Annotated in this window: 57 protein-coding genes and 1 riboswitch (1 of these 58 running past the window's edge); of the genes, 50 read left to right on the plus strand and 7 right to left on the minus strand. The window is 43.9% G+C overall.

The genetic code is table 11. The features are described from left to right. Positions 1-109: 109 nt before the first annotated feature. The 16 genes from glf (at position 110) to thmT (ending at position 15,107) form a co-directional block, all read left to right on the plus strand. A complete protein-coding gene (glf, locus tag IE039_RS02425; protein ID WP_010000516.1) occupies positions 110-1,300 on the plus strand; it encodes a UDP-galactopyranose mutase in 1,191 nt (396 codons plus the stop codon). Positions 1,301-1,672: 372 nt separating this feature from the next. Next, positions 1,673-2,602 (plus strand): glycosyltransferase family 2 protein, encoded by a 930-nt coding sequence (locus tag IE039_RS02430; protein ID WP_010004716.1) that lies wholly within the window; start codon positions 1,673-1,675, stop codon positions 2,600-2,602. A 61-nt stretch (positions 2,603-2,663) separates the two neighbouring features. After that, positions 2,664-2,758, plus strand: a riboswitch (purine riboswitch). A 43-nt stretch (positions 2,759-2,801) separates the two neighbouring features. After that, on the plus strand, positions 2,802-4,250 hold the full coding sequence (locus IE039_RS02435) for an NCS2 family permease (protein ID WP_077283120.1): 1,449 nt from the start codon (positions 2,802-2,804) through the stop codon (positions 4,248-4,250). 59 nt (positions 4,251-4,309) lie between these two features. Then, the gene (locus IE039_RS02440) at positions 4,310-4,534 is read left to right on the plus strand and encodes a cold-shock protein (protein ID WP_010000511.1); all 225 of its coding nucleotides are present in this window, start codon (positions 4,310-4,312) and stop codon (positions 4,532-4,534) included. After that, positions 4,534-5,085: an NUDIX hydrolase gene (locus tag IE039_RS02445; RefSeq protein WP_010004666.1), complete on the plus strand. Its 552-nt coding sequence runs from the start codon at positions 4,534-4,536 to the stop codon at positions 5,083-5,085. The genes IE039_RS02440 and IE039_RS02445 overlap by 1 nt, the downstream gene beginning before the upstream one ends. 1 nt (position 5,086) lies before the next feature. Further along, positions 5,087-5,383, plus strand: coding sequence for a hypothetical protein (locus IE039_RS02450; protein WP_010004667.1), 297 nt, complete (start codon positions 5,087-5,089; stop codon positions 5,381-5,383). 90 nt (positions 5,384-5,473) lie between these two features. Beyond that, positions 5,474-6,148: a 5'-methylthioadenosine/adenosylhomocysteine nucleosidase gene (locus tag IE039_RS02455; protein WP_010004668.1), complete on the plus strand. Its 675-nt coding sequence runs from the start codon at positions 5,474-5,476 to the stop codon at positions 6,146-6,148. Positions 6,149-6,218: 70 nt separating this feature from the next. Beyond that, positions 6,219-6,875, plus strand: a complete 657-nt coding sequence (gene ytpR / locus IE039_RS02460) for a YtpR family tRNA-binding protein (protein ID WP_189428672.1) — start codon at positions 6,219-6,221, stop codon at positions 6,873-6,875. A 1-nt stretch (position 6,876) separates the two neighbouring features. Further along, the gene (locus IE039_RS02465; RefSeq protein ID WP_010000506.1) at positions 6,877-7,020 is read left to right on the plus strand and encodes a hypothetical protein; all 144 of its coding nucleotides are present in this window, start codon (positions 6,877-6,879) and stop codon (positions 7,018-7,020) included. Next, positions 7,020-8,354: a UDP-N-acetylmuramate--L-alanine ligase gene (gene murC / locus IE039_RS02470; RefSeq protein WP_189428673.1), complete on the plus strand. Its 1,335-nt coding sequence runs from the start codon at positions 7,020-7,022 to the stop codon at positions 8,352-8,354. Before IE039_RS02465 ends, murC begins: the two co-directional genes overlap by 1 nt. 143 nt (positions 8,355-8,497) lie before the next feature. Continuing rightward, on the plus strand, positions 8,498-9,214 hold the full coding sequence (locus IE039_RS02475) for a Bax inhibitor-1/YccA family protein (RefSeq protein WP_029509741.1): 717 nt from the start codon (positions 8,498-8,500) through the stop codon (positions 9,212-9,214). An 81-nt stretch (positions 9,215-9,295) separates the two neighbouring features. Beyond that, the gene (gene polA / locus IE039_RS02480; RefSeq protein WP_189428674.1) at positions 9,296-11,977 is read left to right on the plus strand and encodes a DNA polymerase I; all 2,682 of its coding nucleotides are present in this window, start codon (positions 9,296-9,298) and stop codon (positions 11,975-11,977) included. Positions 11,978-12,081: 104 nt separating this feature from the next. Continuing rightward, entirely contained in the window at positions 12,082-12,417 is a 336-nt protein-coding gene (locus IE039_RS02485) for a MerR family transcriptional regulator (RefSeq protein WP_010000499.1), read from the plus strand. A gap of 49 nt (positions 12,418-12,466) precedes the next feature. After that, positions 12,467-13,813, plus strand: coding sequence for a type I glutamate--ammonia ligase (gene glnA, locus IE039_RS02490; protein ID WP_189428675.1), 1,347 nt, complete (start codon positions 12,467-12,469; stop codon positions 13,811-13,813). Between the two features lie 116 nt (positions 13,814-13,929). Further along, a complete protein-coding gene (locus IE039_RS02495) occupies positions 13,930-14,919 on the plus strand; it encodes a YitT family protein (protein ID WP_010006071.1) in 990 nt (329 codons plus the stop codon). A gap of 2 nt (positions 14,920-14,921) precedes the next feature. Beyond that, positions 14,922-15,107, plus strand: a complete 186-nt coding sequence (thmT, locus tag IE039_RS02500; protein WP_010000495.1) for a 2-hydroxymuconate tautomerase — start codon at positions 14,922-14,924, stop codon at positions 15,105-15,107. Positions 15,108-15,148: 41 nt separating this feature from the next. Here the strand turns inward: thmT and IE039_RS02505 are convergent, their stop codons facing one another. After that, on the minus strand, positions 15,149-16,120 hold the full coding sequence (locus tag IE039_RS02505; protein ID WP_189428676.1) for a LacI family DNA-binding transcriptional regulator: 972 nt from the start codon (positions 16,118-16,120) through the stop codon (positions 15,149-15,151). A gap of 185 nt (positions 16,121-16,305) precedes the next feature. Here IE039_RS02505 and IE039_RS02510 point away from each other — a divergent pair, with 185 nt between their 5' ends. The 3 genes from IE039_RS02510 to IE039_RS02520 all read left to right on the plus strand — a co-directional run bounded on the left by IE039_RS02510 (position 16,306) and on the right by IE039_RS02520 (position 20,499). Further along, positions 16,306-18,270 carry a sucrose-specific PTS transporter subunit IIBC gene (locus IE039_RS02510; RefSeq protein WP_189428677.1) on the plus strand — a complete coding sequence of 655 codons (1,965 nt, stop codon included), beginning with the start codon at positions 16,306-16,308 and terminating at the stop codon, positions 18,268-18,270. 9 nt (positions 18,271-18,279) lie between these two features. Beyond that, positions 18,280-19,551 carry a glycoside hydrolase family 32 protein gene (locus IE039_RS02515; protein WP_189428678.1) on the plus strand — a complete coding sequence of 424 codons (1,272 nt, stop codon included), beginning with the start codon at positions 18,280-18,282 and terminating at the stop codon, positions 19,549-19,551. Between the two features lie 81 nt (positions 19,552-19,632). Then, positions 19,633-20,499: an ROK family protein gene (locus tag IE039_RS02520; RefSeq protein WP_189428679.1), complete on the plus strand. Its 867-nt coding sequence runs from the start codon at positions 19,633-19,635 to the stop codon at positions 20,497-20,499. A gap of 20 nt (positions 20,500-20,519) precedes the next feature. Here the strand turns inward: IE039_RS02520 and IE039_RS02525 are convergent, their stop codons facing one another. Together IE039_RS02525 and fba are read right to left on the minus strand one after the other, a co-directional pair. Next, entirely contained in the window at positions 20,520-20,909 is a 390-nt protein-coding gene (locus IE039_RS02525; protein WP_019041105.1) for a ribonuclease HI family protein, read from the minus strand. 122 nt (positions 20,910-21,031) lie between these two features. Then, entirely contained in the window at positions 21,032-21,913 is an 882-nt protein-coding gene (gene fba, locus IE039_RS02530; protein WP_010005717.1) for a class II fructose-1,6-bisphosphate aldolase, read from the minus strand. Positions 21,914-22,444: 531 nt separating this feature from the next. Here fba and IE039_RS02535 point away from each other — a divergent pair. From IE039_RS02535 to IE039_RS02560, 6 genes are read left to right on the plus strand one after another with little or no spacing between them, the layout of a single operon-like run. After that, positions 22,445-22,846 carry an EbsA family protein gene (locus tag IE039_RS02535; protein WP_010005716.1) on the plus strand — a complete coding sequence of 134 codons (402 nt, stop codon included), beginning with the start codon at positions 22,445-22,447 and terminating at the stop codon, positions 22,844-22,846. Beyond that, positions 22,824-23,750 carry an RluA family pseudouridine synthase gene (locus IE039_RS02540; protein ID WP_189428680.1) on the plus strand — a complete coding sequence of 309 codons (927 nt, stop codon included), beginning with the start codon at positions 22,824-22,826 and terminating at the stop codon, positions 23,748-23,750. The genes IE039_RS02535 and IE039_RS02540 overlap by 23 nt, the downstream gene beginning before the upstream one ends. Before the next feature lie 49 nt (positions 23,751-23,799). After that, positions 23,800-24,327 (plus strand): bifunctional pyr operon transcriptional regulator/uracil phosphoribosyltransferase PyrR, encoded by a 528-nt coding sequence (gene pyrR / locus IE039_RS02545; protein ID WP_010000485.1) that lies wholly within the window; start codon positions 23,800-23,802, stop codon positions 24,325-24,327. A gap of 56 nt (positions 24,328-24,383) precedes the next feature. Continuing rightward, on the plus strand, positions 24,384-25,469 hold the full coding sequence (locus IE039_RS02550) for a carbamoyl phosphate synthase small subunit (RefSeq protein ID WP_010006192.1): 1,086 nt from the start codon (positions 24,384-24,386) through the stop codon (positions 25,467-25,469). After that, entirely contained in the window at positions 25,444-27,978 is a 2,535-nt protein-coding gene (locus IE039_RS02555) for a carbamoyl phosphate synthase preATP-grasp domain-containing protein (RefSeq protein ID WP_189428681.1), read from the plus strand. Before IE039_RS02550 ends, IE039_RS02555 begins: the two co-directional genes overlap by 26 nt. Beyond that, on the plus strand, positions 27,956-28,249 hold the full coding sequence (locus IE039_RS02560; protein WP_019041623.1) for a DUF7671 family protein: 294 nt from the start codon (positions 27,956-27,958) through the stop codon (positions 28,247-28,249). Before IE039_RS02555 ends, IE039_RS02560 begins: the two co-directional genes overlap by 23 nt. Before the next feature lie 31 nt (positions 28,250-28,280). Here IE039_RS02560 and IE039_RS02565 read toward each other — a convergent pair whose 3' ends face one another. Beyond that, entirely contained in the window at positions 28,281-29,516 is a 1,236-nt protein-coding gene (locus IE039_RS02565; RefSeq protein ID WP_189428682.1) for a multidrug efflux MFS transporter, read from the minus strand. A 277-nt stretch (positions 29,517-29,793) separates the two neighbouring features. Between IE039_RS02565 and IE039_RS02570 the strand changes: the two genes are divergently transcribed. The 3 genes from IE039_RS02570 to dtd all read left to right on the plus strand — a co-directional run bounded on the left by IE039_RS02570 (position 29,794) and on the right by dtd (position 33,149). After that, positions 29,794-32,031, plus strand: a complete 2,238-nt coding sequence (locus IE039_RS02570) for a RelA/SpoT family protein (RefSeq protein WP_189428683.1) — start codon at positions 29,794-29,796, stop codon at positions 32,029-32,031. 90 nt (positions 32,032-32,121) lie between these two features. Beyond that, positions 32,122-32,706: a hypothetical protein gene (locus tag IE039_RS02575; RefSeq protein ID WP_019041602.1), complete on the plus strand. Its 585-nt coding sequence runs from the start codon at positions 32,122-32,124 to the stop codon at positions 32,704-32,706. Beyond that, a complete protein-coding gene (dtd, locus tag IE039_RS02580) occupies positions 32,703-33,149 on the plus strand; it encodes a D-aminoacyl-tRNA deacylase (protein WP_189428684.1) in 447 nt (148 codons plus the stop codon). Before IE039_RS02575 ends, dtd begins: the two co-directional genes overlap by 4 nt. A 27-nt stretch (positions 33,150-33,176) precedes the next feature. On the opposite strand, the gene plsY is transcribed toward dtd, so the two are convergent. Next, positions 33,177-33,794, minus strand: a complete 618-nt coding sequence (gene plsY / locus IE039_RS02585; protein WP_189428685.1) for a glycerol-3-phosphate 1-O-acyltransferase PlsY — start codon at positions 33,792-33,794, stop codon at positions 33,177-33,179. Positions 33,795-33,996: 202 nt separating this feature from the next. Here plsY and parE point away from each other — a divergent pair, with 202 nt between their 5' ends. The 20 genes from parE to IE039_RS02685 all read left to right on the plus strand — a co-directional run bounded on the left by parE (position 33,997) and on the right by IE039_RS02685 (position 54,840). After that, complete coding sequence (gene parE / locus IE039_RS02590) at positions 33,997-36,078, plus strand: DNA topoisomerase IV subunit B (RefSeq protein WP_189428686.1); 2,082 nt, start codon at positions 33,997-33,999, stop codon at positions 36,076-36,078. Between the two features lie 141 nt (positions 36,079-36,219). Beyond that, entirely contained in the window at positions 36,220-38,658 is a 2,439-nt protein-coding gene (parC, locus tag IE039_RS02595) for a DNA topoisomerase IV subunit A (protein WP_010003430.1), read from the plus strand. Between the two features lie 48 nt (positions 38,659-38,706). Next, positions 38,707-39,612, plus strand: a complete 906-nt coding sequence (locus tag IE039_RS02600; RefSeq protein ID WP_010003429.1) for a manganese-dependent inorganic pyrophosphatase — start codon at positions 38,707-38,709, stop codon at positions 39,610-39,612. Between the two features lie 162 nt (positions 39,613-39,774). After that, positions 39,775-39,924: a 50S ribosomal protein L33 gene (gene rpmG, locus IE039_RS02605; RefSeq protein ID WP_010000472.1), complete on the plus strand. Its 150-nt coding sequence runs from the start codon at positions 39,775-39,777 to the stop codon at positions 39,922-39,924. 1 nt (position 39,925) lies between these two features. Continuing rightward, on the plus strand, positions 39,926-40,195 hold the full coding sequence (rpsN, locus tag IE039_RS02610) for a 30S ribosomal protein S14 (RefSeq protein WP_010000469.1): 270 nt from the start codon (positions 39,926-39,928) through the stop codon (positions 40,193-40,195). Positions 40,196-40,541: 346 nt separating this feature from the next. Further along, complete coding sequence (gene rimP, locus IE039_RS02615; protein ID WP_010003428.1) at positions 40,542-41,018, plus strand: ribosome maturation factor RimP; 477 nt, start codon at positions 40,542-40,544, stop codon at positions 41,016-41,018. A 107-nt stretch (positions 41,019-41,125) separates the two neighbouring features. Then, positions 41,126-42,223, plus strand: coding sequence for a transcription termination factor NusA (gene nusA, locus IE039_RS02620; protein ID WP_010000466.1), 1,098 nt, complete (start codon positions 41,126-41,128; stop codon positions 42,221-42,223). Between the two features lie 57 nt (positions 42,224-42,280). Beyond that, positions 42,281-42,577, plus strand: a complete 297-nt coding sequence (gene rnpM / locus IE039_RS02625) for an RNase P modulator RnpM (RefSeq protein WP_010003427.1) — start codon at positions 42,281-42,283, stop codon at positions 42,575-42,577. Further along, complete coding sequence (locus IE039_RS02630) at positions 42,567-42,887, plus strand: L7Ae/L30e/S12e/Gadd45 family ribosomal protein (protein WP_010000464.1); 321 nt, start codon at positions 42,567-42,569, stop codon at positions 42,885-42,887. Before rnpM ends, IE039_RS02630 begins: the two co-directional genes overlap by 11 nt. Continuing rightward, positions 42,888-45,374 (plus strand): translation initiation factor IF-2, encoded by a 2,487-nt coding sequence (infB, locus tag IE039_RS02635; protein ID WP_189428687.1) that lies wholly within the window; start codon positions 42,888-42,890, stop codon positions 45,372-45,374. Between the two features lie 50 nt (positions 45,375-45,424). Further along, complete coding sequence (gene rbfA / locus IE039_RS02640; RefSeq protein WP_010000461.1) at positions 45,425-45,778, plus strand: 30S ribosome-binding factor RbfA; 354 nt, start codon at positions 45,425-45,427, stop codon at positions 45,776-45,778. A gap of 96 nt (positions 45,779-45,874) precedes the next feature. After that, complete coding sequence (locus IE039_RS02645; protein WP_010003868.1) at positions 45,875-47,053, plus strand: aminotransferase class I/II-fold pyridoxal phosphate-dependent enzyme; 1,179 nt, start codon at positions 45,875-45,877, stop codon at positions 47,051-47,053. A gap of 14 nt (positions 47,054-47,067) precedes the next feature. Beyond that, positions 47,068-47,583, plus strand: a complete 516-nt coding sequence (locus tag IE039_RS02650) for a hypothetical protein (RefSeq protein ID WP_010003869.1) — start codon at positions 47,068-47,070, stop codon at positions 47,581-47,583. Next, a complete protein-coding gene (gene truB, locus IE039_RS02655) occupies positions 47,570-48,478 on the plus strand; it encodes a tRNA pseudouridine(55) synthase TruB (RefSeq protein WP_068852332.1) in 909 nt (302 codons plus the stop codon). Before IE039_RS02650 ends, truB begins: the two co-directional genes overlap by 14 nt. 2 nt (positions 48,479-48,480) lie before the next feature. Continuing rightward, positions 48,481-49,431 (plus strand): riboflavin biosynthesis protein RibF, encoded by a 951-nt coding sequence (ribF, locus tag IE039_RS02660; RefSeq protein ID WP_189428688.1) that lies wholly within the window; start codon positions 48,481-48,483, stop codon positions 49,429-49,431. A gap of 122 nt (positions 49,432-49,553) precedes the next feature. Then, complete coding sequence (gene hrcA / locus IE039_RS02665) at positions 49,554-50,582, plus strand: heat-inducible transcriptional repressor HrcA (protein ID WP_010005152.1); 1,029 nt, start codon at positions 49,554-49,556, stop codon at positions 50,580-50,582. Between the two features lie 41 nt (positions 50,583-50,623). Then, the gene (gene grpE, locus IE039_RS02670) at positions 50,624-51,196 is read left to right on the plus strand and encodes a nucleotide exchange factor GrpE (RefSeq protein ID WP_189428691.1); all 573 of its coding nucleotides are present in this window, start codon (positions 50,624-50,626) and stop codon (positions 51,194-51,196) included. A gap of 87 nt (positions 51,197-51,283) precedes the next feature. After that, entirely contained in the window at positions 51,284-53,125 is a 1,842-nt protein-coding gene (gene dnaK / locus IE039_RS02675) for a molecular chaperone DnaK (RefSeq protein ID WP_010005146.1), read from the plus strand. Between the two features lie 101 nt (positions 53,126-53,226). Continuing rightward, positions 53,227-54,138: a DnaJ C-terminal domain-containing protein gene (locus IE039_RS02680; RefSeq protein ID WP_010005145.1), complete on the plus strand. Its 912-nt coding sequence runs from the start codon at positions 53,227-53,229 to the stop codon at positions 54,136-54,138. Positions 54,139-54,258: 120 nt separating this feature from the next. Further along, a complete protein-coding gene (locus IE039_RS02685; RefSeq protein WP_077283078.1) occupies positions 54,259-54,840 on the plus strand; it encodes a GNAT family N-acetyltransferase in 582 nt (193 codons plus the stop codon). Between the two features lie 8 nt (positions 54,841-54,848). Here the strand turns inward: IE039_RS02685 and def are convergent, their stop codons facing one another. Together def and IE039_RS02695 are read right to left on the minus strand one after the other, a co-directional pair. Further along, positions 54,849-55,427, minus strand: a complete 579-nt coding sequence (def, locus tag IE039_RS02690) for a peptide deformylase (RefSeq protein ID WP_010005143.1) — start codon at positions 55,425-55,427, stop codon at positions 54,849-54,851. Positions 55,428-55,514: 87 nt separating this feature from the next. Continuing rightward, positions 55,515-56,468: a class A sortase gene (locus IE039_RS02695; RefSeq protein ID WP_189428689.1), complete on the minus strand. Its 954-nt coding sequence runs from the start codon at positions 56,466-56,468 to the stop codon at positions 55,515-55,517. 285 nt (positions 56,469-56,753) lie between these two features. Here IE039_RS02695 and IE039_RS02700 point away from each other — a divergent pair, with 285 nt between their 5' ends. Together IE039_RS02700 and IE039_RS02705 are read left to right on the plus strand one after the other, a co-directional pair. Then, positions 56,754-57,026 carry a UPF0223 family protein gene (locus tag IE039_RS02700; protein WP_010002263.1) on the plus strand — a complete coding sequence of 91 codons (273 nt, stop codon included), beginning with the start codon at positions 56,754-56,756 and terminating at the stop codon, positions 57,024-57,026. Then, positions 57,023-57,671, plus strand: partial view of an inositol monophosphatase family protein gene (locus tag IE039_RS02705; RefSeq protein WP_010002264.1) — the 5' portion only. Its footprint extends 137 nt past the window's final position; the window shows 649 of its 786 coding nt (coding positions 1-649); the start codon lies at positions 57,023-57,025; the stop codon falls past the right edge of the window. Before IE039_RS02700 ends, IE039_RS02705 begins: the two co-directional genes overlap by 4 nt.

Genomic DNA, 57,671 nt, shown 5'->3' on the forward strand with positions numbered 1-57,671 from the left:
ACACCAATCGAGATCTTCTTACTTAATCTACGTCACTAAATTCGTTCAAGTTATTTCTTGCAATCTGCCATATGCAAAACAGGGTTGTCTCAGGTATAATAGAACTACTATGACAAATAAATTTAATACGAAGAATTATGACTACTTAGTTGTTGGTGCTGGACCGTTCGGCATGATTTTTGCCTACGAGGCTGCCAAGCGTGGCAAGCGGTCTCTGATTGTTGAGAAGCGCCCTTATATTGGCGGTAACATGCATACCCATACTGAACATGGGATTACAGTGCATGATTTTGGCGCACACATTTTCCATACAGATAATAAAGAAGTGTGGGATTATATTCGTCAATTCGCCGAATTTAATGGCTATCAAAACCAAGTGGTGGCGAACTACAAAGGCACATTGTACAATTTGCCCTTCAACATGAATACGTTCTATCAAATGTGGGGAACCAAGACACCTGCTGAGGCACAAGCCAAAATTGCTGAACAAAAGGCTGCGGCTTTGGCTGACTTAGGTGATCGCCAACCACGTAACTTGGAAGAACAAGCGATTTCATTAATCGGAACTGACATTTACGAAAAGCTCATTAAGGGTTACACGGAAAAGCAATGGGGACGTAAGGCTACTGAATTGCCAGCCTTTATTATTAAGCGCTTGCCAGTACGCTTTATTTACGATAACAACTACTTTAACCACCGCTACCAAGGGATTCCGGTGGGTGGTTATACGCAAATTTTTGAGCGTATGGTGGCCCAATCGAACGGCTTGATTGATGTCTTAACAGACACTGACTTCTTTGATCATAAGGACACGTTATTAGCCGAATTCCCACGAGTACTCTACACGGGCATGATTGATCAATTCTTTGACTATAAGTTTGGGGAATTAGAATATCGTTCACTCCGTTTTGAACATGAAGTAGTGGATTCAGAAAACTATCAAGGTAATGCTGTCATTAATTATACAGATGCCGAAACACCTTACACGCGTGTCATGGAATGGAAGCACTTTGATGGTTTGGCTGACGAAGGTAAAACAATCATTACGCGCGAGTATCCACAAGAGTGGAACCGTGAAAAAGAAGCGTATTACCCAGTCAACGATGACAAAAACACGCAAATCTACAAGCAATATGCGAAAGAAGCACGGACAAAGCACGCAGAAATTATTTTTGGTGGTCGCTTAGGGAAGTATCGTTACTTTGATATGGATCAAGTGATTAATGATGCTTTGAACACGGTTCGTGAAGAATTTGGGGTCGCTTCAGATTTCAACTTCGCACATGACAACGTTAAATAAACAGGCCCTTTTTGGCGCACATATAACACTTTAGCGTGATTCGTCTGACTAATTAGCACTGAATCGGTGATTTAGCAACTGGACAGCGACACAATGGCGTAACGCAACATTTAAATTAACATCGAAAGGCATAATCGGTAGATGTCTGATCGTACAATGACTGGTACAGTGAGCTTGCTTAGGCAAGAAGCGTACCAACAGTGTTCGACAGCGATGTTATTTTTTTGTGCCATTTTGTGAACAGTGCAACTGTCTAGTCGCAGGTTGCCAACAGCAAGGCAAATTTGGCGATCGGCTAATGTGTGGTGTCTGTGGGACACAATACAGTCTCTGTGACCGCAGTAATCAATATCATAATTGAAGAGGGAAAACATGACTGAACCAACTGTAACAGCGATGATTGTCACGTATAATCGGCTACCGTTATTAAAAGAAGCGATTCAAAAAGTGTTAGCACAAGACACGTCTGCCTTAAAACATCTCATTGTGGTTAATAGCGCGAGTACCGATGGGACACATGAGTATTTAGATCAGTTAACTGATCCACGCTTAATTGTGACGCACATGTCGGAAAATCTGGGCGGTGCTGGCGGTTTTAATTGGGGTATGCGAGAATTTATGATGCTCACGCAGGATGATTATGTCTGGGTGATGGATGATGATTCGATGCCAACCGAGGATGCTTTATCCAAGTTGTTGGCGCTATTTGCAGCGCAGCCTAAGGCAGGTTGGGCGGCTAGTAAAGTGATTTGGACTGATGGCGATTGGTCTAAGATGAACGTCCCAGCACCACTGGCAGGAAACGCCGCAACGTTATTACAGGATCAGGCGCGCTGGCTGCCAATCAAGCAGGCTACGTTTGTCTCAACCATCTTTTCACGGGCAGTGATTGCACAAATTGGGTTACCGCAAAAAGAATATTTCATCTGGGGGGATGATATTGAATTTACTCAACGTGCCACGCAAGTCAGTGCGGGATTTTTTGTGCGAGACTCGATTGTGGTACATGCGAGTCAAGCCAACCCCAAGCCTGGCGATATTGTGGGTGAAGTAGATATCACACGCTTACCCCGCTATTATTATGAGTATCGCAATCGCATTCTGACATCGCGGCGGCGCCATTCGCTCATTAAATTAGGCAAAACGCTCGCACACACTGGGCTTGATTTTACTAAAACGCTATTGTTACCAAGTGTGCAGTTTCGTGGTCAAAAATTAAAGATTATTGTGGTAGGCACTTATCAAGGGCTTAAATTCCGGCCGGCGATTGAATATGTGCCACAAGTCTGTGAGAGTGCTTAGTGCCCATCTTTATGAGAGACATATTTATGGGTTGTCAACGCGAGTCCATCAGTGTTAAACTGTATTATATTAAAAAATACGTGATATAGTGTCGGATAATGGCCGACTGTTTCTACCCAGCACCGATGTTGGACTATCACAAATGCGGGATCTGTCCATCATTTGTGGTGGGCAGATTTTTCGCGTTTAGGAGAGTATTATGTCGAAGTTTTTTAAACTGGCTGAAAACAAAACGACTGTACGTCGTGAAGTTTTAGCAGGGATAACGACCTTTGTGTCGATGGCTTACATTTTCTTTTTGAACCCTCAAATTTTGGGGCAAGCTGGTATTCCTGAACAAGCCGTCTTTTTGGCAGCCATTATTGTTGCCATGTTTGGGACGTTGTTCATGGGAATATTTGCCAACGTACCGTTTGCATTGGCGCCGGGAATTGGGATGCAAGCGTACTTCACTTATACCATCGTGTTTGGCTTTGGCTTTTCATGGCAGCAAGCCTTGGCGATTGTCTTTTTGGTTGGTGTTGTCGATATCGCCATTACGTTAACACACGGCCGTCGCGCAATTGTTAAGGGCATTCCAACCGAATTAAAGGCCGCCATTGGTGGTGGTATCGGGATGTTTGTGACGTATATTGGCTTAAAGAATGCCGGGTTCATTAACTTTTTGGTGGATGGCAACAACGTTAAGACAGTCAATGACGAAGCTTACACAGGTAAGACGAGTGGGGCGATTCATTCACTCTTAGCCAATGGTGGTGTTACACCAGAATTGACAAAGTTTAACGAACCATCAGTTTTGTTGGCTTTAATTGGTTTCGTGTTGCTCCTTGTTTTGGTTATGCGTAAAGTACCAGGTGCCTTTTTGATTACGTTGGTTGCCACAACTTTGATTGGTATTCCAATGGGCGTGACGAACACACAAATCCAACCAGGGACATCAATTGGTTCTGCCTTCCACCAACTTGGTGATGTCTTTGGGCAAGCCTTTGGTGCCAAAGGGATGGGCAGTCTGTTTTCAAATTGGGAAAACACCTCAATGGCCATTGTGACAATCTTTGCCATGGGGCTAACTGGTTTGTTTGATGCAATCGGGACGTTGATTGGTATTGGTAATCAAACGGGTATTTTCTCAAAAGCAGACACGAAAGCGTTTGAACAAGAAGATGGTTTCAACTCAAAGATGGACCGCGCTTTGGTGGTTGATACCTTTACCACTGCTTTAGCGGGTGTTGTTGGGACGTCAAATACCACAACGTTCATTGAATCAGCGACTGGTATTGCAGCTGGTGCCCGCACCGGCTTAGCCAATGTTGTCACAGCGATTGGCTTTGGTTTGATGGTGATTTTTGCACCGTTTGTTGGGGTTGTCCCATCAGCGGCCACATCACCATTGTTGATTCTAGTTGGGATTATGATGATGGGTGAATTCAAGAAGATTTCTTGGGAAAACTTGGAAGTTGCCATTCCAGCGTTCTTCACTTCTGTCTTTATGGCCTTCTCATACTCAATTTCATATGGGATTGCCGCCGGCTTCATTTTCTTCATTGTGGTGAAGTTAGCCCTTGGTAAATTCAAGGAAGTGTCACCAGTTTTGTTAATCGTGTCAACGTTCTTCTTGATTAACTTTATTATGTTGGCATTCATGTAATTCAATATTGATTTCAATAAAAACCGCCGTTATGGCGGTTTTTTTGATACAATGTTAGTATGAAAACAGGAACAGTAAAAATTTGGCAAAAAGAACGGGGCTATGGCTACATTACTCCGGACGAAGGCGGCGCTGACGTCTACGTTCACTTTAACGGCATTGATATGGACGGTTTCAAATCGCTCAATCAAGGGGAACGTGTCAGTTACGTCCTCGTTCAAGGCTATAAAGATTATCAAGCAGCAGAAGTAAGACCCATCATGAAGAAGGCATCAGAAGTATAATGGCGGAACGCGAGCAAGTACAAGATACCCAAATCGTCTATGAAGGGCCTATTTTTAGTGTCGAAAAACAGGCAGTCTCGTTGTTTAATGGTAAGACATCACAACGTGATATTGTCCGACATGTGCCCGCAATTGCCGTGTTAGCGTTTGTTGATGACGACCATATTTTGTTGGAAAAACAATATCGGGCGACAATTGGGGATTTTATCTTAGAAATTCCTGCGGGTAAGTTAGATGAACGTGACGTTGATCAACCAGAACACGCCGTTGTTCGTGAGTTAAATGAAGAATTACGCGTGTCAGCTGGTGATATTCAACGGGTGACCGGTTTTTATGAAACCGTTGGTTTTTCAGATGCTTATATGCATCTCTACGTGGCCCGCGATTTGCAGCCACTGCCCGTTGCTGAGCAATTACCACGAGATTTAGGTGAGTCTTTAGACATTAAGACGATCAGCTATGACGAGATGAAGCGTTTGTTTGAAGCCGGCGCGTTGAATGATCAAAAAACGTTGACGGCCTTCTTATACTGGTCATATATACGAGGTTAAGATGGCAGAAGAACTATCACGGCGTGCCGCAAAGAAAGCACAAAAACAACGCGAGAAGGAACGTATTCGGGTCGAAAAAGCGTATGCTAAAGCGCATCCCACCCCAATCACAGTCGTGACACCAGAAACACGTGAAGAAATGCGTCTGACCCGTAAAGGGCGCTACGAACTGGGGTCAGATGGTAAACTCACTGCTAATGGTAAATCTAAACGATTACGGCATCGCTATAATGTGGCGATTGTTTGCTTAATTGTGCTGATTATCGCGACTTATGCGTATTTCTTTTTAGTCAAATAATTGGGGCTTAAATCACACCGAAACTGGTGGTAAATTAAGAAGGAAGAGATGACCGAATCGCTTGGCTGATTCGGCGTCATAAATGACAACATGAAAATTGGAATTATTACGCCAATGGCGGAAGAAAAAATCACACTGATTGCTGCCTTAGAAGATGTGACAACTAAGCAACACGGTGGGACTGAAATCACAAGTGGTCGCTATAAAGGCCACGAGGTGATTTTAACCGAATCAGGTATTGGAAAAGTAGCTGCGGCTTCTGCGACTGCGTTGATGATTGATAATTTTGAACCTGACTTAGTAGTCAATACTGGTTCTGCTGGGGCGCTTGATCCTGATTTGAAAATTGGGGATGAAGTGATTGGCACGCAAGTCGCTTATTCAGATGTTGACGTGACGGTGTTTGGTTATGCTTACGGACAAGTCCCAAACAAGCCACTTTACTATGAAGCCGACCCAACAGTGGTTAAAGACTTTGAACAATTAGCCCCAGTAAAAGAAGGCTTGATTGTATCAGGCGATCAATTTGTGCAAGATACGGCAAAAAAGCGTATTTTAACACATTTCCCAGAGGCTTTAGTGGCCGAAATGGAAGCTGCTGCGGTTGCGCAGGTTGCCTACCAATTTGGCACACCTTTCATTGTCTTGCGTGGGGTGTCTGATTTAGCAAATGGTGATTCTGGCGTGGTATTTGATGATTATGTCGTTGAAGCAGGGCGGGCTTCAGCAAAATTGTTGCTATCTTATTTGGATAGCAAAGCATAATTGAGACCGTGAGAGCGGTCTTTTGTGCTTTAATCACGCAATATATAAATTTAAAATAAGGATTTTAAAGATGATAACAAGTTATAACTTACAAGGGATGGGTGATGTTTTAGTCATTATTTTGGCCCCAAACGCTGCTGAACAAACAGTAAAAACAAATGGTCAAGTGACGCGTATTCAAGATGCCGCAACACAAGCCACAACTGGTTTTAACATTGCTGGCGTTGGCGCACAATTGGGCTTAACTGACGTTCAAGGACAAGTCGTATTGGATGCGGATCAGGTTGATCAGGTCAATGGGTTGCTAGCAAAAGCTGGCTTTGAAGATCGCTTGACGGTGTCACCCTCAAAGCTAGTCATTGGTCGCGTTGAAAAAATGACGGCGCATCCTGATTCTGATCATTTGCATGTGACCACAACCGCTGTTGGCGAGGGTAAAACGCTACAAATTGTCTCAGGTTCACCAAATATGCGTGAAGGGATCAAAGTCGTGGTCGCACAACCAGGAACAATGATGCCATCAGGTGCCTTGATTTGGGATGGCGCTTTACGTGGCGTGCAATCAAGTGGCATGATCGTTTCAGGACGTGAATTGCAATTGCCGGCAGCACCAGATAAGCCAGGGGCACTGGTATTACCTGAAGACTTTGGTGAAGTTGGCACGGTTTTTGACTTTGATAAGGCGCAGAACTTGTATACGGATCACTTAGTGGATACGAATTATTAAGATGGCAACACAAGAAAAAATTCAGAATGCGCGGCGGACATATCGGACGTTAAACGATGAAAACGCGCAATATAAAAAATTAATATTTGAGTTACGAAAAGGTGAATTACAATACTTTACCTTCGTTTCAGTTGAGGAGCAATAATGGCGAAAACATATTATTTTATCGGTATCAAAGGTACAGGTATGGGGCCATTGGCACAAATTTTACATGATCAAGGCCATGTGGTACTAGGCTCAGATATTGAAACTTATACTTATACACAAGCACCGTTGGAAGCAGCGGGGATTGAAATTTTGCCATTTGATGCAGCCAATGTGGATGCCCATACGGATGCCATTTTTATTCGAGGCAATGCGTTTACAGACGATCATGTTGAAGTTGCTCGCGCACTGGCGCTTGGGGTGGCCATGATGACCTATCCTGATGCAGTGCAAGATCAAATTGCGCAAACAACCTCGATTGCAGTCGCTGGTGCGCATGGGAAAACATCAACCACTGGTTTACTCGCACACGTCTTAAAAAACATTGCGCCAACCTCTTATTTGATTGGCGATGGTACGGGGCGTGGGGTACCAAATTCGCAATTTTTTGTGGTGGAAGCCGATGAATATCGTCGTCATTTCAAAGATTATGCCCCAGATTACGCCATTTTGACCAACATTGATTTTGATCATCCAGATTATTATCATGATATTAACGATGTGACAGCAGCTTTTTCAGACTTTGCTGGCAACGTTAAGAAGGCCATTTTTGCTTGGGGCGATGACCCACATCTACGTAGTTTGCAATCAGCCGCTGACGTGTACTATTATGGGACAAATGCGGATCGGGATGATTTTGTCGCCACGAATATTCGGAAATCAACTCAAGGGTCACATTTTGAGGTGTTGTTCCGTGGGGAACCTTTAGGTGAGTTTGCGGTGCCATTGTTTGGTCAGCACAGTATTTTAAATGCTTTGGCTGTCATTGCGGTGGCCTACATGGAAAAGGTTGATCTCAACTTGATTCGTGAGTTCTTAATGACCTACCAAGGGGTTAAGCGACGATTTAGTGAAAAGCAAATTGCCGATATTACAGTAATTGATGATTATGCGCATCATCCTACGGAAATCGATGCGACTTTGGATGCGGCACGGCAGAAGTATCCCAATAAACAAATTATTGCGATTTTCCAACCGCACACTTACTCACGCGTGATTGCCTATAAAGACGAATTTGCGAAAAGTTTAGAAGCCGCAGACAAAGTCTTTTTAGCTGATATCTTTGGTTCAGCGCGTGAAAAGGCTGGCTCCGTGACTTCAGCAGAAATTGGTGCGGAAATTAGTAAGTTTGGTGGCATTATTATAGAAGATAATATGAGCTTACTGATGCCATTTGAAAACGCAGTGATGGTCTTTATGGGTGCCGGTGATATTGAAAAATATGAGTTCGCCTATGAAAAGTTACTGGGGCAATTGCGGACAGATTTGCAGTAAATACTGTAGACATTAGCGTATTGATATTATTTTAAATGCGAGTTTGCTATAATGATAGTAACCAGGCATTTCTATAGCAATATAATATATAGAAACGGTAATATTTTACGCTGGTAAAATTATGAAAATACAGGGAGACTCAAATGGATAATTTTGACATGAATGCCCGTCGCGATGTGACAGGCATGGACGCAGGAATGCGTGCGTTCTTTAAACAAACTTATAGCTTTATGGGCATTGCAGTCTTAGTGACAGCGTTCACTGGCTTCATTGTACAAAAGTTTTTCTTAGCACAAGTTTATGCCTTGATTGCCGGTAATTTGATCGGAACATTGGCCTTGTTTGGGATTCAAATCTTGATCATGACCATGATTGGTCGCGCTACATTTAAAAACCCAGCACGTGCGTTTGGTCTCTTAATGGCCTTTGCCGTGATTGAAGGGTTGACATTGGGCTTGTTGTTGGCGGTTTATACCGGTGCTTCAGTCATGATGGCTTTCGCCTCAGCTGCTTCAGTCTTTGGTGGTATGGCACTTTATGGTGTGTTCACGAAGCGTGATTTAACAGGTATGGGATCAATTTTGTTTGGCATGTTGATTGGTTTGATCATTGCATCATTGATTAACCTATTTTTCTATAATGGTATTGTCTCATTATTGATTTCAGGGGTAACCGTGATTATCTTTGCTTTGTATACAGCCTATGATAACCAAAACTTGAAGGTGATGTACGGTCAATATGCTGGTCAAGTTGATACAACGGGCTTGGCAGTCAATGGGGCCTTGCGTCTCTATCTTGACTTTATTAACTTGTTCTTTGCCTTTATTCAAATCTTTGGTATTGGTAACTCAAGAGATTAAGTTTAATTGTCGAAAGACAAGACAAAAGCAGCCGAAAGGCTGTTTTTTTTGTTACACTAGAACTACGTAAAGGAAGATAAAATGACAAAGACACTACTTTTAATTGATGGTAATTCGCTCGCATTTCGTGCGTTTTATGCCATGTATAATCAATTGGATCGGATGATTGCGCATAATGGGCTCCACACCAACGCCTTGGTCGCTTTTAATAACTTTCTAGACCAAATCGTGGATCCCATGCAACCTGACCTAGCTGTGGTAGCCTGGGATGCAGCATCGGGCAAAGAAACATTCCGTGGTGACTTATTTGCCGGTTATAAAGACGGCCGATCAAAAGCACCAGAAGAGTTCAAAGAACAGTTTCCCTACCTGCGTGAAATGGTCGCTTTACATGGCTTACGCAATTATGAACATCCTGAATTGGAAGCCGATGATATCATTGGGACATTTTCGCGTTTAGGTGAAGCTGCCGGCTATCAGGTGACCATTGTGACGGGCGACCAAGATTTAATCCAACTCGCAACGGATAACATCACAGTGAACGTGACGAAAAAAGGTGTGACGGAAATTGAGCGTTTTACACCAGCCTATATTCAAGAAAAGTATGGCTTGACACCGCTACAAATTATTGAGAAAAAGGCTCTAACTGGTGATACGTCTGATAATTATCCTGGCGTTACTAAGGTTGGGGAAAAGACAGCGTTGAAATTGTTAGCCCAGTATCACGATTTGGATAATCTTTATGCTCAAATCGATGAGATGAAGCCTTCAAAAATGAAAGAGAATTTGATTAACGATCGTGAAGCTGCTTACACAGCACGGCAATTAGCAACGATTCGGACAGACGCTGATCTTGAATTACCACTGACGGAAATTGAATATCGCGGTATTGATTATGATGGGTTGGTACCGTTCTATGAAGATATCGATTTTAAACAACAATTGGCTAAAATTAAAGCCTTAAAACAATCCGGTCAGTTGACTAGTCAAGCGATAGTGCCGGAACCAGTGGTGAATGTTGTGCCATTGCAGGCAGATAATTTACGAGCGGTGGCGATGATGGGCGACAAAATTGCCTTGCATATCGAAATGGCCGGCCAAAACTATCATGAAGATGACATGATTGGTTTTGTTATTGGTAATCCAACAGTGGGTTACTATGGTAGTCTTGATTTGTCCTTACTGCAAACACCGGAACTGCGCGCGGTAATTGAAAACCCAGCTATCATCAAAAACGTTTTTAACGTCAAAGCACAATTGGTGTTGTTTAAGCGCCTGGGCTTAGCGTTGCAGGGTGTTGATTTTGATTTTTTGTTGGCAGCTTACTTGCTCGATACGACAGCAAATGATAATGAACTCTCAACGTTGGCTCAACGTTTTGATGTATATGTGCAGCCAGATGAAGAAGTTTATGGCAAGGGAGCCAAGTTTGCGGTGCCAGAAGACGTCGATCAGGTCTTGACGCATCTTGGTCAAAAGGCGGATGCGTTAATGCAGTTGGAAACGCCCACTTTGGCGGCTTTAACTGATCATGAGCAAATGCATTTGTACACTGATATTGAGTTGCCTTTAGCCCACGTGTTAGCCGATATGGAATACCGTGGTATTGCCATTAACCAAGCGCGTTTAGTAGAAATTGGGACAGATTTAACTGGTCGTATTCAGGCGATTGAAGATGCCATTTATCTAGAAGCTGGGGAAAAATTCAACATTAATTCACCGAAGCAACTCGGGGTGTTGTTGTTTGAAAAAATGGGCTTGCCAGTCATCAAAAAAACGAAAACTGGTTATTCAACGGCAGTTGATGTCCTGGAAAAGTTAGCACATCAAGCCCCAATTGTCGATTATATTTTACAATATCGGCAACTGGCCAAGCTAAAGTCCACTTATGTGGATGGCCTATTAGCGGTTGTCAATCAAAAAGATAGCAAAATTCACACGCGTTTCTTACAGACCTTGACGCAAACGGGCCGTTTGTCATCAGTTGATCCTAATTTGCAAAATATTCCGATGCGTTCCGATGAAGGACGTCAAATTCGGACAGCCTTTGTGCCAAGTCAACCAGATTGGCAAATTTTTGGTGCGGATTATTCGCAAATTGAATTACGCGTGCTGGCGCATATGACAGGTGACAAAAATATGCAACAGGCGTTCTTAAATGGCGAAGATATTCATGCCGAAACGGCACGTGCCGTCTTTGGCTTAGACAGTCAAGCACCAGTTAATGCGTTACAACGGCGAACGGCAAAAGCGGTTAACTTTGGGATTGTCTACGGGATTTCTGATTTTGGTTTGGCCAATAATCTGGGGATTTCCCGTGCGCAAGCCAGGCAGTTTATTGAAACGTATTTTAAAGAATTCCCTAAAGTACATGAGTGGATGGAAAATATTAAGGCGGTTGCACATGCACAAGGGTATGTGGAAACCATTGCCAAGCGGCGCCGTTACTTACCTGATATTCATGCTAAAAACTTTAACTTGCGGAGTTTTGCGGAACGGACAGCGATGAATTCACCAATTCAAGGTTCCGCTGCAGATATTATCAAGATTGCGATGATTAAGGTGGCCGACGCCTTAGCAGAAAATAACATGCAAGCACGGATGTTACTGCAGGTCCACGATGAATTGATTTTTGAAGCACCAACGTCTGAAATACCCGAATTGACAGCGTTAGTGACCCAAGTGATGGATTCAGCTGTGACTTTGGATGTCCCTATGCAGGTTGAAAGCCATTATGGTAAAACATGGTATGATGCCAAGTAAGCGTTAAAATAGTGACCTTTTTTCTCATGTTATAAAAGCTGACATGTATTATCAAAATCGCCAGATTTAGCTTAGAATATAGATATGTTAACGGAGGTTGTTAAATGAGCGAACGTGAATTGAGAAGAAATTTAGCAATTCTGCCGATTGGCACCGTCCGTGAATTGACTCTATTAACTGATCGTCAGATTCGATATTATGAACAAAATCAGTTAATTACGCCAAATCGCGGGAAGGGCGGTCAGCGTCGATTTTCATTGAATGACGTGGATCGCTTACTAGAAATCAAAGATTTTCTAGATGCGGGTGATTCAATCAAAGATATTCAAGAAATCTTCGCAAAAAAGCGCCGCAAAGCAGAAGGGCAACCTGATTCGGAAACAGCATTACGTCGATCATTGCAAAAAGAATTTGCGCAAATTGGTCGGTTTGGTCGTTAGTTTTGAAATGCTGGGCATTTCAATATTGGTGTAGGAAGAAAGGAAAATCATGGCACGCAAGTCATATACAAAAGAAGAAATTAAGCAAATTGTTGCAGATGAAAATGTGGAGTTCATCCGTGTCACATTTACCGATGTTTTTGGTGCAATCAAGAACGTTGAAGTGCCAACATCACAATTGGACAAAGTGTTAAACAACAATTTGATGTTTGACGGGTCATCAATTGAAGGATTCGTACGTATTAACGAATCAGATATGTACCTTTACCCTGACTTGTCAACCTTTATGATTTTCCCATGGGCAACAGATGAGCATGGTGGTAAGGTTGCACGTTTGATTGCTGATATCTATACGGCTGATCGCGAACCATTTGCTGGTGACCCACGTTATGCTTTGCGCAAGGTTTTGGCAGAAGCTAAAGCTGCTGGTTTCACATCATTTAACGTTGGAACAGAACCAGAATTTTTCTTGTTCAAGTTGGACGCCAATGGTAACCCAACCACTGAATTGAACGATAAGGGTGGTTACTTTGACTTGGCCCCACTTGACATGGGTGAAAATGCCCGCCGTGAAATCGTGTTGACTTTGGAAAAGATGGGCTTTGAAATTGAAGCAGCTCACCACGAAGTTGCGGAAGGGCAACACGAAGTTGACTTCAAGTACGCTTCTGCTTTGGAAGCAGCCGACAACATTCAGACATTTAAGTTGGTTGTGAAGACCATTGCGCGTAAGAATGGTTACTTTGCGACATTTATGCCAAAGCCAGTTGCTGGGATTAACGGGTCAGGCATGCACACCAACATGTCATTGTTCCGCGACTCAGAAAATGCTTTTGAAGACACATCAGATGAAATGGGCTTGTCAAAGACAGCTTATAACTTCTTGGGCGGTTTGTTGGCGCACGCGACAGCTTTAACAGCTTTGGCAAACCCAACTGTCAACTCATACAAGCGTTTGACACCTGGTTTTGAAGCACCAGTTTATGTGGCATGGTCTGCCTCAAACCGTTCACCAATGGTACGCGTACCGGCTTCTCGTGGTAAGTCAACACGTTTGGAATTGCGTTCAGTGGATCCAACGGCTAACCCTTATACAACATTGGCTGCGGTCTTAGCTGCTGGTTTGGATGGGATCAAGAACGAACTTGAACCATTGGCATCTGTTGATAAGAACATCTACTTGATGGATGAAACAGAACGCACAAAGGCTGGTATCACAGACTTGCCAGACACATTGTTGGCTGCTGTGCGTGAATTGGCGAAGGATGATACGGTGATTGCAGCCATTGGGACGCATATTGCGGATAAGTTTATTGAAGCTAAGAAGATTGAATATACATCATATCGTCAGTTCGTCTCACAATGGGAAACTGACGCCTATCTTGAAAACTATTAATGGCTGCTGCTTTGGCCATTAGGGCACATTAATTCATCAGAAAAGCCACGACAAGTCGTAGCTTTTTTGTTATGATAAAGGGAGTGTTTTAATAGACTGAGGAGCGTGTCAACGACATGAAAAACATAACAATTGACTGGCGAAAAGCTTGGCTAATTGCGATTGTATTTATCGCAAGTGCCTGCGTCCAGGTCTTGGCTTTGAATGCCTTCTTAATCCCTAATAATGTGTTCTCAAGTGGGTTTAATGGTATTGCACAGCTTTTGGCGATTTTCTTTGCGCAAGTCTTTCATATGAATGTCCAAACCGGTGTGTTCATTATGATTTTCAACATCCCAATTGGGATTATTGGCTGGAAGTTAATCGGTGGTAAATTTACAATTTTGAGTTTTTTGAATTCAATTTTTGTGTCATTTTTGCAAATTCTTGCCCCAACACAAGCTTTGACAACTGAACCCTTACTCGCCTCACTGTTTGGTGGTTTATTGTTAGGGGTATCAATTGGGCTGGCCATGCGTTATGGCTTTTCGACCGGTGGGATGGACATTGTTGCCATGGTCGTTCAGAAGCGTACGGGAAAGTCAATCGGCGCCTTGATGAACGGGATTAACTTTGTTGTGGTGATTGTTGCCGGTACCTATATTGGTTGGCAAAATGCCTTGTTCACGTTAATCGGGATTTATGCCACTGGTCGTGCTGTTGATGCCATTTATACCGGTTATCAAAAGTTAACGGCCATGATTGTCACCTCAAAAGGCGACGAAGTGGTGACCGCTTTGCATAAGGATCTGATTCGTGGGATTACTATTTTGCCATCAAAAGGGGCTTATACCAAGCGTGATTCTATGACGTTGATGATGGTATTATCACGTTATGAATTGGTTGAAATGCAAGAGATTGTTCATCGGACAGATCCCAAAGCATTTATCAATCTGATGAGTACGGTGAGTGTGTCAGGGGAATTCTTTGACTCTGACCGCCAGTTGCAAATGAAAAAAGCCGTTGCCGTACCGAAATTTGAAACGGTTGAAGCGCAAATTGAAGCTGATCTACAATTAGAAGCGCAATTAGATCAAATTGAAGTCGAACAAAGGAAGGATATCTAACTATGCCTATTGTACAAGTTGAATTATTAGAAGGTCGCACACAAGCACAACTCGCCAAAATGGTGAAAGACATCACGGATGTGATTGTTGAAGATGCTGGTGCAGCACGCGAAGCGGTACACGTTATTGTACGTGAAATGCCTAAAGACCGTTACGCAGTTGGCGGCGTGTTAAAGAGTGATCAATAAGCGAATAAAAAAGCGTGTGTCATACGTGACACACGCTTTTTTTATTGTTTTGGTTGCGTTGAATCCCGAATGACCAATTGGCCATCCATCACGACACGTTGGATAGTTTGTGGCTGTTCATCACGGACTTTAGTAAACAGCTGATAGAGCTGTTTACCTGCTTCAAAAAAATTAAATTCAAAGCTAGTTAGATTTGGGGTCACAGTTTTGCTAAAAAACGATTGACCAAAGCCAATATATTGTGGTGTTTGCTGCAATGCGTAGCCAGCCTGCATGGCACCAACCACAATACGGTCAGTAGCACCAATCACAAGATCGTACTGATCGGCGGCCATAGCCATTTTGGCATCGTGCTTGGCGGTATCGAGTTTAAAGTCGGTAATCACTTCGGTATAGGGAATATTTGTTAGCGCAGCTTTAATCCCCATGAACCGTTCATAGCCAACGGCATGATCCGCTTTGGCATCGACATTTAACAATAACACATTTTCAGGTTTTAAGGTCTTAATATAGGCACCAACAGCCTCGCCGCCCTGACGATCAGCCATAATGACACGGTGAAAATTCGGTTCGTCTTGGCCTTGAATGACAATTGGCAGTGGGGAAGCCATTAAAGTCTCGCGAATGGCATCAGTTAAATTAGCCGTTAACAAAATGATGCCGCCGACATTTTGGGCGTGTAATTTGTCAATTGCGGCTAATTCGCGCTCAGGATCTTGATAGGCATTGACAATTAAAAAAGTGTCATCATGGTTATTTTCGTCCAAACCACGAAGCATATCTGATTGGGCAATGGAATCCAAACGGGGCACAATGACGCCAATCGTATGATTTTTTTGTTGCTTAAGACTTTGGGCAAAAGTGTTGGGGGTATAGCGATATTCTTTTACAATCCGATCAATTTTTTGTCGGGTGTGGGTACTCACAGAACCACCATTGAGGTAACGTGAGACCGTACTTTTGGCGACATTTGCCATTTTGGCAATGTCATTAATTGTGACTTTCTTATTCATAACCTTAATCATATCAGAAATACCAACGGTTGTTGCGATATTCAGCAAAAAAAAGTGGGGGTTGCAAAATAATTTGTAAGCGGTTACAATGACAGTGTAATAAAGAACCGGTTCCGTAATACGTATTTGTAAGATTGGCAGTGCTGTTTTAACAGCTCGTTTTAAACTGAGTAGAGGAAAATCCAATGAAGTATGATGAAGTAGCAAAGCGCGTGGCAAAAGCGGTCGACCAAGACAACATTATTGCTGCAGCGCACTGTGCCACACGGTTACGACTTGTCGTCAAGGACGTCAAGAAAATTGATCAAGACGCTTTAGACAATGATCCGGATTTGAAAGGGACCTTTAACGCAAATGGTCAGTATCAAATCATTGTTGGACCTGGAGATGTGAATGGTGTTTATGATGAATTTGTGAAGCTAACCGGCGTTAAACAAGCCTCAACAGATGACTTGAAGCAGATTGCCGCACAGTCTGGTAAGAAAAATCCAATTATGGATTTGATTAAAGTTTTGTCTGATATCTTTGTGCCACTGATTCCAGCCTTGGTTGCTGGTGGTCTACTAATGGCCTTGAATAACATCTTGACCGGTGCTGGCATGTTTGGACCAAAGTCATTGGTTCAGATGTTCCCACAAATTACTGGCTTAGCTGAAATGGTTAACCTAATGGCGTCGGCACCATTTGCCTTCTTACCCATTTTGATTGGGATTACAGCGACACGGCGGTTTGGTGGGAGTGAAATCCTGGGTGCTGCGGCTGGTATGATGTTGGTGATGCCAAGCTTGGTCAACGGTTATAACGTGGCTGAAGCGGTGTCAACTGGTAAGATGCCAACTTGGGATTTGTTTGGTTTGCATGTTGCCCAAGCTGGTTATCAAGGTCAAGTGTTACCAATTATCGGTGTTGCCTTTATTCTTGCCACTTTGGAAAAGTTCTTCCATAAGCATTTGAAAGGGGCGATTGACTTTACCTTTACGCCAATGCTTGCGATGCTGATTACAGGATTTGTGACCTTCATTGTGGTCGGACCAATCTTGCGCGTCATCTCAAACGGTATCACAGATGGTTTGACTTGGATGGTGACAACCTTTGGCTTTATTGGTTATGGTATCTTTGGATCATTCTATTCAGCCATTGTGATTACTGGCTTGCATCAAAGTTTCCCAGCGATTGAAACCCAATTGTTAGCCAATATCGCCAAAACTGGTGGTGACTTTATCTTCCCAATTGCAGCTTCAGCTAACGTGGCGCAAGGGGCCGCAACCTTTGCTATCTATTTCTTGGCAAAGGGAAATCCAAAGATGCGTGCCTTGGCATCATCAGCCGGCGCCTCAGCGATGCTTGGTATCACTGAACCTGCCTTGTTTGGGGTCAACCTTAAGTACAAATTCCCATTCTTTATCGCCTTAGGGGCTTCTGGTGTTGCTAGCTTGATGATGGGCTTGTTCCATGTGATGTCCTCATCACTTGGCCCAGCTGGTTTGATTGGTTTCATTGCAATCCCAGCAAATAAGTGGGTTGGCTTCTTTATCTCAGTGATTATTGCCTTTGTGCTCGCGTTTGTGGTAACGTTTGTTTACGGCCGCTCACACATGCCTGCTTCAGATACACCAAAGGCACCAGTTGTGCCTGATGAAACAGTCGTTGCTGTTGGGTTTTCTGTAAATGCACCAGTTGCTGGGGCATTAGTGGATATTGCCACGGTAAATGATCCAGTTTTCTCAAGTGGTATGATGGGACAAGGTGTTGCGATTGAACCAAGTGATAATCAAATCGTAGCCCCAGCCGATGGCCTGATCACCGTTGCCTATGCGACAAAACACGCTTATGGCTTGAAAACAGATGACGGTGTTGAAGTATTAATTCACGTCGGAATTGATACGGTTAACTTGGAAGGTAAGGGCTTTACGTCAGAAGTTGTCCAAGGCCAATATGTCACGAAGGGGACAGTGCTTGGTACATTTGATAAGCAAGTCATTGCTGATGCCGGCTATCCGGTCACAACGATGGTTGTGGTGACCAACAGTCAATCATATGAGAAAGTAGTGCATGACAAGCCGTTTGGGTCAAAGGTTGTCCCAACTGATGTTGTTCTGACTGCTGTACCCGAAGCATCGGCTGAAAATCTGATTGTTGCACCAGTTTAAGGAGTTTAAATGTTAGTTACAAATGACACGATTGCTTTTGAGAAATATCACTTATATCCAACCAAAGGGTTACTTAATGATCCCAACGGCCTCGTATTTTTTAAAGGACAGTACCACGTCTTTTACCAGTGGAATCCAAAGGCTTGCGACCATAAGTATAAAGAGTGGGGCCATTTTATTTCAGATGATTTGAAGACATGGCGTCGGGTTGAATCCGCTTTAAAGCCGTCACTGGAAAATTTGGATTCGGCCGGTATATACTCGGGCGCCGCTTTTGTCAAAGATGATCGACTCTACGTCTTCTATACTGGTAACGTGCGCGATGCGGCTGGTCACAGTGTGAAATCATCACAAATGTGGGCGGTGAGTGATGATGGGATTCATTTTGAAAAACTCGGTGAATTATTTCCTCATCCGGCAGGGTTTACCAAAGATGTGCGAGATCCAATGGTTTGGCAGGGTGATAATGGACATTATTTCTTGATTTTAGGGGCGCAACACGATAATCAAGTTGGCGATATTATCATTTATGAATCGGTTGATTTTAAGAACTGGACATTTAAAGGCTCATTGATAGGCGATCAATTACGCGACGTTCGTGGTTATATGCTGGAATGTCCAGGATTGATCACTGTCGATGGCAAGCAAATCTTGATGTTTTCCCCACAAGGATTAGCACCAGATCGTGTGCATCATCGATATGAGAACATTCATAACACGGGGTATGTGATTGGCACTTTTGATGAAACAACGGCACGTTTTCAGGTCGAAACAGACTTTGAAGAAGTTGATCAAGGGTTTGAATTCTATGCCCCACAGACTATGAACGCACCTGACGGGCGACGCATCATGTGGGGATGGGCTGGTATGATGACACCCGAACGGGAAGCGGCTGTGCCAACAATTGCCACAGCCGATTGGGTACATGTGTTAACGGTACCACGGGCATTACACGTCACAGCCGATAATCACCTCGTGCAACGCCCAATTGAAGAAATTTTGGCGCCAACAGTGCTTGACATTCAGTCACTTGATCATCTGACGGTTGGTCAATATCGTGTACAGACTGATACGGATTGGTCGGTGGCCCTGGGTGATCATGCTACATTAAAGCGAGTGGGCCAAACGTTGTATTTTGAACGGCAACAGTGGGAAGATCATCGTTTAGATACGCGTCAAATGACGGGCAACCTTGATGAACTCTTGCTGATTGTAGACAATGATGTGATTGAAGTTTATACTGAAGATGGTTTGCAGGTTATGACGGGACGTTATTTCTAGGCAGCTATTGTGATATTGAAGACGCTAGTACGTAAAGGTGTTGATCAAAATAGGGTTAACATCGCATAAAGAGGTAAAAGAATGGGACTATTAGGTGCAATTGAAGCAGGTGGTACAAAGTTTGTGGTGGCTGTTGCTGATGAGAATTTTAACATTATCGATCGGACAGCATTTCCAACATTAGATGGCGAAAAGACGTTAGATCAGGTCATTGCGTTCTTTGACCAATATGATAACATCGACGCCATTGGGATTGCCGCCTTTGGGCCAATTGATATTGTGCCTGAATCAAAGACTTACGGTTATGTCCTCGACACGCCAAAACACGGCTGGGCAGGGTATAATTTCTTAGGCCGGATGAAGGCTTGGCGTGATATTCCTTATTACTGGACCACGGATGTCAATGGGGCTGGTTGGGCTGAGTTTACCACAGGGGCTGCCAAAGACGTTGACAATATGGTGTATTTGACAGTCGGCACGGGTGTTGGGGCCGGTATTGTCTCTGGTGGACACCTTGTCAGTGGTTATGGTCACCCAGAAGCCGGTCACATTTTCTTGCAAAAGCATCCAGAAGACACGTATGCGGGTCATTGCCCATTCCACGGTGCGAACTGTTTGGAAGGTTTGGCAGCTGGACCAGCCATCGAAGAACGTTGGGGTATGAGTGCCAAGGAAATTCCTGATGATCATTTGGCATGGCGGATGGAAGCCTTCTACTTGGCACAAGCCATATTGGATTATACGATGATCTTGCGCCCAGAAAAGGTGGTACTTGGTGGCGGCGTCCCACACCGTGAGATTCTTTTCCCCTTAATTCGGGAAAGCTTTGCGGAACAGATGAGCGATTATTTGGCAGTGCCACCATTGGATGACTATATTGTGCCAGTGGCTAATGGCGACAATGCCGGCATCCTCGGTTGCTTCTATTTGGCGAAAACATTACTATAAAAAATAAAACCGACAAGCCATTAATTGGTTTGTCGGTTTTTTAGTGCCTGTAAGGCTAAGTTGTGGGCGCCAAGATTGTCTTTTTCTGGCAACCATTGACTAAGGACGAGGGTACGAGACGCTAATAATGCCAAAATGTCATCGACTTCGGGTTGATAATGTTTGGCGTATTGTTTGTGTAACGCCTCAACTAATAATTTAGAATCACTATAAATGGTTAAAATATCCGTGTTAGGAGGTAATTGCTTTAACGCCCAAATCAAGGCTTGAAACTCCGCCGCGTGGTTATCCAAAGATTCAAATAGGGGCGACTTAAATTGTTGCTGCTGTTTTTGTTGGATTAGCACGGCACCGGCAGCGCTGAGGCCAGTGTTGGGCTCACGTGCGGCATCGACGTAAAGGGTAAGCAATGGTTTTTCCTCGGCAAATAGTTTTTTAAGACAAATCTGATTGTGATACTGTCATATTGTTTCCTATTATAGCGGGTTTTTAACCAAAAATGTACTATTTTTAAGTCTGTGGTTGAGGCACGTTAGTTTTTAAAAGGGGCGCCGAAAACAGCTAAGCGATCAGCTAAACTTGCTTCAATGGCAGTGACACCTGGTGCCAATAATTTTCTTGGATCATAGTTTTTACCAATTAAATCTTGGTCGGTTAAAATAAATTCGCGTAATGCTTGATGAAAGGCTAATTGTGCTTCAGTATTCACATTAACTTTGGCAACACCTATGCGAATGGCTGTTTTGATTTGATCATCTGGGACACCCGATCCACCATGTAAAACAAACGGCACTTTATGGTTGGTGATGGCGTCTAGTGTGGTTGTTAATTGTTGGAGATGGGGCAGGTTTAGTCCTTGCCAATTAGCGGGGTAACGGCCGTGAATATTGCCAATACCGGCAGCAATGAAATCAATTTGAGTTTCAATCATGGCAATGGCATCAGCAATTGCGGCAATTTCACCAGTGCCAATGATACCATCCTCTTCGCCGCCGATACTGCCAACTTCAGCTTCCACTGAAATATCTTGTGCATGGGCTAAAGCGACAATTTCACGCGTTTTGGCTAAATTTTCCGCTAATGGTAAATGCGAACCGTCAAACATAACCGACGTAAAACCAGCTTGAATAGCGGCTTTGGCCGCCTCGTAGTCACCATGGTCAAGGTGAATGGCAATGGGTACCGTAATATTTAGGGCGTCATCAAGGTTGCGAATCAATTGTGCAACGGTTTTAAACCCACCCATATAGTTAACAGCGCCCATTGAGATAGCAATGATCGTCGGGGCTTGTTTTGCTTGTGCGACTCGGAGGATTGCTTGTGTCCATTCAAGGTTATTGGTATTAAAAGCACCTACGGCGTAGCCGTGATCACGGGCTGTTTGTACAATAGCTTTACCAGAAACAATTGTCATAATTTATTCTCAACTTTCTTTGGTTTAGATTGGGTTGTCGCGAAAAAGTGGGTCATCATGCTGTTGGAATTCGGCTATTTCAAAGGCTAGTTAATAAGGCGTTTAGACTAGACCAATTGATCATTTTTGTTAAAGATATTAAGCCTGCTAGTCGATAAACGTCATGTATTAGCGATGTTAAAGCCATCAATGTTTGGTCAACAGCGGACGATCCTCTGTTTTGGAAACGCTTACATTTTCGCTATAGAAAACATTATACCGTGTCAAAAAAATAAAGCACCATAGACCAATTTTAAAATTGGTCTTATATTTGATTGTATAATTTTGGTAAAAGTGCCACGCTTTGTAGGTTAGATCCACAGAGCGGTACCAACGTCTGACAACTATTTGTGGTACAATAGTTCTAGCTAATTTCCGATAAAAATTTAAGAAATATGACAAAAAAACTTGAAAAATAGTGGCAAATGCCATCTGAAAATTGTCAGATAGCGCAGTAATAGCGTATATTTTCATTGAATGAGAGGTAAACACATGATTCCAAAGCGTGGGTTCTTTCAACCCTTAGAAATAACGGGCCAAATTAGTTGGTTATGGTGGGGAATTGCGCTGTTGGCTGGTCTCATTACTTGGAGTGAGTTGGAGTTCAAACTCGTCCTACCAGTGATTGGTTACCTGATCATCGTCCTCTTATTAGGCTTGATTCTTGTTTTACGCCGACGCGTATATATCGTCGGACCACGACTATTTTTAGGGCATGTCTTGACGTCAGAATATGAAGAAATTTCACTTGTGAAAGTTGAAAATTGGCAATTAAATGGGCACGTATTACAATTCACACGTGCCGGCCGTGATCGGAAATATTGGTTGAGTAAAAATATCACACAACAAGTTAAGGATTATATGAATACCCATGACGGACAAAATCACAATTAATATCACAGATCAAACGGGCCGAATTGATGCCATTTTGGCAAATCAAAACTTACCGTATTCCCGTACAGTTTTAGCAAATTGGGTACAATCAGGCGAAGTGCTTGTTAACGGACAACGGGTGAAGCGCTCGTACAAAGTCACTGCCGGCGATGTGATTAGCATTCAGCCACCAGTCGTACAGCCGACCGAAATTGTCGCCGAAGCGATGCCATTAGACATTGTGTATGAAGATGCAGATTTATTAGTGGTCAATAAGCCACAAGGGATGGTTGTGCACCCAGCAGCAGGGCATACGTCTGGCACATTGGTGAATGGTTTGTTACACCATGCACCATTATCGACGATTAATGGCGAATTCCGACCAGGGATTGTCCATCGCATTGACCGTGACACCAGTGGGTTATTAATGGTTGCCAAAAACGATCAAGCTCATCAAGCACTCTCTGCACAATTGAAAGCGCATAAAAACGACCGTATTTACTATGCACTCGTTCGCGGTGAATTTGAAGAAAATACTGGGACAATTAACGCACCAATCGCCCGTCACGCTATTGACCGTAAAAAGCAAGCGGTCCAAGAAGGCGGACGTGAAGCGGTGACGCATTTTGAAGTGATCGCCCGTTACGTTGGTTATACGTTACTCAAGGTGCGCTTAGAAACTGGTCGTACGCATCAAATCCGTGTCCATTTAACTTACATTGGCCATCCTATTGTTGGGGATCCAGTTTATGGTGGCGCACAAAAGCTACCTGGCGTGCATTTAGCAGGTCAATTATTACACGCCAAAACACTATCGCTAACCCAACCAACAACTGGGGAAACCCTTACGTTTGATAGTGAAATACCCGCATATTTTGCGCAGGCTTTAGCAACTTTAACCCCAATTAATCCGCAACATGATTAATAACAGATAAGAAAGGAGCTGTGTGGTTGTGTAACCGCATAACGAGAATATGGCAAATAAAGAAGTATTAGACAACGCATCATTACAACGTGCGTTGACGCGTATTACTTACGAGATTATTGAACGTAACAAGGGCGGGCAAGATCTTGTCTTGGTCGGCATTAAGACACGTGGTGAATTCTTAGCTCATCGGATCGCGAATCGTCTAGAACAATTAGAAGGGGTTAAGATCCCAGTGATGGCCATTGACATCACTAATTTTCGTGATGATGTTTTGAATCGTGATGATAGTTTAGGTCTAAATGCTGAAGAAAAAACCAATATTTCGGATAAAAATATTGTGTTAATCGACGATGTGTTGTTTACAGGTCGCACAATCCGCGCCGCGTTGGATGCCTTGATTCACATTGGCCGACCAAATACCATTGCTTTGGCGGTACTGGTTGATCGTGGGCATCGGGAACTCCCAATTCGCGCAGACTTTGTTGGGAAAAATATTCCAACGGCGCAAAATGAAAAGATCAAGGTCTTGGTCCAAGAAATTGACGGCCGTGACGCCGTTGAAATTGTCCATTAATAGGAGATATAAAGTAGGTTATTTAGCAATTTTATGACCTATTGTGAGTAATAGATATGAAACGGCACTTAATTCTTGAGGATGGCACGGTATTTCAAGGCTTAGGCTTTGGTGCACCGGCAACGACATTTGGCGAAATTATTTTTCATACAGCCATGACTGGTTACCAAGAAATCATCACCGACCCGATTTATGATGGGCAGATGATTGTTTTTGCGATGCCAGTTGTCGGCGCTGCTGGGATTCATGCAGAGGCGTATGAATCGGTGAAACCAACGATTCGAGGCATGATTGTGCATGATCTGGCGGAAGTCTCTGTTAATCGGCAACGTCGGATGAGTTTAGACCGCTTTTTAAAGCAAAATAATATTCCTGGTTTATACCAAGTAGACACACGGCAACTTATCCGGCATTTGCGCGAGACGGGACCACAAAAAGCGACCATCGTGGATTATGCTGATGAACACGCAGTGGATCAATTGGTGGCTACGGTGTTAACCAATAAACAGGTGCAAAATACCGCAACGCCAAAGCCCTATGCCAATCCAGGGCGGGGGCGTCATATTGTCGTGATTGATTTTGGTTTAAAACACGGCATTTTACGGATGCTTGGTGACTTTGATGCCAATGTCTCGGTTTTACCTTATACAACAACTGTTGAAGAAGTGCTGACACTTGATCCAGATGGTATTGTGCTGTCAACTGGACCAGGGGACCCGCGCACACTGCCTGAAAGTGTGTTAACGCTGATTCGTGTTTTGCAAACCAAGGTTCCAATGTTGGGGATTGGCTTAGGGCATGAATTATTTGCGATGGCCAATGATGCGGAACTTAAGCCACTTCAGTCCGAACATCACGGGATGAATCATCCTATTCAAGAAATTATTTCACAACAAATTTTTTATGCGATGCAGGGTCAAGGTTATGCGGTCGATGAAGCAACTATCAATCGAAAGAAAATGATTGTGACGTATCGCGACTTGGTTGATGGCGCTGTCCAAGGGTTGCGCCACCGTGAATTTCCCGCTTTTAGTGTCCAATTTTTCCCTGATGCTGCCCCAGGGCCATTAGAAGCCACCGCTGTATTTGCAGATTTCTTTGAAACGGTAGAAGATTATGTCGAACATTTCAATCAATACTAATATAAAAAAACTGCTCTTTATCGGTGCGGGGGCCAATGACTTTGGCCGCGAGGCAGAACATGATGCAGCAATTTATCAAGTCATGCCAGAACTTTGCGGGCATGGCATTGATGTTTTTGTCATTGATGAAAATCCTTATGCGCTGGCTTTAGAGAGTTTAGCAGCGACTGCCTATTGGCAACCACTGACAGTCGCCAACATTAAAGCCATTATCAAGGAAAATCATATTGATACGGTGATGCCACTGTTTGGTGGTGAAGCCTCGCTGCGGATCTGGGCCGAAGTTGTCCAAAGTTGGTCACACGGGGATGGGGCATTACCGCATACGCTTGGTCTCAGCATTGAGATGTTACTGAAAGTGAATAATTTACCGGCATTGACGCAGCTGATGGCCGAAAATGGTTTACCGGTAATTACGAACTATGTGCTCAAAGCACAGGACGAAGCGAATGAGTTATTGCGTGAATTGCATTTGCCGTTAATGGTGCGGGCCTTACATCCTAACCAAACCAACACACGTCACATTATTGAACGATTAGATGACTTTGAAGACGCGATTAACCTCGCGAAGTCGCAGTCCGTGACGCAAGAAGTGATTATTTCACGGGCTATCAATGGCCTTAAAGAAGTCAGTTTAGAGATTTTACGTGATGCACGCGGGAATAAAATGCAAATTGGCGCGAGTGAAGATATGGATCCAATTGGCATTCATACGGCTGATTCCCTCAGTGTGTCACCAATTCTGACGATTCAAGATCAGTTGATTAGCCGTATGCGAGACTACGCTTTTCGAGTTGCTGATATCTTGCAATTGCAAGGGATTATGCATGTCCAATTTGCAGTCGATGACGATACCGATAAAATTTATGTCATTAAAGTATCCCCTTATATTGACCAAATGGCGACGCGCATGGCTTTGGCTACGGGGTACCCAACGATGCTTGTGGCCATTAATCTAGCAATGGGCATTCCGTTGGAAGAAATTGTGTTACCACACAATTTTGGACCACAAACAGCGATGATGGAACCCATGATGGATCACGTGGTGGTTAAATTACCAATCTTTCCATTTGGTGAACTGGCTGAAGCTGGGGTACATGTGAAACGCCAGCTTAACAGTGTGCAGAAGTCCGTGGGGACAACCCTTGGCTTTGGCCGGACGTTTATTGAGTCCTTAGAAAAGGCGATTCGGTCGGCGCACTTTAACAATGCGAGTTTCTCACCAACGAACATGGCTCACATTAACGATGATGAATTGATTCAACAATTGATTCATCCACAAGATAACCGTGTACTCTTGTTGATTGAAGCGATTAAACGCGGGTATGAAATTGATGAACTCGCGGAATTAACAGATATTGATGAATTCTTCTTCCATCAGTTGCAACATTTACACCAGTTGGAAACGGCTATTGAAGCCGATGTGGATAGTATTGCTGCACTAAGGCGTGGGAAAAGATACGGTTTGTCAGATGGTTTGATTGCCCGTTTTTGGCATACGGACTTTAATATTATACGGACCTTAGCCCAGGAACATCACATTGATGTGACCTATAAGGCGGTTGAACCATCTGCTGGTGAATTCCCAGAAAATGCGCGGCAGTATTATGCAACCTTTGAGTCAGAAAATGAGTCTAAGCAGGTCGCAGAAGACGCGATTTTGGTGATTGGCTCGGGCGCTTTTCGGATGGGGGATGCGGCATCTGGTGGTTATGCGACGACAATTACGCTGTCAGAGTTGCGCCGGTTGCAGTATCCAACCATTATTATGAACAATAATCCCAGTGACGCGACATTGTTACCACATTTAGCGGATAAGCAGTATTTGGAACCATTGGAAATTGCTGATGTGATGCAGGTTGTTGAATTAGAACAGCCAAAGGCAATTATTATTCCTGGTAACCGTCGCAAGTTGATTCGCGCTTTACGTGAATTGGGACAGCGGGTAATTATTTTGCCAAAGGAAAAGCATACGCCTAACGGACCAGATGAAAACGAGTCAGAGTTTGCGCTAAACGTCTTTTTTGATGGCGACAAAGTCTATCCAATCAATATTACCCAACACATGGCTGGCGAGATGCGGGTGATTGCCCCTGCTGGTGAGGTACCAAGCCGGTTGCTGGCAACAACAAAAACACTAGAAAATCCTGGTGTTTACCAAGTGATTTGGTATGAAAAAACGGTTCAGTGGCGTCGGGAAGTTGATTTGGCACCGATTAATGATGGTACTTGGTTACGCCCAATGCCATTTGGGCAAATTGCTTTCTTGACAAAAGTTACGCATATCGAATGGTTACGTTTAACGATTCGGGCAGCTTTGCATGAAATGACCGAACAGGATTTGCAACTATTAGCTGATATTGCGCATCATGCCAAGTCACAACCGTTGGCATTGGTGGCAGCTGACGTGAATTATCGTTTGCATTTGCAACCGAGTGAAGTCATTGATGGTACAAGATTTGAAATGGGAGTAGGTGTGAGCGACTATGGGCGATCGGAAGAAGTATGAGACGCACCTCTTTAAGGGAATTCTCGTGACGCAAAATGCATCGGGGCGTTTTGAACCAAAAGCCGATGCGGTGCCACATTTGTGGCGTACGGGAAAACATACCAAGGGGCAATTTAAACAAATTGGGCAAATTTTCTTAACGGAAAACGGCCAATCGGTGGCGGTGTTGCAGCAAGATAAATTAGCTTTTAATCAACGCCATGATTTTACCCCGCTACAACGGTGGACCGCAGAATACGTGCCACTTGAATTATTGACCAAGTGGTTATAAAAAAACCTGAACATCATGTTGTTCAGGTTTTTTATATGCGGGCGGGTTTAATATGCTTACTTGTAAAGTGAAAGAGCGTAGCATTGATGATAATAATGAGGCCGCTGAAAATGAAAATAGCCCGATAATCGTATAGACTAGCGACAATAGCCCCCATCATGGGACCAATCACAGAACCTAATGACTGAAAACTTTGGTTATAACTGAAAATACGACTGGTCATTTCAGTGGGTGAGTTTTTAGAGAGTAAGGTTTGAACGGCTGGTAACATGGTTGCATCACTAATACCGACCAAGAATCTAAAGAACATTAACATACTGATACTGGTCACAAAAGCGGTAGGAATCAAGGCAATGACCCCAATCATAAACCCAATTTTAATCATGCGATGGGTCCCGACGCGATCACCAATTCGGCCAAAACGCGGCGCCGCAATCACGGTTGCGATACCTGGCATGGCAGCCACAATACCGGCGATAAACGTGGTGTCGGCACCATGATGTAAGATTTCTCGAACAAATAAACTCACAATCGGGTTAATCGCTGTGTTGACGGTTTGAACTAACATGGTGGTCACAAACAAGCCGACAATAAGTGGTTTATTAGGGATATTTTGCCAAAGCGTTTTGGTGGATACACGTGATACGCGTAGGGCAGCGGGCCGGGGCGATTCCTTAACCAGGAACAACGTTAATATAAACACGAGAAACAGGATGATGCCGGTAATATGAAATGAGGTGCGGTAACTGAAAAAAGTTGCCAAGATACCACCAAACAGTGGGCCGACCAAATTACCAGCGGTCATGCCCGTCACTAAAATACCAAGGGCTTTCCCAGCATGTTTTTTCGGTGTTTGAGTTGCCACTAGGGCATTCGCATTTGAAATGAAGCCACCCATAGCACCTTGCAGGGCGCGTAGGATAAATAATTGCCACACATTGGTCACATTCCCCATTAAAAATAAGACAATTGACATACCAAAGGCGGCGCGTAACAACATGAGCTTGCGACCTTTGCTATCGGCTAGTTTACCCCAAAATGGTGACACAATTGCTGTGACTAAAAACGACACGGCAAAGACAGCACCAGAATAAAAGCTTAATTGGTCTTTATCAAATGTCCCTAGTGTGTCGATGTAAAGGGACAAAAACGGCATGACCTCACTCAATGCAACCCCAGTCATAAAGACGCCAAACCAGAGGACAAAGACATTTCTTTGCCACAATGGCTCGCCATCCGACTGAGATTCTTGCGTGTTTTCAGGCATATAGATCTTCCTCCGAGAAAAAATTGATAGTCTTAGTGTATGCTTCTTTGTCAAAATATGCACGTTATAAGACTTAGCTTGTGAATGTATTAAATTTTTATTATAATGAAACTACGTTTGAAAACGTATCAAGGCATGTTGCGGTTTTTAAAATAGTGATGTGTCTTCCGGAATTAAATGAAGGGAATGTGCTTTCTTGCATACACTTGTTTGAAGTACATCGACCAGATTCGGTGATCGATCAAACGACTGTGTGCCAGATAGCGCGCAAAACAATATGGCAAGAACTAAGAGTTATTCAGGGCAAGAAGTCCTTGATATGGTTGGGCAATATATGGTACCAGCAGATGCCGAAAAAGTCAAATTGGCTTATGACTGGGCGTCAGAGCTCCACCACAATCAGTTCAGAAAATCTGGTGAACCTTACATTATTCACCCCATTCAGGTGGCAGGGATTTTAGCCGAGCTTAAGATGGATACGGCAACGGTTATTTCCGGCTACTTGCATGATGTGGTGGAAGATACAACAGCCAGCATCCAAGACATTGAAGAGAAGTTTGGCGCAACGATTGCGCAAATTATTGACGGTGTCACAAAGATTAGTAAAATCGAATACAAAAACTCACGAGAACAGCTTGCGGAAAATCACCGAAAGCTGCTTTTAGCCATGTCCAAAGATATTCGTGTCATTATTGTCAAACTCGCCGATCGTTTGCACAATATGCGCACGTTGGGCGCGTTGCGAGAAGAAAAGCAACGCCGTATTGCGAGTGAGACGTTGGATATTTATGCACCATTGGCCGATCGCTTAGGAATCAGTACGATTAAGTGGGAGCTTGAAGACCTCGCTTTGAGCTATTTGGATCCAGAAAAGTATTACATGATCGCGTCACAAATGAATATGAAACGTGACGAACGGATCCAGTATGTGCAAGAAGCGGTGACGGAAATTACGCAAGCCATTCAAGATCTTGAATTGGAAAATGTGAGTGTTTACGGGCGACCAAAGCATATTTATTCGATTTATCGCAAGATGACGGACAAGCATAAGGCGTTTGAAGAAATTTATGATTTGTCAGCGGTTCGGGTCCTCACTGATACGATTCCAGATACGTATGCGGTCCTTGGTGCGATTCATTCCAAGTGGATGCCATTACCTGGTCGCTTCAAAGATTATATTGCGTTACCCAAAGCCAATGGGTATCAAAGTTTGCATACCACAGTGATTGGCCCAAGTGGTCGCCCTTTGGAAGTGCAGATTCGTACGCATACCATGCATGAAGTTGCGGAGTTTGGTGTGGCAGCCCACTGGGCCTATAAGAAAAATAAGGGCTCAAACAAAGAAGCCAAAGTCAATGACCAAAACCAGCAGGCATTGAACGTGATTCAAGGGATTCTAGAATTACAAGAGGATGCCAAAAACGCTGAAGACTTCATGGCTGGCGTACAAGGGGATCTCTTTAGCGATCGTGTTTATGCATTCACGCCACGTGGGGATGTCTTTGAATTGGCAAAAGGCGCTGGACCGCTTGATATGGCTTTCTCCATTCATACCAATGTGGGCATTAAAACAACGGGAGCCAAAGTCAATGGCCGGATTGTGCCACTAGATTATAAAATCAAAACTGGTGATATTATTGAAATTATCACCAGTTCAACAGCTAAGCCAAGCCGCGACTGGTTAGACATTGTCTCCACGCGTCGGGCACGCAATAAAATTAAGCAATATTTCAAGCAACTTGATCGCGAGGATAACATCGAAGCGGGTCGTGACTTGTTAGCGCGTATCTTACAAGACACTGGCTTTGATCCGGCAGCTATTTTAACGGTTGATCGGTTGGTTAAAACAGCCGAAGCCCTGCATTATCATACGTATGAAGATATGTTGGCAGCGCTTGGTTATGGCGACGTTGCCGTACCAGGGGTAGCCAATAAGTTGACGGAAGCCATTCGTGAAGCCCAGCAAGAAGCGGAAACGGCGGAATTGCAACGGGAATTACTTGAAGAAGGTCACGAAATTAAACGGGTTGAAACAGCACTCACCCAACGGCAAAAGGCAACTGCTGATGATATTGTGATTGCTGGTGTTGATAATTTACTGGTACGTTTGGGGCGTTGTTGCACGCCAGTGCCAGGAGATGACGTCACTGGCTACATTACCAAAGGTCGCGGCATTTCGGTGCACCGCGTCGGCTGCCCAAATATCCGCGCGGCCGAGACACAAGGGCAACGTTTGGTGGATGTACAGTGGGAAGATGAAAAGGGGCTCAAGCCTAACTATGACGCTGATTTGACGGTTCATGGTGAAAACCGTAATGGGTTACTCAATGATGTCTTACGGGCTGTCAATGGTCGGACAAAGTTTGTCAACTCAGTGAACGGACATGTGACTAAAAACGGCATGGCGCAAGTGTCATTATCAATTGGCGTGAAAAATAGTGAACAGCTCGGCAATATTATGGATGCTCTCAATAATCTGCCAGCTGTCTATGATGTGGAACGGACATTTCATTAAAAAACGGGCAATGTAATTTTTTATCAAACGATTAGGCGTGTTTTCATGCTATATTTTTAATATTACTTTTTAATTTGAAATGAGCGCAAAATGAAGACCCCAATTTTAATGGCCATTGCCCCCATTACTCAGTCACAGCAACCAGGGATGTTGTTAGTCGATAAACAGGCAAAAAAAGTGTATTTTACAGCACAACAATTACCGGAACCAAAGTCCCAAAAATGGTTACTCTGGCTACTGATTATTAGTAGTGTCTTAGTGACCCCATATTGGTTGTTTGATAAATTACTGCATTTACCCCATTTTCCAATTCATCAGCCCATCGTGTGGTGGCTTGTCTTAGTTATTACATTGGGCATTCCAATTATTGCTTGGTATGTGGGTCGGCAAAAAGTCCACTATGACTTTCAACAAGTACAACCCTTAGCCGTGGACCAAAGTACCTTAGACAAAGCGTTAAAATACTGGTGGTTTGAACGGTTATGGGTCGCGACAGTCTTGTTGTTGTTACCCCCAACATCTGTCCTGTTTTTAGTACTTTATATGATTAAACGTGATCCATTAGATGCTTTATTGATTACGGTGCATGCGACACTGTTTATGCGGCGTTTGATCCCGCACGCCTTTTCCCGTATCATGGTATCTAAACGTGATATTGAGGAGTGGGAAAAATGAAAGTTGTGCTACAACGTGTCAAATCGGCACAAGTCACGGTTGATGACCAAATTGTTGGGCAAATTAAAGCTGGCTTTGTGTTATTAGTGGGTGTTGCTGATGACGACACAACGGCTGATATTGATTATCTGGTTCGAAAGATTAGTCAGTTACGTGTCTTTGAAGATGCGGACGGGCGGATGAACTTGAGCATCCAAGCAATTGCTGGTGAAATTTTGTCTATTTCTCAATTTACATTGTTTGCTGATACGAAGAAGGGCAATCGGCCGAGCTTTACCAAAGCTGGCCAACCAGGCTTTGCCAGCATGATGTATGACCAGTTTAATGATGCCCTACGGGATGCAGGGTTACCGGTTGCAACCGGCCGATTTGGTGCCGATATGGCAGTGTCATTAGTGAATGATGGCCCAGTAACCATTCTATTTGATACAAAAGACAACTAAAAAAGGTTCGGCTTAGCCGAACCTTTTTTAGTTGTGATGTGTTTGTCGATAATGGTAATACCAACCAAATGGGACGAGACTTTCAGTCCCGTTTTTAATACGTTGGATATTTGAGTGGTGCCGGTAAAAGACAAAGCAAGTTAACGCGGCCGCTACTATAGTCAAAATGAGATCGTGATAGAAAAATGACGTGATCAGGGCAAAACTAAAGCCAACCATTGAACTCAACGACACCATTGACGTGAGCAGTAACATGATAATAAAGACTGCCGAGACTAGGATGAAAAATTGTGGGTTGTAGGCGAGTAAGACCCCAGCTGAGGTGGCCACCGCTTTGCCCCCTTTGAATTTAATCCAAATTGAGAAGGTATGCCCAATGATGGCTGCAATACCAACCAACATGGGGTTGATCGGACTGTGGAAAAGGATGGGTAACAAGCCAGCAGCTGTCCCTTTTAAGAGATCAAGGACGAGTGTGACGGTACCAGCGACTGGACCAAGGACGCGAAAGGAGTTGGTCGTGCCGATATTACCGGAACCTTCATCACGAATATCCTTGTGATAAAAAATGAGGCCAATCCAATATCCCGGTAGTAATGACCCGATAAAGTAGGCACAGACGAACATCAGTATTGTAGAAAACATAGTTTAACTCCTCAATATTGTGAATAAACACAAAGTTAATTCTATCATAAAAAGTCATCGTAAAGGGGGAGATATATTGAAAATGTTATTTTGAGTCTTGTCAGAATAAGTTTTTTAATCTATGATAATATAGATTGACGCATGATCACGAACAGTTGTTCAATCATGACAATGTTTTAAAATAAGAAAGATATGAGTATTCATGGCAGAAAAAAATCACTATGATTCAGATTCAATAAAAATTCTTGAAGGTTTAGAGGCGGTTCGTAAGCGTCCAGGGATGTACATTGGTTCAACTGACGGCCGTGGTTTGCATCATTTAGTTTATGAAATCGTTGATAATGCAGTGGATGAAGCCTTAGGTGGCTTTGGTAATGATATTCGGGTCACAATCCATGAAAATAATGCCATAACAGTGCAGGATTTTGGCCGTGGGATGCCAGTTGGCATGCACGAATCAGGTAAACCTACACCTGAAGTTATTTTAACAGTGTTGCATGCTGGTGGGAAGTTTGGCCAAGGCGGCTATGCCACTTCTGGTGGTCTCCACGGGGTGGGGTCATCGGTTGTTAACGCCTTATCTGAAAGTTTGCAAGTCACGATTGTGCGTGATGGTCACAAGTGGCAAGAAGACTTTGTGAATGGGGGACATCCCGTTGGTACGCTCCGTGATCTTGGGCCAACGACTGAACATTCAGGGACAACGGTTAAATTCAAGCCAGATCCATCATTATTTAGTGCGACAGTCTATAAGTATGACACGTTATCTGAGCGTTTGCGCGAATCAGCCTTTTTGATGTCAGGCGTGAAGTTTACCTTAACGGACGAACGCGTGCAACCTGCACGGGTAGAAACATACCATTATGAAAAAGGGTTAGAATCATTTGTTGGTTTCTTGAATGAAGATAAGGCCACGATTGGCCCAGTTATGACATTTGAGGGCGAACAATCAGGGATTGTAGTTGAAGTTGCAGCGCAATACAACGATGGTTATTCCGAAACGCTCCTATCATTTGTTAACAATGTGCGGACGCAAGATGGGGGAACCCATGAAGTAGGCTTCCGGACGGCTTGGACAAAGGCCTTTAACGAATATGCCCGTAAGGTCAATTTGTTAAAAGATAAAGATAAGAATCTCGAAGGGACTGACGTCCGTGAAGGCTTAGCTGCCGTTATTTCGCTACGTGTGCCGGAACAATTCTTGCAGTTTGAAGGCCAAACCAAAGATAAGCTGGGGACACCAGAAGCGCGCGGTATTGTGGAGTCCGTTGTCAATGAAACATTGAGTCGTTTCTTGATGGAAAATGGTGATTTTGGTCAAAATTTGATTCGTAAAGCCATTCGGGCACGAGAAGCGCGTGAAGCAGCGCGTAAAGCCCGCGACGAAAGCCGAACGGGGAAGTCAAAGGGACAAAAAGAACGGCTATTATCGGGTAAGTTAGCGCCTGCGCAATCAAAAGATGCGACGCGTAATGAACTCTTTTTGGTCGAGGGTGATTCAGCCGGTGGTTCCGCTAAGCAAGGCCGTGACCGTAAGTTCCAAGCGATTTTGCCTTTGCGTGGTAAGGTTTTGAATACCGAAAAAGCTAAGTTGGTTGACATTTTAAAGAATGAAGAAATTTCAACGTTGATTTATGCCATCGGTGGTGGCGTTGGCAATGACTTCAAAGTATCTGATACAGCCTTTGATAAAATTATCATTATGACGGATGCCGATGATGATGGCGCACACATCCAGACACTCTTGTTGACGTTCTTTTATAAGTACATGCGACCATTGATTGAGGCCGGTCGGGTTTATATTGCTTTACCACCGCTCTACCGCGTGAAATATGCGTCAAAGAAAATGGCAGACCAATTTGCGTGGACAAATGACGAATTGGAAGCGATTACGAGCCAAAGTGATGCGCGTTATGAATTGACACGCTTTAAGGGGTTGGGTGAAATGAATGCGCCACTCCTATGGGAAACAACCATGAATCCTGAAACACGGACTTTGATTCGTGTGAAAATCGATGATGCTGTACTGGCTGAAAAGCGCGTGACAACATTGATGGGCGATAAGGTTGAACCACGTCGTGACTGGATTGAAGCCAATGTTCACTTTACATTAGATGAAGCGGGTTCAATTTTGGATACGGTTGATGGTGATCCGACAAATGCAAGTGACGTGTTTGAAAAAGCCCGTCAGCATGAAAATAAACCAGTCGTCGCGACGAAGTCAGCAGCATCAACGGGACCAGTGATTACGAACTGGCAAAATGGACAAGACAACGGCGCTTGATTTTTGCGTTGTTGGGATTAATTTGACGAAAGTCTTAGTCGCCGCGTACGTTTGTGCGCGGCCTTTACATCTAACTTTGCATGCATTCTATTTGAAAGGAAATGTGTCTAATCGTGTGACGGCTGTTAGACACTCGTATATATGGCAGATCGTATAACTGAACTCTCACTGGAAGCAGTGATGGGGGAGCGCTTTGGGCGCTACTCAAAATATATTATTCAAGAACGTGCGTTACCGGATATTCGGGATGGGCTTAAGCCTGTGCAACGGCGGATTCTTTTTGCGATGGACCAAGATGGTAATACGTATGACCATCCTTATCGTAAATCAGCTAAATCTGTTGGAAATGTCATGGGTAACTTCCATCCGCATGGTGACTCATCAATTTATGAAGCGATGGTACGGCTATCACAAGATTGGAAAGTGCGTGAACCGTTAATTGACATGAACGGTAACAACGGGTCAGTCGATAATGATCCAGCAGCTGCGATGCGTTATACCGAAGCGCGTTTGTCCAAGATTGCTGGCGAAATGATGGCTGATTTGGGACAAGAAACGGTTGATATGGTGTTGAACTTTGATGATACGACCTATGAACCAACTGTATTGCCATCACGTATCCCAAGTTTGTTTATTAATGGGGCAACGGGGATTTCTGCGGGTTATGCCACCGAAATTCCACCGCATAACTTAAAAGAAATCAATGCCGCGTTAATTTACTTGTTGGATCATCCTGAGGCACCGTTATCAGCGTTGATGCGCTATGTCAAAGGACCTGATTTCCCAACTGGTGGGATTATTCAAGGTCTTGACGGGATTAAAAAAGCGTATAAGACAGGACGTGGTAAGATTGTCGTTCGTGCCAAAACGGAAATTTCTGACCTTAAAGGTGGGAAGAAAAAGATTGAAATTACCGAGTTACCTTATGAAGTTGTTAAGTCAAACTTGGTATCAAAAATCGATGCCATTCGCTTGAATAAGGAAGTTGCAGGCATTGCGGAAGTTCGTGATGAATCAGACCGTGAGGGAATGTCAATCGTGATTGAACTTAATAAGGGAACGAATGCCGAAGGTATTTTGACTTATTTGTTCAAGAAGACAGATCTTCAAATTTCTTACAACTTCAACATGGTCGCCATACATGACCAACGGCCAGTGACGGTTAGTTTAAAGCAAGGCCTACAAGCATTTTTGGATTTCCGGAAAGAAGTCGTGTTGAAGCGTTCTGCCTTCGAATTAGCGAAGGCACAAGCCCGTCAACACATTGTTGAAGGCTTAATTCGGATGTTGTCAATTTTGGATGAGGTCGTGGCCACCATTCGCGCTTCTCAGAACCGTAAGGATGCCACGCAAAACTTGATTGACAAGTTCCAATTCACCCAACCGCAAGCAGAAGCGATTGTGACTTTGCAACTTTATCGGTTGACTAATACAGACGTTACGCAATTAGAAGCCGAATTTGCGACATTAACCGCTAGAATTAATCATTTGAATTTGATTCTAACAGAAGAATCAGCCTTAAAAGATGTGATTCGTGAGGAATTGACAGCCATTACGAAAACGTATACCACCCCACGTCGCTCACAAATTGAAGCTGAAGTGGAAGATTTGGTCATTGATACGGCGGTTACGATTGCCGAAGAAGATGTCCAAGTATTGGTTTCCCGTAATGGTTACTATAAGCGGGCCTCATTGCGTTCTTATAAAGCATCAGATGCTGACAATGGGTTGGCTGACGATGATTTGCCAGTCTTTGTGGGTCAGTTAAATACCACGCAACACTTGTTTATGTTCACGAATAAGGGGAGTGTCATTTACCGGCCAGTTCATGAATTACCAGACTTCAAGTGGAAAGATACTGGCGAACATTTCTCACAACAGCTAGCTAATTGGCGACCAGATGAATATGTGATCCAAGTGGTCGCAGTTGATCATCTGGCACAAGGTGGGGCGTTTACTATCGTGACAAATGATGGGTTCATCAAGCAAACAACCTTGGCTGACATGGTGCCTAAAGCTTATAAGAAGAAGACGGCAATGGCCATTAAGCTCAAGACTGATGCTAGTCAGGTTGTCAATGTGGCTTATACGCCAACCGTTACGGATCAAGATGTACTCTTGCTATCACACAATGGTGTTGGGTTACGCTTTGGGCTAAGTGATGTACCAGAAATTGGTGTCCGTACGGCGGGTGTCAAGGCGATGGATCTTCGCGGGGATGATACCATTCAGGCTGCCTTAATGGTCACCTCACCAGATCAACAGGTTGCCATTGTGGCGGAAAACGGCGCCTTTAAATACATGCCAGTTGCTGAAATTAATCATTCAAAGCGTGCCAATAAAGGCTTATTGATCTTTACACAAAAGAAGACCGTGCCTTATCATGTGGCGGCTGCGACATTGTTTGATCAAGATGTGACCGCACTAGAAATTTTGACAAGTCGCTGGCAAGTACAAGATTTGCAGTTAAGTGACTACAGTCCTTCACAACGTGTGGGTAACGGCCAATATGTTGTGGACGTGAAGAAAAACGGCACGCCTTGGCTGGTTCGGCCTTTGGCGATTGCTGGGACAAAATAATTTTTTTCTGCTAAAATAAACGTATATTGAACGAGGAGACATTCACGCATGGCTAAAACTTTAGTTTTCGGACATAAAAACCCAGATACAGATACAATTGCTTCAGCAATTGCTGCCAGTTACTTCTTAAACCAAATTGGTGAAGATACAGAAGCAGTTGCACAAGGCACACCCAATGCGGAAACGCAATTTGCTTTGGACTATTTCAAGGTTGCTGCACCGCGGGTGGTGACGTCAGCGGACACAGATACAGTCGTCTTGGTTGATCATAACGAAGCAGCGCAATCAGTTGATAACTTGGCTGATGTCACTGTAACGGGTATTTATGACCATCATAAGTTTGCCTTTACAAATGCAACACCACTTTATATTATTGCTAAGCCATGGGGCTCAGTCGCAACAATCTTGTATTACGAATTCAACCAAGCACAAATGGCTATCCCAGCAGACGTTGCTGGTTTGTTAGCTTCAGCAATTATTTCAGATACATTGTTGTTAAAGAGTCCAACAACTACAGACTTTGATGTTACAGCTTTGAAGACTTTGGCTGACATTGCTGGTCTTGAAGACTACGAAGCTTATGGTTTGGCCTTGTTGAAGGCGGGCACAGATTTGTCATCACGCACGGATAAGGAATTGATTGATGGCGATGCCAAGTCATTTGACATGGGTGGTCACCAATTCCGCATTGGTCAAGTCAACACAGTAGCCATTGAAGATGTGTTGTCACGTCAAGCTGGTATTGAAGCGGCGATGACGGAAGAAGGTTATGACAACTTCTTGTTTGTGATTACAGACATTTTGAATTCAAATTCAAAGGCCATTTTCTTAGGTGAAGCAACAGCTGCTGTAGAAGCTGCGTTTGATGGCCAATTGGTTGACAACGTGATCGACTTGCCAGGTGTTGTCTCACGTAAGAAGCAAGTTGTTCCACCACTTGAAGCGCAATTTTAAGTCGTGATACCGTGAGTTGTTGGGCAGGGATTATTTAATTTTAACGAACAGGTTTTCGTCAAAATTGATAAAAACGCTTTACACAGATAGGCGGTTCATGTATAATAACTAATTGTATTGACAAGCAAATAATTTTAACAAACCACATTAAGGAGTAAGGATATGCGTATTCACGTGATTCTAGGAAATGATGAAACTGGTGAACGTATTTACTTGACGTCTAAAAACCGTCGTAATACACCAGATCGTCTTGAGTTGAAGAAGTACTCACCAAAACTTCGCAAAGTTGTAACATTTAAGGAGATTAAGTAATATGGCAAAGAAGTCAAAGATTGCTAAGGCACAAAAGCGTGAAGCTTTGGTTGCAAAGTATGCTGAAAAGCGTGCAGCATTGAAGGCGGCTGGCGATTACATCGGTTTGGCTGCATTGCCAAAGGATTCATCTCCAGTACGCGTACACAACCGCGATTTGATTGACGGTCGTCCTCACGCTTACATGCGTGAATTCGGTATGTCACGTTTGAACTTCCGTCAATTGGCACACAAGGGTCAAATTCCTGGTGTGCGTAAGGCTTCTTGGTAAGATCAAGTTTTCGTTGAAATTGCGTAACTTACACCGGTAAGCATTACGTGGGCGCGTTAAAAGTCAATTATTATAGCATCAGCTAAATACAGTGACTGCCTCAATGAGCATAGCGAATGGGGTCATAAAGGTTCACACACAAGTAAAACCACAGCAATGTGGTTTTTTGTTTGGTCAAAAATAGCATGTTGTTTGCACTTTCTTAAAAATTGCGCTATACTAGAGAGTGTTAATTTACATAGATATTGTAAATGAGCGGGTCACAGTATATGGGGCCGGCTCATTTTTTATGAAATTGGCACTTGCTTGCAATACAGATACAAATTCATCAAAGGAGGGTAGGTAAATGGCAAATAAAGTCGAACAAGAAATCACGGCATTGATCACACCGATCTTAGTTGAACAAAACGATTTATTGTGGGATTTAACCTATACAAAAGAAGGTGGCCAAAAGATTTTGCGGATCATGGTTGATAAACCTGATCATGCTTTTATCACGATGGCAGACATTACGGACTTTACCCAGGCCGTTAATGAACTTTTGGATACGGTTGAGCCAGATCCAATTCCGGAAGCATATTTATTGGATATCTCATCACCTGGTGCCGATCGGCCATTAAAGCAGCCTTGGCATTATCGTTGGGCTCAGGAAGCTGACGAAACAATCCTAGTTGCGCTCTTTGCAGCCAAAGAAGGCCAAAAGAAGTGGCAAGGGAAAGTGAAATCTGTGACTGATGATGGGATTGTTTTGTCAACAGCGCAGGGTGACTTATCACTTCAATTTGATGAAATTGCTAAAGCAGTGCTGGATATCCAGTTTTAACGCAACGGGTTGGTCCTGTTGTTAAAGGGTTTTGATTGTTGTATCAATACAAAGCTGGCAATCGTTGCCGGAAGAAAGCACACTATTAATTAAATGAGGATAGGCGAATGAGTAAAGAATTAGTCGACGCGCTCGATGCCCTTGAAGCTGAACGCGGGATTGAACGCGCGGTTGTGATTGAAGCCTTGGAAGACGCCTTAAGAGCGGCTTACAAGAAGCAATACAATGCAGAACAGAATGTTGAAGCCGTTTTTGACACTAAAAAAGGGAATGTTGCCATTAAGCAAGTCAAAGTCGTTGTCTTAGACGAAGATTTTGAAAACGAAGATACGGAAATTCCTTTGGAAGATGCTTTGGCAATTAACCGTGCCTATGAACCAGGCGATGAAATTCGTTTTGATGTCACACCAAAAGATTTCGGTCGAATGGCCGCACAAGCAGCAAAGCAAGTGATTGTGCAAAAAATGCGTGAAGCTAGCCGCGAAGCGATTTATAATAAGTTTGCGGACTATCAAGATGAAATCATCACGGGTGAAGTTGATCGTCAAGATACACGTTTCTTGTATTTGACTTTGCCTGGTAATCAAGAAGCAGCTATGGCACCAGCTGATCAAATGCCAAACGAACATTACCGAATGGGTGATCGTATCAAGGTTTTGGTCAACAAAGTTGAAAATAATGCTAAGGGCCCACAAATCTTTGTGTCACGGACAGCGCCTGACTTGGTTAAGCGTTTGTTTGAACAAGAAGTACCAGAAGTGTATGACGGTACAGTTGAAATCATGAGTATCTCACGTGAAGCGGGCGATCGCTCAAAGATTGCGGTTTATACGCATGATGCTGACCTTGACCCAGTTGGGGCTATGGTTGGGCAACGTGGTGCCCGTGTACAAGCCGTTGTTAACGAACTTGGCGGCGAAAACATGGACATTGTGGAATGGGTGGAAGACGAAGCGCAATATATTGCCAACGCCTTGAACCCATCAGAAGTCACAGATGTGATTTTTGATCCAGAAAATGACCGTGCTGTCACAGTCATTGTACCAGACAACCAATTATCATTAGCAATTGGTAAGAAGGGCCAAAACGCCCGTTTGGCAGCCCGCTTGACTGGCTTTAAGATTGATATCAAATCTGAATCTGAAGCCGCTAACAGTCTTGTAGCGGAAGCACCAGTTGTTGTCGAAGACGAAACAAACGAGTAATCTGATAGAAAGGAAACGTGTTTCTGCTCAAACGGGCACAAAGACACGCTAGATATTATGAAACCTAGAAAAATACCTATGCGAAAAGACATCGTTACCGGTGAAATGTTTCCTAAAAAAGAACTTGTGCGTGTTGTGCGCGACAAAGAAGGACATGTGAGCTTAGACCCCACATCAAAAGCCAATGGTCGCGGTGCTTATATTGGTTTGGATCGTGAGATTACAGCCATTGCAAAGAAGAAGCGCATTTTTGATAGAGCATTTGAGGTGAAGATTCCCGATGAGTTTTATGACGAACTTATCGCTTATGTTGACCATCAACAAGCACGACGGGAGTTGTTTGGTGATAAGTAAAGACGACCAAATTTTAAATCTCCTTGGTTTAGCCATGCGTGCCGGTAAGTTAGTATTGGGTTCTGATCCCACATTAACGGCCATTCGTGGCAATAAAGTACAACTGGCTTTTTTTCCAAGTGATGGTGGCCAAAGTCAAGCAAAAAAATTCGCTGATAAAGCAGCGTTTTATCATGTCACACTGATTCAAGACTATACCAAAGCGCAATTAACCGATGCTATCGGCGTAAATCGCAGTGTATTTGCGATTGCGGATCGCGGTTTTAGTCGCAAAATTAAACAATTAATTTCAGAAAAGGAGCGGAACTAAATGGCAGAAGAAAAGAAATTCTCAGGCTCAAACCGTCCTGCACGAAAACAGGCAGTCCCAGAACGTAAGGAATTGCCCGCATCACAACGCCGTCATGCGGCAAAATTGACAGAAGGATCAGCCTCACAAGCAGGTGCTGGTTCACGGTCAAGTCGTCCTGCACGCCCAAATAATGGTCAAGGACAAACACGCAATGCCGCTCGTCCAAATGGTACGGCAGCTAGTCGTCCTAACAATGGTGGTAACCGTAATAGCCGTCCTGGCTCACGTTTACAACCAACTGGTGGTCGCCCAGAAATTCGCGAGAAGAAGAGCTGGTCAACTAAGCCACGTGAAGGCCAAGTGGATTACTCAAAGCAAACAGATAACAGCTTGAAGCAATACGTGAGTGAAAACGAAAAGCGTAAGCAAACTGCCGCTGCGGCTAAGGCACCTAAGAAGCCTGCTGCACCAGCAAAAGCTGCTGCGAAGCCAACTGATGCTAAGAAGCCTGCGGCTAAGGCAGCAACGACAACAACGGCACCAGCAGCTGGCGCAGGTAAGTTTGGTGGTGCTTTGGCATCTGGCAACAACTCAGCGCGCAATAACTCACGTAAGCGCAATACCAATGGTACTGGGCAACAAACACCACGTCGTAACGATAAGCCACGTGGTTCAAAGAAGTCACGTCGTATTGCGGCTAAGAAGGGCCCAGTAACGCCAGTAACTGAACGTAAGGAACAGCCACTACCACAAGTATTGGAATACCGTATTGGTATGAACGTGCAAGACTTGTCAAAGTTGTTACACCGTGACACAGCTGAAATTATCAAGAAGTTGTTCTTGTTAGGCATTGTGACCAACCAAAACCAATCATTGGATTCAGATACCATTGAAATTTTGGCAGCCGATTATGGCATCGATGCGCAAGTGAAGGAAGAAGAAGACGTCGCTGATATCGATAAGTTCTTTGATGAAGATAACATCGATGAAGACAAGTTGGTATCACGTCCACCAGTTGTTACCATCATGGGACACGTCGATCATGGTAAGACAACTTTGTTGGATTACTTGCGTAACTCAAACGTGACAGAAGGCGAAGCCGGCGGTATCACACAACATATTGGTGCTTACCAGACACAACTTAACGGTAAGACAATCACCTTCTTGGATACACCTGGTCACGCGGCCTTTACGGAAATGCGTGCGCGTGGTGCTAACGTGACTGATTTGACGATTTTGGTTGTGGCGGCCGATGACGGTGTCATGCCACAAACAATTGAAGCTATCAACCACGCCAAGGCGGCTGAAACACCAATCATCGTTGCCGTTAACAAGATTGATAAGCCAGGGGCTAACCCTGATGATGTCATGAACCAATTGATGGCCTATGATTTGGTGCCTGAAGAATATGGTGGTGACACAATCTTTGTTAAGATTTCAGCGAAGTTTGGTCAAAACGTTGACGAATTGTTGGAAATGATCTTGTTGCAAGCTGAAGTGCTTGAATTAAAGGCCGATCCTGATATGCCAGCACGTGGTTCAGTTGTTGAAGCACGTTTGGACAAGGGGCGTGGTCCAGTGGCAACTGTCTTGGTACAACAAGGCACAATGCGTGTTGGTGACCCAATTGTTGTGGGTAACACTTATGGCCGTGTCCGGACAATGACTAATGAACGTGGCGTTGAACTTGAAGAAGCTTTGCCAGCCACACCAGTTCAAATTACTGGTTTGAACGATGTACCACAAGCTGGTGATCGTTTCATCGTTATGGCAGATGAAAAGACAGCGCGTGCTGCCGGTGAAGAACGTGCTAAGCGTGCGCAAGAAGCAGTCCGTAACTCAGGTTCTGTTGTGACTTTGGATACATTGTTTAGCACAATGTCTGAAAAGGCCATGAAGACAGTGCCAGTTATCGTGAAGGCGGATGTGCAAGGTTCTGTTGAAGCACTTTCTGGTTCATTGAAGAAGATTGAAGTCGATGGCGTACGTGTGGATATCATCCATACAGCTGCTGGTGCAATTAATGAATCTGATGTCACTTTGGCTTCAGCATCAGGCGCTATTATTATTGGCTTCAACGTTCGTGCCACACCATTGGCCAAGGCGCAAGCTGACTCTGATAAGGTTGACATTCGCTTCTACAACGTCATTTATAACGCAATTGATGATGTTGAAGCAGCCATGAAGGGTCAACTTGAACCTGTTTATGAAGAGAAGGTTATTGGAACTGTTCTCGTTAAGGAACTGTTCAAGTTCTCTAAGGTTGGTATTATTGCCGGTGCGATGGTTGAAGAAGGTAAGATTACCAAGGACTCAAAGGTTCGTATCATGCGTGATAGCGTTGTTGTTTATGATGGCGAAGTGGCCTCATTGCAACGTGGTAAAGACGCTGTAAACGAAGTGAAGATGGGCTACGAGTTCGGCTTTACAGTATCAAAGTTCAACGATATTCGTGTCGGTGATGTTGTTGAATCATATATCATGGAAGAAGTTAAGATAAAGTAAGCCAATTGGCACTTTATCGCTTGTATTAAAAGAAAAAGGGGGCACAAGTTATGGCTAATCCACAACGTGCAGGTCGCCTCGCACAAGAAATCCAACGTGACGTGACGGATCTTTTGCTTAAGCGGATCAATGATCCACGCGTAAAAGACGTGACGGTAACGAGTGTTGAATTGTCTGGTGATTTGCAAATTGCAACAATTTATTATTCAATCTTGTCTGATTTGGCAAGTGATGGGCAAAAAGCGCAAGCTGGTTTGGAAGCGGCAAGTGGTTTGATCCGTAAGGAATTAGGGGCACGCTTGACGGTTTACAAGACACCTGAATTACGCTTTGTTCGTGATCAATCTGTCCAATATGGTAATCATATTGAAGATTTGATTCGTAAGTTACATGCTGAAAATTAATAAATGATAACATCTCAACGCTACTCTAAAAGGGGTAGCGTTTTTTGTGTTAGAATAGACTTATATTAATTTGACTAAAAAATGAGGACTTCGAAAATGACAAGCTTGCCACAATCTTTAAACCCAATCATTGCCGGTATGGCACCTGATCGGTTATTGGGCTTTCAAGAAAAAGTGCGCGATATTCCAGGTGTGTTAAAGCTGACGTTTGGTGAGCCTGGCTTTGCAGTTGATGATCGTATCAAACAGGCAGCGGTTGCGGCGATTGAAGGTGATCGTTCACACTACGCCGAGAGCCAAGGTGAACGGGCATTACGCTTGGCAGCAGTCGATTATTTTAATCAAGCCTATCATTTAAATTATGCTGGTGAAGAAAATGTGATTGTCACGTTGGGTGTCAGTGAAGCCATCAACGTGGTTCTTCATACCTTGTTGGCCGATGGTGACGGGTTATTAATGCCTGAACCCGCTTACGGGCCATACTTTACCTCACTAGAATTGGCGCGTGGGACGCGGATTACCATTGACACCACGCCTAATCGTTTTAAGCTGACACCAGAAATGGTTGAAGAAGCCATTGCCAAAGCCACGGTACCAGTGCGGGCGATTTTGATGAATTACCCGACAAATCCAACGGGCATAACTTATTCACGTGATGAAATTATGGCATTGGCTGCCACGTTCAAAAAGCATGGCATCTGGGTGATTTCTGATGAAATTTATGCGGTGCTGACTTATGATCAAGAACACGTGTCATTTGCGGAAATTATTCCTGATCAAACGATTTATATTAATGGTTTATCAAAGTCACATGCGATGACAGGTTATCGCGTCGGCTTTATCTTGGGGGCCGCAGAAGTAATTGCGCAAATGCAAAAAGTCCACGGGGCGTTGACGTTTGCCATTCCAACGTTTATTCAAGATGCCGCATTGGTCGCCTTGCGCGATGTGACCACAGCGCCACAAGCAATGCGTGATGTTTACAAAAAGCGACGTGATCGCATTTTGCCACAATTAATTGCGTTAGGATTTGATGTAGTGGCACCAGAAGGGGCGTTTTATGTGTTTGCCAAGTTACCAGCTAATTTAGGGGACGATGGCGATGAATTTGCGTTACAGTTAGCAAAAGAAGGTAAAGTTGCCGTGATTCCAGGGTCTGGTTTTAGTGCGGCGGCCAAAGCTTATATCCGGATCTCTTATGCAGCATCCGATGAAGATTTGGATGAGGGTATGCGACGGTTGACAGCTTATATTAAGCAACGTCGTGGGAATTAAGTGAGAGGTAGTCTATGAACTGGTGGCAAAATTTATTTATATCATCCAGCAAGCACGCAACAGTGGCATCAACCGGACAATTAAATGCTGTTCAGATTGCGCGTCAATCGGAATTGCCTGTCATTGTGGCACCAGTCACGGGACAACTGCAAAGAATTACGCTCGATAATGACCAGTTAAACAATCGTCATGGTTTTATGATGATTCCAAACGGCCGTGATATCATGTCACCAGTGGCAGGGATTGTCACAGATGCGGTACCACAGGCGATCACAATTCGCAGTGAGCGTTACGGGACTGTTACCGTGCAAGTGATGTATGAAAAGGCTCAGGATGTCAGATTGGCATCTTATCGTACGGGGCAACAATTACACGCAGGCGATTTGATTGGTTCAGTTCGTCAGCACGATCAGTCTGTTCGCGTGTATGTCTTATTTGAAGCGCAGGCGACGCCATTTGTCAGCTATGGTGCAGTTTATGCTGGACAAAATATCTGGCGGTCGCAAGAGGAAATCGATGCAAAAGAATAATCCAGTTGACGGCATCTTGGTCGTCAATAAACCAAAAGGAGTCACGTCATTTGACGTCGTGGCCAAAGTAAGGCGCGCTGTCGGTCAAAAAAAGGTCGGTCATGCTGGGACGTTAGATCCCAATGTTGATGGTGTCTTAGTTGTCGCTTTGGGAAAAGCAACCAAACTAATTGATGAATTACAAGCACGACCAAAACGTTATATCGGCGAAATTACGTTAGGTTTTGCAACGGAAACTGAAGACCTTGACGGGGACGTGGTGGCCGAACAACCGATTACAACGCCTTATACGGACGCAGCCATTGATCAGGCTATTGCGCAATTGAACGGGCCAATTCAACAAGTACCACCGATGTTTTCAGCTGTTAAAGTCGCCGGCAAACGCCTATATGAATACGCACGGGCAGGTGAAACTGTGACGCGACCAGTTCGTGATGCCATGATTTATGATTTTCATCGGACATCAGCAGTGCGTTATCAGCAACAACAGCAAAAATTTAACTTTGAAGCAACAGTGTCAAAAGGGACGTATATTCGGACACTAGCCGTTGACACCGGTAAACAATTAGAAGTCCCAGCGACCATGACCAGCTTAACGCGAACGATGGGGAGCGGGATGCCTTTGTCAGCGGCAACGCCGTTAGAAACGATCACGTCGTTGCCACGAGAAGATGTCTTAAAGCTAGTCGTTCCCATTCAAACGGTGTTGACATGGCCGGTGAAAGCTTTGACGGATGACGAGTGGTTTGCGGTCAAAAACGGGCAAAAAATCACCACCTGGCCAGCGGCCGACACTTATTTGCAGTTAACTTATCAAGGGGAATTAAAGGCAGTTTATGCGTATCAAGCTGCTGAACACCACTGGCAATCACGCTATGTGTTTACAAACGAATAACTATGATAGAAACCGTTCCGTTACATTATCCAATTAAAAATTTTGAACCATCGCAACCTCAAGTGGTGACGATGGGCTTTTTTGATGGTGTCCATTTGGGTCATCAAGCAGTGATACAAGCAGCTAAAGCGGAAGCTGATCGGTTAGGGGTACCGCTAGCGGTCCTAACTTATGATCCGCATCCAGTTGTGGTGTTTAAGACCCTCACGCAGCCCTTACATTATTTAACGCCACTTGATCAAAAGGTGGCCTTATTTGAAGCGTTGGGCGTTGACCGCGTGTATGTGATGCGCTTTACCTCGCAATTGGCACAACTTGTGCCCCAGCAGTTCGTCGATGAGGTGCTATTGCCTTTACAACCAACGACTGTGGTTGCGGGGTTTGATCATCTCTATGGTGGTGATCAACAGACGGCCAATATGCAAGTATTAGATCAGTACGCCGCTAATCGCTTTGATGTGATTACGGTACCACCTTTTGAAGAGGCACATCAAAAAGTGGGCTCTTCGGCAATCCGACGTGCTTTAGACGCTGGCGATATGCAAACAGTCAACCACCAGTTAGGGCGTGTTTATCAAACGACTGGCACAGTCGTTCATGGTGAAGCACGCGGACGTGAGCTGGGTTTCCCCACGGCTAATATTCAAACGCCAGAATTAGAATGGCTGCCTGGTATTGGCGTTTATGTGGTTGGGATTGAAATTGCTGGACAGTGGTATCAAGGGATGGCAAGTATCGGCCGAAACGTCACATTTGGTGATGCCCGACCAATCACTGTTGAAATCAACATTTTAGATTTCAAACAACAAATCTATGGGGAAGCGGTGACGGTTGCTTGGCATCATTACTTACGCGGCGAAGTCAAATTCACGTTGGTACCTGATTTAATCACGCAGTTACAGCACGATGAACAGGCGACACGACAGTATTTTAAAGCACTTAACAAGCGTTAAGTGCTTTTTATTTGGCACTCGCATAAAAAGAGTGCTAAAATGCTTGCATTTCTTTCGGAAAGGGTGTATGATAATAGATGTTAGCAGTTGGTATCTATGAGTGCTAAAACGGAGGCGATGGCATGCTAACAGAAAGACAAAAATTAATTTTAAGCGCCATCATTTACGAGTACACACACACTGCGCGAGCAGTCGGGTCGAAAAGTTTGCAGGAACAGCTTGATATTAAAGTGAGTTCCGCAACAATTCGTAATGAAATGGCTGTATTAGAGTCAGCTGATCTGATTAAAAAACTACATTCTTCAGCGGGGCGAGTACCGTCGTGTGCTGGTTATCGTTATTATCTCGATCACCTCATGGCGACACGTCCCGCAACACAGCAAGATGTGGCGATGGTGATGCATTCGTTTCGTGGGATTTTTCATGAAATTGACGACTTGCTTGATGAAGCTGCGCGGACGCTATCAGAATTAACCGGCGCAACCGCTTTGATTTTGAAGCCAAAAGGGTTAAATATCAAAGTGTCGGGGTTCCGTTTGGTACCGTTGGAGAATCATCAGTTAATTGCCGTGCTGGTAACCAGTGACGGTAAAGTGACAAGTCAGACATTCAAATTACCACGCGAGTTGGCGATATCATCGTTAGATAGTATGGTTAAGTATATCAATGATCAGATGATTGGCCATCCGATTTTGGAAGTGTTGCAACTGATGCAATCAGATGAGTTGCCAACGCAAATGAATCGGGTGATTAAGACACCAGCTGCCTTCTTGCAAATGTTTGGCGACGTCTTAGCGCGATCGATTGGCGATAATGTGCATATTGGTGGTCGACTGAATGTGTTGGATTTTGGTGAAAATGTTGATGAGACACAGAAAGTGAAGCATTTGCTAGAGTTTCTGTCATCAGCGCCTGATATCCGACGTGTGGCGAAAGCTGTCCCACATCAGGTGACAGTTAAGATTGGGCAAGAAATCGATGAACCCTTATTACAATCCTTTAGCTTGATTACGAGTGCCTTTCAGGTACCAAATCAAGGGGATGGGGTGATTGCATTGCTTGGCCCAATTCGGATGCCTTATGCGCGCAACGTCTTGTTGATGGATGCCTTTGGTGAAGCGTTAAGCCAAAAGATGCTCGAATATACATAAATTAGGAGGTCACTTACGTGGCAGATGAAGCGAAAGAAGCAATGAAGAACGACGAAGAAATCGTTGTAGAAGATGGCGCAGTTGATGATGAAGCTGTAACGGAACAAATCGAAGCAGAAACTGATGTTTTGCAAGAAGATGAAGCACCAGTAGAAAGCTCAGAAGCAAGTCGAATTGCAGACCTTGAAGCTAAGGTTGCGGAATTAGAAGACAAGCTGTTGCGTTCACAAGCGGAAATTCAAAATATTCAACAACGTCATGCCCGCGAAGTGCAAAATGTACGCAAGTATGATGGTCAGAAATTGGCCGGCGCAGTTTTGCCAGCGGTTGACAATCTTGAACGCGCATTGCAAGTTGAAGCAGATGATACAGTAACAAAGCAAATTAAAACAGGTGTTGAAATGACACTGAAGACATTGGTACAAGCTTTAGCTGATAATGGTATTTCAGCAACGGGTGAAGTCGGAGAAGCATTTGACCCAACGAAGCACCAAGCTATTCAAAGTGTTGCCTCAGAGGATGTTGCGTCTGATGAAATTGCCGCTGTTTTGCAAAAAGGCTATATGATTCAAGATCGCGTCCTTCGACCAGCAATGGTTGCCGTGGCGAAATAACAACAATTGTCATGGTGATTCAGCGTGTGCACCACACCTTAAAAAGTTAAAAATAAAAGATTAAAAAAGTAAAGGAAGAATTAATTCATGTCAAAGATTATCGGTATTGATTTAGGAACAACAAACTCAGCAGTTGCCGTCCTTGAAGGTGGCGAACCAAAGATCATCACAAACCCAGACGGCGGTCGTACAACACCATCTGTTGTGTCATTTAAGAATGGCGAAACACAAGTTGGTGACGTGGCTAAGCGTCAAGCAATCACAAACCCTGACACAATTATTTCAATTAAGTCACACATGGGTGAAGCTGGCTACAAGGTCAACGTTGACGGCAAGGACTACACACCACAAGAAATCTCAGCCATAATTTTGCAATACATCAAGGGCTATGCTGAAGATTACTTGGGTGAAAAGGTTGAAAAGGCTGTTATCACAGTACCTGCTTACTTCAACGATGCACAACGTCAAGCAACTAAAGATGCTGGTAAGATTGCCGGTCTTGAAGTTGAACGTATCATTAACGAACCAACAGCCGCTGCGTTAGCTTATGGTTTGGACAAGTTGGATAAGGATGAAAAGATCCTTGTTTACGACTTGGGTGGTGGTACATTCGATGTGTCTATCCTTGAATTAGGTGATGGTGTCTTTGAAGTTTTGTCAACAAACGGTGACACACACCTTGGTGGTGATGACTTCGATAACAAGATCATCGATTACTTGGCTGAACAATTCAAGGCTGAAAATGGCATTGATTTGAAGGAAGACAAGTTAGCTTTGCAACGTTTGAAGGATGCCGCAGAATCAGCTAAGAAGACGTTGTCTTCAGCAACTGAAGCACAAATAGATTTGCCATTTATCGCTTCAGGTGACCAAGGCCCATTGCACTTGCAAACATCATTGACACGTGCCAAGTTCAATGAATTGACAGCTGACTTGATCAAGAAGGCTGAACAACCAGTTTTGAACGCTTTGAAGGATGCTGGTTTGTCATTCTCAGACATCGATGAAGTCATCTTGAATGGTGGATCAACACGTATTCCAGCCGTACAAGAATCTGTTAAGAAGTTGACTGGTAAGGAACCTAACCACTCAATCAACCCTGATGAAGCGGTTGCCCTTGGTGCAGCAGTTCAAGGTGGTGTGATTACTGGTGACGTGAAGGACGTTGTCTTGTTGGATGTGACACCTTTGTCATTGGGTATCGAAACAATGGGTGGTGTCTTCACAAAGTTGATTGATCGTAACACAACGATCCCAACATCAAAGTCACAAGTCTTCTCAACAGCTGCCGACAACCAACCAGCCGTTGATATCCATGTCTTGCAAGGTGAACGCTCAATGGCGGCCGACAACAAGACTTTGGGTCGTTTCCAATTGTCAGATATTCCTGCTGCAAAGCGTGGTGTGCCACAAATTGAAGTGACATTTGACATTGACCGTAACGGTATTGTTTCTGTATCTGCCAAGGATTTGGGTACGCAAAAGGAACAAAAGATTACGATCCAAGCCGCTGGTGGTTTGACTGATGAAGAAATCGAACAAATGATGAATGATGCAAAGGCTAACGAAGAAGCCGATGCAAAGAAGAAGGCAGCCGTTGATACACGCAACGAAGCTGACCAATTGATCTTCTCAACAGAAGCCACACTTGAAGAAGTGGGTGACAAGTTGGAAGAAGATGCTAAGAAGGCAACAAAGGATGCCCTTGAAGCATTGAAGGAAGCTAAGGAAAAGGTCGGCGACGATGTTGAAGCTGACTTGACTGAATTGAAGGAAAAGTCAGAAGCATTGGCTAAGGCTGCACAAGAATTAGCAATGAAGCTTTACCAACAAGCTGCCCCACAAGAAGGTGCTGAAGGTGAAGCCAAGCCAAAGGATGATAACACAGTTGATGGTGACTTCGAAGAAGTTGACCCATCAAAGAAGTAATCCTTTGACGACAAAGCAATTCGTGACGATCATTTAAGCATAAACGAACCGCATCCAGTTGGATGCGGTTCGTGTACATAATATGGAAAAGGAGCGGGCTGTTGAATAATACAGAATACTATGACCGTCTTGGCGTTGATAAGAATGCCAGCCAAGATGATATTAAAAAAGCATACCGAAAATTATCAAAAAAGTATCATCCTGACTTGAACCAAGAACCAGGTGCCGAAGAAAAGTACAAAGAGGTTCAAGAAGCCTTTGAAACGTTAGGCGATCCCCAAAAGCGTGCCCAATATGACCAATTTGGCCCAGCCGGCGCCAATGGTGGCTTTGGTGGCCAAGGCTTTGGTGGTTACCAACAAGGTGGCTTCGGTGACTTCTCTGATTTGGGTGATATTTTCAGTCAAATGTTTGGCGGCGGCTTTGATCCGAACCGACCACGCAAGGGACAAGATTTGCAATACCGGATGCGCTTAAGCTTCGAAGAAGCCATTACTGGTAAGGAAGAAATCATCAAGTTTAACCGTGGTGATGGCCCTCATGAAATTAAGGTGACAGTTCCAGCCGGTGTTGAAACAGGTCAACAAATGCGTCTGGCTGGTCAAGGTGAAGAAGGCGTTAACGGTGGCCCACGGGGTGATTTGTTCGTGGTCTTCCAAGTTGCCCCTTCAAAGGACGGCTTTGAACGTGATGGTGCTGATGTCTTCCTTGAACAAAAGATTAGTTTCACGAGTGCTGCCTTAGGGGATGAAATCCAAGTTAAGACAGTACAAGGTGACGTGAAGTTGAAGATTCCTGCTGGTACGCAAACAGGTAAGCAATTCCGTTTGCGCGGTAAGGGTGCGCCACGTCTACGTGGTACAGGCAATGGTGACCAATATGTCACAATCTTTGTTGAAGTGCCAACGTCAATGACTAAGGATCAAAAGAAGGCCTTGGAAGCCTTCCAAGAAGCCATGACTGGTAAAAAGAAGAAAAGTTTCTTTGATAAGTTAGAAGAATTAACAGAATGAAGACGATAAAACGCATGGGGGAATCCGTGCGTTTTTTTATGATTTTTATATGATGAAAAATGAAAAAATAAAGTGAATATGTTATAGTAAAACTTAATATATTTTATGAGGAGATAGATGATGCGTTTAAAAGCCCAATTGGCTGGTTTTAGTACCTTGCAGACTGAGCGCTTGATATTACGTCCAGTGCAACCGGATGATGCTGAGGCGATGTTTGATTATTTACGTGACGAAGAAACAGTCCGCTTTATCACGGTGCCACCGGTAAAAACAGTGACGGAAGTCATTGAAAACAGTATTCAAAGTTATTTTATGCTGGATCCGATTGGAAAATGGGCGATTGTCTATGACCAAAAAATGATTGGGACGATTGATTTACGCCTCAATGAAGCGCACCGGCAAGCGGAAATCGGTTATGTTTTAAATAAGCGTTATTGGGGCCAAGGTATCATGCCAGAGGCGGCACAAGCCATTTTGGCGGTGGGATTTGATCAGCTGCAATTAGTACGTATCTTTTCTGAACATGACACGCGTAACCCAAAATCAGGTCGGGTGATGACTAAAATTGGTATGCAGCAAGAGGGCGTGGCACTTAAATCACAGATTATTAAAGGTGAAATAGTAGATATGGTACATTATGCCATCACAGATACGCAATACAAGATGTTGCAACAAGCAAAAAAGTCACAGGCAACCCTGTGACTTTTTGGTTAATCAATATATTTTGTGTCGTCGTTGACTTCCCAAGGAGCGGTCATATCAATGTGATCGTAGTACAAGTGGCCATGCAAGTGGTCGATTTCATGTTGGAAAACGATAGCAGGATAATCACGTAACTTAATCGTCTTGGTTTCACCTTGTTCGTTTTGATAACGGACTGTGATCCGGTTAGCGCGGGGGACAAAACCAGGCACATCTTCGTCAACAGATAAGCAGCCTTCACCAACATCTAGGGCAGCACGCTTAACTGATTCTGAAATAATGACGGGATTGAAGATTGTGCCCTTAAAGTAAGGTTCATCATCGCGTTCGTGGGGATCCAATGAAGGGATCAACACAGCTGCCATTTGGAGTGATTCGCCAACTTGTGGGGCTGCTAAACCAACCCCTGGACGTAAACCGTACTTTTCGTTTTGTGCTTCATCTTGTGAGATCACCAAGTAGGTCATCATATCTTCTGCTAGTTGTGCGTGTTCTTCACTGAGTGGGAAAGGTACTTTCTCAGCAACTTGTCTGAGAACTGGCTCCCCATCACGTGTGATTTTATCCATTGTAAATCGAATTGTCATGTCTTTTCACCTCCATAATAGTATATCAAACTGGCCAACAGGTTAAAACTCCTAAACGTGTTATGCAGCGCAGTTTTATACCGATTTTTATTTTTTTGTGCCACCAGCGTCGCCGTTAACGCCTTCTTCGGTACCTGGATTCCACCAATCAACGTGGGCATTGGTACGTTGGGTACGTAAATTAAACAAATCAACGAGATTTTGCGGTGCTTGTTGCCAATTGTAGTGGGTTTTCAATGCTGCGTGGGTGATAATGCGGTATTGTGTTGATGGAAAGAGACAACTAATGATCGTGAGTGTTGGCGCTTTGGTTGGATTAAGGACCGCAATGTCATTTTTAGTCACTGTGGTTTGGCCGGTAATCTCATAAACAAAAAGACCCGAAGCATTAGCTAAAATAACCGGCTCACCATTCAACCAGTCGGATCCCTTCAATTGGCCGTTTTGAATGTAGGGCCAATCATGATTATTAGATTCTTGCAAAGCACTAAAGCCAGATTGGCCATCGTTGAAATTATGGCCAGCCAAGCCGTAGTTACCTTGACCCATAACAGGTTTTTGGGTACCGAGCGGATCGACTGCTGACCGATTGGCGTAATTGGCACCAGCATCTAAACCTTTATTTGAATAGGCATCATTATAAATAGGGAGGAGAATAAAGCGGCTGGGGATGGCGACAAAACCTTGTTTTTCTAAGCCCTTTTGCGCTTGTCGCATGACCATTTTGGCAATCTGATCGCGTGAAGTCGTATCGTTTTTGGCTTGACGCGTTTGTGCCTTTTGCTGCTGTTTTTGGAGCGTATTGAGCGTGTGGTCTTTGAGTTGACCAACATTATTTTGGTAGAGATAGTCTAGCCCCAAGGTGATGCTGGTGACCAAACTCGCCACCATGAGTGCTTGATAAAACCACCGCAAGGATTGTTTTTTAGGGCGATGTCGCAAGTAAGCTAATCCAAAAACAAACAACATCACGAGTCCAAATGTGAGACCAGCTAAGTATAGTGGGTGCCAATTCAAAATATTTAAAAGACCTTGTATCATCTGTTGTGCCCTCATGATTAATTTAACTAGGTGTTAAAACTTGTCATCGTGTCGTTCAACACCTCCAAATCATTATACAAAGAAGCGCATTGATTTCATAGGTTTTCACACGACGATACACGGTCGTGACGTTATCATTAGCAGCCGCTAATTGGTTGGCCGGTAAATCGGTTGCAAGGGGATGTATGTTACAATAATTTTAGCTAAAGATCGCTAAAATAGTGGCTGAAGCGGTAAAATAGAGATAGTTGATAAAAAATTTGAAAGATTGTAGAAAATAGAGTAATGAGTGAAAATTATACGTTACTAATCGATGGTAGTTGGACAGTTGAAGATATTGTGGCGGTATCTCATTTTATTGACAGCGTGTTAGCTGTTTATGAAACTGGTGTCGCTAAAGCCACGTTACTGGCAAGTTATGACGCATTTCGTGATGTGATGCCGGCAAAAAGTGAACAAAAGCGGTTCGATCGTGATTTTGAACGTCAAACAGGTCATAGCATTTATCAAACGATGAAACTGGCGCAATACACGACCAAAGATCGGGTACGCGGATGACACTGAGCCAATTTGAAATTCAAGAAATTGACCAAACCGTCATGTTGTGGCTCGATGACGTGCGCCAGCAAACCTTAGCGGCAATGACGCAGGAATTAAACGTCGGCACCAAAAATAATCCGCGAGATTTGGTGACCAATGTTGACCGCGCAAACGAAACGTTTTTAAATACTAAAATTCGCGCTTTTGATCCGGGAGCACATATTGTCAGTGAAGAAGGCTTTGGCGATCAGCAACTGGATATGCAAGGGCATGTGTGGTTTGTAGATCCCATTGATGGCACGATGAATTTCATCAAAGAAAAATCGGACTTTGCGATTATGATTGGCCTCTATATCGATAATCAGCCCGTTTTGGGGTGGATTCTTGATGTGATGAATAATGTTGTTTATCACGGCGGACCAGAAATAGGCGTCTATGCCAACCAATTACGCGTTAGCGCCCCTAAAAATGAACCTTTGTCTGAAGGGTTAGTCTTGTTAAGTGGTGCGCGCTTATTGTATGGGATGTTTGGCTATGATGACATTGCCAAAGCCGCTTTAGGTTTTCGGATTATTGGGGCTGCGGGTCCATCATTTATTCGCGTTATTTTAGGCCAGGCGGTCGGTTATTCCTCTAAAATGATGCCGTGGGACTTTGCGGCTG

It is taken from the genome of Leuconostoc lactis KCTC 3528 = DSM 20202, from assembly GCF_014651235.1.
Classification (GTDB): domain Bacteria; phylum Bacillota; class Bacilli; order Lactobacillales; family Lactobacillaceae; genus Leuconostoc; species Leuconostoc lactis.

Bases quoted from the DNA above. Each gene is read 5' to 3' on its own strand.
- IE039_RS02505 (WP_189428676.1), bottom strand. From the start codon at position 16,120: ATGAATAAGAAAGTCACAATTAATGACATTGCCAAAATGGCAAATGTC.
- hrcA (WP_010005152.1), top strand. From the start codon at position 49,554: ATGCTAACAGAAAGACAAAAATTAATTTTAAGCGCCATCATTTACGAG.
- IE039_RS02520 (WP_189428679.1), top strand. From the start codon at position 19,633: ATGGGACTATTAGGTGCAATTGAAGCAGGTGGTACAAAGTTTGTGGTG.
- IE039_RS02440 (WP_010000511.1), top strand. From the start codon at position 4,310: ATGAAAACAGGAACAGTAAAAATTTGGCAAAAAGAACGGGGCTATGGC.
- IE039_RS02575 (WP_019041602.1), top strand. From the start codon at position 32,122: ATGAAGACCCCAATTTTAATGGCCATTGCCCCCATTACTCAGTCACAG.
- IE039_RS02535 (WP_010005716.1), top strand. From the start codon at position 22,445: ATGATTCCAAAGCGTGGGTTCTTTCAACCCTTAGAAATAACGGGCCAA.
- IE039_RS02495 (WP_010006071.1), top strand. From the start codon at position 13,930: ATGAAAAACATAACAATTGACTGGCGAAAAGCTTGGCTAATTGCGATT.
- IE039_RS02540 (WP_189428680.1), top strand. From the start codon at position 22,824: ATGACGGACAAAATCACAATTAATATCACAGATCAAACGGGCCGAATT.
- ytpR (WP_189428672.1), top strand. From the start codon at position 6,219: ATGATAACAAGTTATAACTTACAAGGGATGGGTGATGTTTTAGTCATT.
- IE039_RS02685 (WP_077283078.1), top strand. From the start codon at position 54,259: ATGCGTTTAAAAGCCCAATTGGCTGGTTTTAGTACCTTGCAGACTGAG.
- thmT (WP_010000495.1), top strand. From the start codon at position 14,922: ATGCCTATTGTACAAGTTGAATTATTAGAAGGTCGCACACAAGCACAA.
- IE039_RS02695 (WP_189428689.1), bottom strand. From the start codon at position 56,468: ATGATACAAGGTCTTTTAAATATTTTGAATTGGCACCCACTATACTTA.
- IE039_RS02645 (WP_010003868.1), top strand. From the start codon at position 45,875: ATGACAAGCTTGCCACAATCTTTAAACCCAATCATTGCCGGTATGGCA.
- nusA (WP_010000466.1), top strand. From the start codon at position 41,126: ATGAGTAAAGAATTAGTCGACGCGCTCGATGCCCTTGAAGCTGAACGC.
- IE039_RS02700 (WP_010002263.1), top strand. From the start codon at position 56,754: ATGAGTGAAAATTATACGTTACTAATCGATGGTAGTTGGACAGTTGAA.
- IE039_RS02565 (WP_189428682.1), bottom strand. From the start codon at position 29,516: ATGCCTGAAAACACGCAAGAATCTCAGTCGGATGGCGAGCCATTGTGG.
- polA (WP_189428674.1), top strand. From the start codon at position 9,296: ATGACAAAGACACTACTTTTAATTGATGGTAATTCGCTCGCATTTCGT.
- dtd (WP_189428684.1), top strand. From the start codon at position 32,703: ATGAAAGTTGTGCTACAACGTGTCAAATCGGCACAAGTCACGGTTGAT.
- IE039_RS02555 (WP_189428681.1), top strand. From the start codon at position 25,444: ATGTCGAACATTTCAATCAATACTAATATAAAAAAACTGCTCTTTATC.
- murC (WP_189428673.1), top strand. From the start codon at position 7,020: ATGGCGAAAACATATTATTTTATCGGTATCAAAGGTACAGGTATGGGG.
- pyrR (WP_010000485.1), top strand. From the start codon at position 23,800: ATGGCAAATAAAGAAGTATTAGACAACGCATCATTACAACGTGCGTTG.
- infB (WP_189428687.1), top strand. From the start codon at position 42,888: ATGGCAGAAGAAAAGAAATTCTCAGGCTCAAACCGTCCTGCACGAAAA.
- IE039_RS02570 (WP_189428683.1), top strand. From the start codon at position 29,794: ATGGCAAGAACTAAGAGTTATTCAGGGCAAGAAGTCCTTGATATGGTT.
- rpsN (WP_010000469.1), top strand. From the start codon at position 39,926: ATGGCAAAGAAGTCAAAGATTGCTAAGGCACAAAAGCGTGAAGCTTTG.
- glf (WP_010000516.1), top strand. From the start codon at position 110: ATGACAAATAAATTTAATACGAAGAATTATGACTACTTAGTTGTTGGT.
- truB (WP_068852332.1), top strand. From the start codon at position 47,570: ATGCAAAAGAATAATCCAGTTGACGGCATCTTGGTCGTCAATAAACCA.
- IE039_RS02475 (WP_029509741.1), top strand. From the start codon at position 8,498: ATGGATAATTTTGACATGAATGCCCGTCGCGATGTGACAGGCATGGAC.
- IE039_RS02430 (WP_010004716.1), top strand. From the start codon at position 1,673: ATGACTGAACCAACTGTAACAGCGATGATTGTCACGTATAATCGGCTA.
- grpE (WP_189428691.1), top strand. From the start codon at position 50,624: ATGAAGAACGACGAAGAAATCGTTGTAGAAGATGGCGCAGTTGATGAT.
- dnaK (WP_010005146.1), top strand. From the start codon at position 51,284: ATGTCAAAGATTATCGGTATTGATTTAGGAACAACAAACTCAGCAGTT.
- parE (WP_189428686.1), top strand. From the start codon at position 33,997: ATGGCAGAAAAAAATCACTATGATTCAGATTCAATAAAAATTCTTGAA.
- plsY (WP_189428685.1), bottom strand. From the start codon at position 33,794: ATGTTTTCTACAATACTGATGTTCGTCTGTGCCTACTTTATCGGGTCA.
- IE039_RS02450 (WP_010004667.1), top strand. From the start codon at position 5,087: ATGGCAGAAGAACTATCACGGCGTGCCGCAAAGAAAGCACAAAAACAA.
- rbfA (WP_010000461.1), top strand. From the start codon at position 45,425: ATGGCTAATCCACAACGTGCAGGTCGCCTCGCACAAGAAATCCAACGT.
- IE039_RS02650 (WP_010003869.1), top strand. From the start codon at position 47,068: ATGAACTGGTGGCAAAATTTATTTATATCATCCAGCAAGCACGCAACA.
- parC (WP_010003430.1), top strand. From the start codon at position 36,220: ATGGCAGATCGTATAACTGAACTCTCACTGGAAGCAGTGATGGGGGAG.
- rpmG (WP_010000472.1), top strand. From the start codon at position 39,775: ATGCGTATTCACGTGATTCTAGGAAATGATGAAACTGGTGAACGTATT.
- ribF (WP_189428688.1), top strand. From the start codon at position 48,481: ATGATAGAAACCGTTCCGTTACATTATCCAATTAAAAATTTTGAACCA.
- IE039_RS02485 (WP_010000499.1), top strand. From the start codon at position 12,082: ATGAGCGAACGTGAATTGAGAAGAAATTTAGCAATTCTGCCGATTGGC.
- IE039_RS02435 (WP_077283120.1), top strand. From the start codon at position 2,802: ATGTCGAAGTTTTTTAAACTGGCTGAAAACAAAACGACTGTACGTCGT.
- IE039_RS02465 (WP_010000506.1), top strand. From the start codon at position 6,877: ATGGCAACACAAGAAAAAATTCAGAATGCGCGGCGGACATATCGGACG.
- def (WP_010005143.1), bottom strand. From the start codon at position 55,427: ATGACAATTCGATTTACAATGGATAAAATCACACGTGATGGGGAGCCA.
- IE039_RS02600 (WP_010003429.1), top strand. From the start codon at position 38,707: ATGGCTAAAACTTTAGTTTTCGGACATAAAAACCCAGATACAGATACA.
- glnA (WP_189428675.1), top strand. From the start codon at position 12,467: ATGGCACGCAAGTCATATACAAAAGAAGAAATTAAGCAAATTGTTGCA.
- IE039_RS02560 (WP_019041623.1), top strand. From the start codon at position 27,956: ATGGGCGATCGGAAGAAGTATGAGACGCACCTCTTTAAGGGAATTCTC.
- IE039_RS02445 (WP_010004666.1), top strand. From the start codon at position 4,534: ATGGCGGAACGCGAGCAAGTACAAGATACCCAAATCGTCTATGAAGGG.
- IE039_RS02510 (WP_189428677.1), top strand. From the start codon at position 16,306: ATGAAGTATGATGAAGTAGCAAAGCGCGTGGCAAAAGCGGTCGACCAA.
- IE039_RS02515 (WP_189428678.1), top strand. From the start codon at position 18,280: ATGTTAGTTACAAATGACACGATTGCTTTTGAGAAATATCACTTATAT.
- rimP (WP_010003428.1), top strand. From the start codon at position 40,542: ATGGCAAATAAAGTCGAACAAGAAATCACGGCATTGATCACACCGATC.
- fba (WP_010005717.1), bottom strand. From the start codon at position 21,913: ATGACAATTGTTTCTGGTAAAGCTATTGTACAAACAGCCCGTGATCAC.
- IE039_RS02455 (WP_010004668.1), top strand. From the start codon at position 5,474: ATGAAAATTGGAATTATTACGCCAATGGCGGAAGAAAAAATCACACTG.
- rnpM (WP_010003427.1), top strand. From the start codon at position 42,281: ATGAAACCTAGAAAAATACCTATGCGAAAAGACATCGTTACCGGTGAA.
- IE039_RS02550 (WP_010006192.1), top strand. From the start codon at position 24,384: ATGAAACGGCACTTAATTCTTGAGGATGGCACGGTATTTCAAGGCTTA.